Genomic DNA, 52,436 nt, shown 5'->3' on the forward strand with positions numbered 1-52,436 from the left:
AAGGCGATGACATAGACCCTCTGGCAGGCGACTACGAACCAGACTAGAAAGATGGCGAGGACAAGCTGCCATTCGCCTGTGTCGGCACTTTCTCGGAGCGCCCTGAATGCAGCCGGCCCCCATGTCACGGTGATGATGATGGCAGTTCCGAATGCCAGCGAGTTGAATACGTCTCGCAAAATGAGGGCTGGGACAAACATGGACGCAATCCAGTAGGCCAGAAAGGCAAGGACAGCGAACACAACGGCGCGGTTCGGGCTAAGGCGTCGGATCATGTCTCAGTCTCCTGCTACGAGCCGGAGCACATTTCCTGTAAGCTCCTGGCGAATTTCCCATGACCGCCGCTCCGCTCGCTTGATGGCGAGATAGGTGCTTGTCTGCGCGGCGTCGATTTCTGCTTCCATGTCTTTGTCTCGATCGGCAGGTCGCACATTCTCGTGCGTGATCGGCTCTACGTGGGCGCGCAAAACGCTCCTGAGAAACCCCATCATATCCGCCCCTTTCCGCTTACAGCTGCAAGGAAGGCATCCAGTGAGCTTTGGGTTGTTCGGGCTATATCGAAGCCAGCTTTCGCTTCCTGCAAGCGGGCCTCGTACAGGTCTTTGATGAGAGCGTCCTTGGACGCCAACTCGATCTTGTGAGCCGCCCTCTCTCCCTTGATCTCGGTCCAGAGCTTCAGGACAACGAGGGCAAGAACGACGCATGTGGTGCCGATGACACCTTGCGAAATGTAAGAGGCGGTGATGTCGCCGGCTATATCAGGTGGCATCCGTCTCCGCGCCTTTCATTTCAAGAACCATCGCCAGCACCGTGCCTTCCGCATTCGTCGCGGTTCCAGACCTTGCCGGCGCAGAGGCGCACGACGGTGCGATCGATCTTCCGCTGATCCGCGTCTGTCGCGCCGCGGGCGCCGATAAGATCAATCCCGACTGTCCGTCGAAGTCCGTCCACATCTGCCGGCCCGGAAGTCCCACAGCCTGCCAGCATCACGGCAGGCATCATAATCAAGAGCGCCTTGGTCAGCGCGTGAAGCTGCAGCATTGTTCTGCCTTTCAGTTGACGTTCTGACGCTGTCGCCGCCGGCCCGGTAAATGGCGAACACGATGACAGAGATGATGACGATGATGGCCACGAGGACGAGAGCGCGCGGGGTGGAGAACATTCAGCCCTCCACGACTGCCGGAGCCGTCTCGATGTCCAGCGCTTCGGCACGCTCTGCCTTGCGGCGCTGCGCATACCAGCGATAGCCGAGGCCACCGACCGTGATGACGACACCACCGACCACGAGGACAGCAACTGCCTGGTTGATGAACTGGCTTGTGCCGGCGAAAGGCATAAGCTGCTCTTGTGCCGTCTTGAGCACGCCAGCGATGCCGAACGATCCGCCGCCGGCACCAGTGGCGGCGTCAGCCACAGCAAGCTTAGGTGCTGGCTTGGCGTCAGAGAGCATTGCCCTCGCCTCACCGCCGGCCACATAGGTGACCTCAGGACCGATCGAGCCGCTTGCCCATGCCTGCCCGACCTTACGGACACCGGCCACGCGCGCAGACCAGCCCTTGCCGAACGTCTTCCACGTCTTGAGCTGTTTCAGGAAGGCTAGGCGAAGCTCGCAAATTTTGCCGACCAACGCATCGTTGTCGTTGACCTGCGATGCGGCAAGGATGGTGCCGTCGCCGACCACACCGTCGATCGTGCCTTTATAAAGACCCATGCCAGCAAGGGCGCGCTGGAGCCACTTGGCCGACTGAGCCACGCCGGAGTTCACCGCGCCGTCGAAGACGACATACGAGACACCCGGCGCAAGCCGATCGCATTTCGCCAGATCCCAATACCGGCGCCGATAGATCGCCTGCAGCTCAGTTTCCGAGATGTTGCGGACGGCGGACGGCTTGAGGTTCAACGCCTCGCGATAGTCGTCATAGACTCGCTGGGTGACGCCTTTCATCGTGGCACCGCCCGGATCGGCCGGATGGTTTGAATAGCCGCCTTCGTGCACAAGCACCTTGGCGAGAGAGCGCACGAATTCGCTTTGCGCAGGCTGCACAGTCATTATCGTTCTCCGATGTTTTGGTGTCTTGTCGAATTAACCAACGGCGCTATCTTGGCGGTCGGCAGATTGTTTTGCGTCCGGCCTCAGTTTCAGGAGGACGCAATGAACGAAGATCTCGCCGCGCTGTCGATTAGCGAAATAGCTCAGCAGTTGGCCGCACTGGCCGCCACGCTACGCGAACTGGCTGAAACGCCAGTGTTCGACGAGCCTGCGAACGATGATGACGCTGAGCTGGTGAGCTAGCACACGGCGCTGCGCTGCGCTGGCTGCACAGTCATGGTGTTGATCCGGGTTTCGGTGCCTTACGGGCTTGGCTACGTGAGCCACTACATTTATTTATCCAGTAGATCGCCAAAAAGTTTCTCGGCGTAAATTTTTGACCCGAGAGGCGTCAAATGGAGGGCGTCGAACTGCATTGGCATATCCCCCACTTTCATAGTGCATTGCCGCTCAGGACACATCGTTTGTAGGATTGATATGAAAAGTACGTCAGGGTGCTGCTGAGCCACCCAACTAACCCATTTCTCGGTAACCATCAGGCCGTCGAAATCTAAGTCTCGACCAGACAAGGCGCTGGGGTCGCTGTTGGCCATTCGGTTAGCCAGAATTGTAGGTACAACCACTCTGTAGATCGGTGGCTCCCCAAGTATGATAACTTTCGCGCCAGTTTTCTCTACAAGCTTGATTGTCTTGGACAGGTTTTCAGTCGCTTCGGAACCGGGCATCCACATAGCGCCCATGACTACGACGCTCGGTTTTATCTTGGCAATCTGAGCTAGGGCCATATCGTTGAATGCTTTGCAAAGCGGCCGAGCAACAACATTTTGGCCAACGATGGGAGCGCACTGAGATGAAGTGATCTGCCCTACCGATCGTTTTTTCTCCCCCGACAATTCCAGTACGGCCGGGAAATAGTGAGCAATAGAACTGTCTCCCCAGAAAATTACCGAACCGTCTCCATCAGAAGGAAGGCACAGCGAAGAATCAAAAGATTGCAGAGAATCACCAATATCCAGAAAGCATCGACCTGATCGAAAATTCTCAGACGGGTCAAAATACTGCCAATTAAACACTTCTGAAGTACGCCGGTCGAGCCTTCCGGGGAAGCCAGAACCAAGAATTGCTATCAACGATATAGACGCGAGAGCGCCCCCTAGAACGGCGCCAGTTCGGAAGATGCTAGTTCTGTTCCAAAATACTTTGTTGGTGCGGACAGGCTGTTCTATCAAACAAAAAGACATCCAAGCCAAGGCAGTGGAGATGAGCGTTGCGGTTATTGTAGCCCACCACACGCCGAGAATTACTTGCAAGTACGGCAATGAAAATACCGCGATTGGCCAATGGACTAGGTAAAGCGAGTAAGAAATCTTCCCTATAAACGAGAAGATGCCTCTCCCTAATAAATCCGATATCCACGTTGACCGTGCGTCAGCACCCCAAATGACCAAGCACGCACCTATACATGGCGCAAGCGCACTAATCCCTGGGAAAGCGGTGTCTTCACTCACGATTATCATGCTGGCTATTATTGTCAGAAGGCCTAGCGACACAGACACCACAGAGAGCACGACACTTTTAGGGAATGAAATTTCCCCCTTTGCCAATATAGACCCCACCAGCAACTCGAACGCCCTGAACGGAAGTAGATAGAAGCTAGCTTGCGGAGAGATCGCAAGCATTGCTTGACTGAATATCAAAGAAATTAATGTGATGGAAATCAGAATAGCAAAGGCCACACCTGCCTTAACTCTTGTAAGTGAAAGTGCAAGAAAAGGAAAAAATATATAGAATTGCTCTTCAACACCCAGCGACCAATAATGGAGCAAAGGAAGTTTATTTGCTGACGGACCAAAATAGTCTGCCGTCCACCAAAAGAAAATGTTACCCGAAAACAACAAAGAAGCGATTACAGACTTCGAGTAATCGACCAATTCGCTTGGGTATAGAACAATGTACGCCGTAGCACTGGTTAAGGCCGTCACGACAAAAAGTGCTGGCAATATCCTACGAGCTCTCCGCTCGTAGAAATCCATGTATGAGAATGTGCCTGCTTCAGCATCTTTGAAAATCGACCTCGAAATAAGAAATCCCGAGATCACGAAAAACACGTCTACTCCGACAAACCCCCCAGGTAGCCAGTTGGCGCCGAAGTGGAAAAGCACCACCCCCATGACAGCGATTGCACGCAAGCCATCAATGTGGCCCCTATATCGTATATTTCCCTGCGCCATGAGAAATGGCATTGCACCCGCAACGGGTATTTGCAAACCAAAATTCTCCCCTTCAGGTCTTTTCTCAACACGTTTATCGACCTACCGCTTCCCAGTAAATTTTCGCTACTCCAGTGAAAGTAGCGCTGCAACTTAGGACAGCCTGCATCCCTGTCAGCGTTGGAGATCCTGCTCCCGCAGACCAACTGCCAGGATTCGGAAGGCCAGACATACTAGCTGAAACTTTTTCCACAGAGGTTCTAAAACTGATCGGGAAGTTAACGGCGGCTGTATTATAGGTGCCAGCCGTGGGGTTGCTGATATCAACAGATCCCCATTGGCGTATCACCCCTTTCGAATCAACATCGAATCCGGGGCCGGAGTACCCCCATACTCTGCCCCCATTCGATGACACGACCTTTTCACCAGACAAGGATATCGCATATTGGTTGGTCACCTGGATTAGGTTCGAAGAGCCGTCACATACGAGCACGCTCCCGGTAGCGGCCGAATTCAAATTGTTAATTTGAACGACGTTGTTGGTTCCGGTCAAAAAAATGCCGCCGGAACCAAGATAGTCGAAAATGCAGAGGTTGTTGAATACCAGATAGGCACTATTGCCATTGATGTTCATTGCATACCCCCCGAAACCGGGAAGGCCACCGCAGTTTATGTTGGAAAACTGGGCATTTGGCCCGACTCCGGGCTCGACAAAGATGCAATATCCAACTCCGTTGAAATCAACATTTGAGGCAATCATGCGCCCGGTTGGGTGCCTGTCGGCGCCCGCGTTACCCTGGAAAAAATCAAACCCGATATAGTAGCCGAATACCATTATATTCGAAAAAATAGGATCTACAGCATATCCCATAGAGATCGCTCTTGCATTATGCTTAGTATAGTTCAGTACAGCATCCGCTGACGACCAATAGGCCCACCAGTGCAGCTTATCTACGACAATGTCATCAAATGCGTTGTCTACGATAAGACCGTTTTGAAGCGGCTGACCGAAGAGGTGTTTCACTACGAGTCGCCCACCGCCGCCATTGAAATTCACGGCCGTGTAAGGATTCAGAAGGCAGACATTGTCGATAATCAGCTCGACGTTTTCGGCGTGGATCTCCTCTCCTGTGTCCACAGGCGTAAAATCGCCAGACGGCGGTATTGTTCTGTCGCGGTAAACTCCAAAATCCTTGAAATGAACTCCCGATCCGTTAGCTGTTGTCGGAATGATGTCGAAACAGTTTTGCGTATGATCAGCGAAGATCCAAGACCCTAGTCCTCGAGGGTTTTCAGACGCCCCCCCCGGCACGCCGTTATACGGCACAATGCCGTCGCCTTTGATCGCTACGCCCTTCCCAATTGCGAGGGTATCGGTTGTTCTATAACTTTGAGAAGGCGCTGGTAAGTACAGAGATCGCCCAGTCAATTCACACCAAGCGATAGCAGCTTGAATGGAATCGGTGTCGTCAGACAAGCCGTCCCCCACGGCCCCCCAGAAAGCAACTGAAGCGACGGAAAAGACGCGGACCCAAGCGCCAGCCGATGCTGATACCGTGTCGGACTTCACATACACGCCTTCTAAAGGATCTTCTGAAATCGCTTCGGAATAGTCGCCTGAATTCCATATGAATTGGCCCGAGCGGTGGCCTTCAGTGAGATATGCGAACGCTGTATGCGCTGGCTGCAGCGCTTTCAGCGCCGCTCTGTTAGGAGAGAAAACACTCGGGACACTTCCTATTACTTCATCTCTGATTTCTTTCACCAGCTCCAATGCAGCTTCCGCTTCGGCGAGAACCGCAACGCTGGCCTGGTCACTCAGCAGCCGGAATGTGTTACCATAGACCTTACCGATAACGATCGTGCCGGCAGACACCCCCCCGACCGCAGGATCATTTCCAGAATTCGTCTTTATAATGTAATCTGGAGCCGCTCCATTGAAGCGTACAGTAACCGATCCCGGCCCGTTTGTTTTCGCGATGTTCATCACAACCAAGACCGCTTCGGTCACTGGAATGACCGTTGTGGCCTGAATGGCGTTCGGTGTGCCTGCACCCGCATCTGAAGCAAACGCCCAGGTTGGAGGGAGGTCCGCAGGATCGACTTCGCCCGCACCGATCGCCGCCAGAAGCCGCTCAACCTCAGTACCCCAGACACCGAGTTCCTGTTCCGAAATCGCGCGCGGTATGCCGTTCTCATCCACGGGGGCAAGAATCTGTTGAGCCAGCTTGCTCAGTACAGCCATGATTAAATCTCACTGTTTGGGGTTAGTTTCCGCCGCCGCTCGACGGTTCAATGACAAAGGCGGAAAACGCGCTCGTTGTGCCGCCGCTGGTTTCACAGAAAACCCGGTAGCTACCCTCGCCCGTCGGTGTAATCGGAACGATCTGGTAGGGCCGAACGGATTGACGACTCAAGGTGACCCATACAGGGTTCACGAGCCCACCGTATTTTTGAAGCGTGATTGCCGACACCTGAACGTCATGAGTGGTTGCCGTGCGCGACTGCCCCTCAGCGCCAGATGAAGTCGTGATGATCGGCGAAGCCGGTACAGTGTTGTCGACAGTGACCACCGCCTGAAGGCTTGGCGAGAAATATGTCCCGTCATCACCAGAAAAAACACGAACACGGGCATCGATCGTTTGCGCCGTAAAATCGCCGAGCACATAGGCGCCGTTGACGGAATATCCGTTATTCCCGCCGATTCCGCCGAGCCCACCATCTCCCTTGCCTGGATACTCTTCCATGCTTCGCCACGCGCTCGGCTGATCACCCGTATAGACTCGGTAACTCGCCTCTGCCACGTCATATGACTGGTTTGGCAAAGCAAAGGCGATCCGCATTTCTCGCGAACCGCTCGGGTAGATAATCTGAACGGCTTTTGTCGGCGCCGCCGGCGTGATCATGTCGGTCTCATAGCCCAGTTCAGGCACGACGTCCGGCGGCAAGGCCTCATCCGTCGCCGGGTTCCATGCGGTCATCGACGGCCAGATCTGGAACGGTATTTCTACCGACCCGCCGCTGTCGTCAATGCGCGGTGGCGACAGGCGCACAACCTCGATATCGCCGAGATCCGGTTCAGTCACCTGTGCATAAAGCCTGCCCCACGCCGCGAGACCGACCATGTTGGTGATCATCACCCCGCCATCGGCGCGAGCCAGGGCGAACTTGCGCCGTGCGATCCGCTGCGCCTGCGCAACGGATGGGCAAAATGGTAATTCCAGGTCGAGATATTTCGGCCCATACCGACCAACTTCGTCTTGCACATGAGCCCAGGCAATGCCGTCAAGATTGACGTCTGCCATCTCGTAATTGCGCTCGGGGCTATAGAACTTCAGCCTGCAGATGTTCGGGCGCTCGACAGCCTCCGGCCCAGCACCCCAACTGTAATCGAGGATATCATCTGGCGTGAAAGCGACCTCAGGAACCGCCACATCGTCGATGAACTCGAAATAGATCAGCCCGTTTTCATCAAGGCGAATTTCAAGGCCGGCGGAGTCGAGGAATTGCTGCATGGTCTGGCCACGCTCGCTCTCCCAAGCCCACATACCCCAGAGCCGACAACGCTTCTCATCTCCGGTCCGCGTCGGCACGAGAACATCGGCCTTGTTCGCAGCCTCAGCGATCTTCATCCAGTTGAACCGGTCGAAGGTGAAAGCCGGATCACGCCGCAGCACATGCGCGCAGATCAGCGGGCCGTTATCGCTCCACCGCGTCAGGCCATTGCGTGGATCGTAAATCAGCGAAGCCCGCGCCACCCATTCGCTGTCAGGGACGCCGCTCTGGTAGAGCGACAGATACTTTTTCTCGGAGAGGCCCGGATTGTAAAAGAGCAGCTGTGACTGCGCGATGCCACGCACGCGGTGAGCTGCTGTCCAAAGCGATGGAAACAGCGCCATGATGCCGGCCCACGCGGTTTCCGCGCCTGTCCCCAGCTTGTCCTGCCAGTTTACCCACGAACCACTGGGGCGCGCCCATGGCGGCGAACTGACATCACCGTTGGCTTCCACCGTCACCTCACGCTGACCGAGGTAATAGCTTTCGATCGCGTCAATCGGACCCTGCAGGCGGCAGATCAAGCGCGCCCGCGTGCTGCCATCGGTGTTTCCGAATGCCTTCAGGCCACCGACGCGAACGCGACCAATACCCTCGATGACAGAGCTTTCGCCCGTCTCGAATGTGCTCTTTGCGTCTGACGGCTTGACGGCGCCGCCACGCGGACCCGCCAGCATGTTGAGGCCGAGAACCGCCGCGCCGGCAATGCCGTACCCAATAACCGTCGCCAGAGTGCCGGCGATCGTGGCGGAGATGGCCGTGCTGGACAGCAAAAATCCATGAATACCGATGATGAGGGTCTCGATACCGGCATGCGCCGGCATGGCGCCAACCCAATAGGTCGCACTCGTCAGAAGCAGCAATTTGCGAAGGTTCATGACTGGAAGGTCCAGGCTTTCACGATTGTGCGCGGCATCAGGAAAGACACCCCGTTTTTAACTCGCCAGACAAAACGGCCGTGGTCGAGAAATATGCCACTGACCTGACCGGCCACGCGGGTTTCGACGATACCGACATCGCCGAAGATGGGGGCACCGCCCCAAACCGGAGAAAGGGGCGAGCAGAAAAGCGCTTCATCCCACAGCGCGCAAAGAGAACCCGCCGACCGGATCTTGGCTTGCGCCTCCTCCCAGCTATGCCAGTCAGGCTCGATGACGCGCTGGCCTATGGCTTTTTCGACCCAACTGCCGCACCAGGGCGAGCAATCATCAACGCCCCATTTGGCAGGCCTGTCGATCGCCGCCTCAATGTGGCCTTGCAAGAGCGCTGGAAGATCGGTCATGCCTTGATCGTTTCTGTGACTTTGACACCGACGAAGTTCAGGCCTTTGTCGCCGGGGAAGCGGCGCTCCTGATCCGCAGGCGACCACTTGCCGCCGAATGGGTAGTTCTGGCTTTGCCACAGCGTTTCGACAGTAAAGGAAACCGTCCGGACGCCAATGCCTTGGCTTTGCCGCTTCGGCGCCGAGAGATAGCCGGGGAAAAGCTTTTTCAGCCCACCCGACCAAACCTCCTGCGTTTCCTGATCGAAGGCGCACCAGTAAAGGTCTGCTTTGACGCCTTCCGTCTGTCGCGCCTTATCCTTCACAGAGCGAAGAAAAGGAGCGTTGACGCCCGACAGAACGATGTCGACCTTGGCTGCTTGCCCGAAACGAGGGTCTTCGACGGCGGAGATCGATACGAGCTGTCGGCCGCCTGGATCAGAAACGCCGCGCCACTGCTGACCACCGACAGTTTTGCGTCCGACCCCATTGTGCAGACGCCACAGGCCGTCTGGCAAATACAGCTCGACGAACCAGGCGCGCGCGATGTGCGGGCGGCGCAAGAACGCGATTTCCGCTTCAGAGAATATCGACATTGCTCATTCATTCTCCGCCAGCCACACAGATAGCTCCGCGCGGTGCAGCACCGTCAGTTCAGAGACGCTCATCTGAATGCTAGCTTTCGCCTCATCCGAAACCGCGTCATCTGGTGTCTCAGGATCAGGGAAAAGAGCCTTGCTCAGTTCGCCCGCGTGCAGCTGCGCAAGCTCCCGGCGGGAAAGGGCAAGAATACGCTCGCGACGATCGGTCATCCCGCAAAATAATCCCGAACATCGTAATCGAAAACCTCGAACAGAGAGATTGTCAGCCCCTCAAGAAACACCGGGCCACGATCCGCATCCGGCAAGTTGGTGGACAGCACCCGCATGGCCATGACCGGATAAAGCGTAGCGAAATCATCCGTCGTCAGCGCCTTCCGCAGAGGCGGCCAGATACGGTAATGACCAGGCTCAAAAACCTCGGTGATCTCGTACATGCCGAAATGGAATGGGAAAAAACCGATCCAATCGCCCATTCCGAGCGAATGCCCCCAGAAGACATCCGGTAGACGGACTACAGTCGCGTCAGCATGAGCCGCTGCCGCCAATGCAACATTCGGCTTTTGCAGTTTCCAGTTCCGACCATTCGACCACGGCATGCCATTTGACCAGCGCATGCCAGCCTGCCGTTGCTCTTGGCTGGCGTTTACGCCACCTTGAGACAATGACAGCCCGTCGAAATCACACACCGAAACACGAACGGCATTCGCGCCCATATGCAATCCTGTGATCATGCCCCGCGCTCTTCGGGCAAGCTGCCCTCGGATCGGCGGGAAAGAGAATTGGAGATAGCGAGCGCCGAACGGCGAGGCCACGGTCTGCGAGACGTCGCCGATCGACGTGTTCGCGCCTGCGCCGATCGACTGTGGCCCGTTGAGCGGTTTCCAGCGCGTCCAGCGCAGGCCGTTCGGCCAAGAAAGAAGCCGCCCCATTACTGCGCCCTTGTTTTACGGAGATCGCGCGTTTTGAGGCGACTATCGACCATGGTTTCCATGTTCTTGGCGATATCCTTCTGCTGCCGCTCAAGCCGAGCGATTGCGGCTTGATCCGCGCCTTGGGCATTGATGACCGGGCTGTAATTCAAGACGGCACCACCGCCACGACCACCAACCAGCGGCAGCCGCAGATCGACTGGAATGCGGCGACCATCAGGCAGCGGCACAGCGGCCTCCGGACCAGCCTCACCGAATACCGCAGCCGTGCGGGAAATACCGCCGCCTGCGAACTTCTTCATCGGCCTACCACGTGCGGCGATGCCGCCATTTGCAAACCCAAAGATTTTGAACAAGCCACCGAAAATTCCACCACCCCCGCCGATGCCTGCCAATGGCCCTTTGCCAAGCAGGGCCGCCTGCGCAACCGCCTCGATCAGCGTGTTTAGAAATTTGTCGAGCGCAGCATTCCCTGTCTCGATCTTCGGAATAAGCTCAGAGAAGGCATCGTAAGCTGTATCGGCGAAGAAGTCGGCGCGCTCACGTGCCTTGTCCTGCGTTTCCGACAGCCGTTCAGCCGCGGCACTTGCGGTGGCGTATCCCTGCGCCATCACATCAATGCTCGCCTGCACTTCTGGCGTAATTTTGATGCCGGCTTGCTGGGCAGCGTTCAATAACTCCTGCTTCGTGCGCGCCAGTTCAAGCGAGTATCCGAAATCGTCGATCAGGGGATCAAGCTTCGAAAGCGCAGCCGTTTCCGCCGTCATGGCGGCAGTGCGCTGCTTTATCTGCTCGATCTCGCGCTGATATTCGTTCTGACGACTTCCACCACCTTTCCGGCCCCCACCTCCAGATTTTCCGCCTGTCGGAGGCTTGAAGTCAGAGATCGAAACAGGCTTAACCACTCGACGGCGGCGCCCGCCTCGAATAGATGATCCGCCCATCTGACCATTGGTGCCAGCTGCCGAGCTGTCAGGTACAGCTTCGAAGCCGTTTTCGCCGATCGTGTATCCGTCGATCGTGGCAGGAAAATTCGCCGCCTGCGCCCGTAGCGCGGAAAGCTGCTGCTGCACTTCACCAATACGTGCGAGAGCCTCGGTATTGTCGAAGCCCAGATCCGTATTGATCGCAATACGCTCCTGCAGAAGCTTTAGGTCACGCTCCAACCCGGCAATTTTCGTCTCTGCTTCGGAGACGTCAGGGTTGATAAATTGACCCTGATCGTTCGTGACGCCCAAAAGCTCATTCAACCCATCCCACTGCGGAATGCTATTGAAGAAGCCCTCAAGTTCGCTACGAGCGTCGCGGATCTTCTGGATCAATCCCGCGACATCGAAATCGGCAATTGACTGCGCTGCACCATCAATTCCCCGAGCAAATGTCTCGCTCGCGCCGGTCGAATTATTGAACTCGCGGACAACCTCCGTGAGAGCATTCCACAGGTTGGTGCCGGCCTGCGCAACAGTGAAGGTGGCGCGGGCTGCCTTATCTTCCAAGATGACGGAACCGGCCTCGAAAGCACGGAAGAACGCTTCCGATGAAATCTTTCCGTCAACCACCAAGCTCTTGAGCTGAGAGATTGATCCGTTGGCTTCCTTCAAACCGGCCGCGACGGCCTGCGCGATCGGCTGAGCGCCCTCAAGAATGGAGTTGAATTCTTCTGCCTGTACCTTTCCGCTGCCAAGGGCTTGCCCCAGCTGGAGAAGAGCGCCGCTTGCTGTCTGTGCGTCGGTTCCGGCCACCCGTAGCGCCACAGCGACATTGTTAGTGAAGCCGAGCAGCTCATCAGTGCTGACGCCAAGTTCCTTTTGCGATTGAGCGGCCTTGCCGTAGAGCCCAGCCAGCGTCTCAATGGGGGCGCCATTCGCCATCGCAGCCTTGGATAGGCCTTGATACACCTTTTCCAATTCCTGGCCGCTCAGACCCGCCACCTTGAGCGAATTGTCTATACGAGTGGCGGATTCCGAAAGCTGCAAAAGACTGCGGGTCACCGCGCTGCCTGCCAGAGCTGCGGCAAAGCCCTTGGCAAGAGTGAAGAAACCGCCGGACACTTCTCTACCCATGGCAGTGAAGCTCTTTTCCAGCTTAGAATTCATCTTCTCGAAACGGCCTTCGATTTCCTTTGCCCGCTTGGAGGCGACGCCAGCCTGTTTCGCCATCGCGTTCTCGAATGCCTTTGTTCGGGCCTCCAGTGCAACAATCAGCCGCTCTACATCGGTTGCCAAGATCAGAATCCTTCAATGCCGAGATCGGCCATACGCTCATCGCTCATAGGCGGAGCGGTTTCTTTCCCGCCATTCGCAGCGTTGAAGCCATCCACCGCGCAGGCGAACTCCCACAGGGTCATCCGCCCGACATTGAGGTGGATTATTCCGCTCCACTTGTAGAAACCGGAGAACCGCCACTTTCCTCGCGGGAGTGGGTTGGCGTCGTCACCTCCCCCGCCTGCACCTCCCCCGGCGCATCCTCTTCCGCGCCAAATAGGGCTGCCATCAGCACCAGGCGCGCAGTCATGATGGCTTCGGTCAGAGGACGATCCTCGACATGCAGCTTGACCAGCCGACGCGCAGCTTCCTTTTCAACCCCGCCGCCCTCCAGGCCAAGGCGAATGGTCTCGGTGACATCGTTGATCATCCAGAGACCGTTCGCGAGCCGCTCGAAAATATGCTGTGGTCCCGCATCGCACTTGTCCTGCAGTGCTCGAAGCAGGTCGATGGTGAGTTTGAATTCGTGCTCACCACCGCGCCATGTCAGTTCGACACCCTTGCCCATCAGGCAGCCTTGGCGGTACGGGTCGGCTCGCCGTCAAAGCGCAATTCGATTTCGCGCGTGACGATTTTGCCCTCGCCTTCCATTTCGCCGCTGTCGTTGAGCGTGGTCATATAGGCAAAGCCCGTTTCGTATTCGGTATCACCCACGCTGGCAGCAACATGAGCAACGCGCACCGACTTACGCTGCTTGAAGTAGATCCAGTCCATCATCATGCCATGAGACTGACGCGCCCATTTGGCCGTGCCGCCGACTGTGACGACAAGAGCACCCGGCTCGACCAAGTTTTCAGTGCCGGCAGCTTCATCTTCGCAGTCCTTCGGAACCGGAATTTCTTCTAGCGTCAGAGCACGGTTTACCTGACGGCCAGTGATGCCGCAGATCTTCGCCCATGTGCCGGGCACTTCGGTCTCGACTTCAACGACGAATTCGTGAAACCGCTGAAAATTCGGCTTTACCATTGTGTTTTCTCCATGTGGAAACAGGCCGGGAAAGCCAGCCGGAAAGGGCACCGCGCCCGATTTCAGTGAAAATGATCAGGACTGCTTGGCGCGGCTTTTACGTGCCTTGGCCACAGTCCGGTTCGGAGCATCGACCTCGACCGCAAAACCCTTCGAGACCGCGTAGTCGACAACGTCGCGTGGCCTTTCCTGCGGCTCAGGGCTAGGTTTGAAATTGAAGGAATAGATCGAGCGCGGACGCCGGAAATTTCCCTCCGTATTGACGATCATCCAGGCCATCAGCTTGAACCTTCCTTGAGAGCCTGCTTGATACCCCGCGTCACACGCGACTTCGCGCTTTTGCGCACCAGCCGCCAACCTGGGTAAAAGAAGGGTTGAGCCGTCGTGCCGGGATTTTTCGAGCCGGCGAACTTGCCCTTGTTGATGTGCGACGAGGTTCCAAATTCGATGAACCGGGCATAATAGGCATCACGCCCACCGGCATAGATCGTGATCCGCAGTCCGGACGCTTTCGAAGCCTTGGAAGCAATGGCGATTGCACCTTTCGGAGCATCACCCCACGTCCAAGAAATGCTCATCTGTAAATCGCCAGTCTCGACTGGCGCCAAACGTTTCATCGACGCGACCGCCTGGTCGGCACTATGCGCCATCGCCTCGCGAACGCGCTTGATCACAGCATCCGGAATGGTCCGCTTAAGCTTCTGCTCAAGCCGCTGCAGGCCGATAATTGTCACGGATCATTCCTCGATCGAAGCTGTCACCTGCACGACGCCATGAGCGGTCAGGTTATCAGCCTCCATAAACACCCGCGCCATCTCGACACGAACGCCGAAAACGCCGCGCTCGGCGGCAAACTCCTCATCATCGACAAGGTCGCGAACGGCAGTCACAACAGCGTCGACCAATTTCTTACAGGGCCATATCCGCCCGCGATCCCGCGCCCAGCAATCAATCTGAACTGTTTCCTCGCGAGCAGAGATGCAGTCCGCATCCGCCAACCGGAAATCAGAAGGTCCAAAGCTGATGTAGGGAAAAGCAGCGTTCGCCGGCACACCGTCGAAAACGCGGTTCTCAGCGACGGCGTGAACCGCGTCACTGTCCATCAGAAGTGCCAGCAGGACATCCTGAAAATTCACGGAAGCACTCATACCGCCACGCCGCTTTCAACCGTGAATTCAAGATATCCGCGATCATCGGTCGGAACAGGACCGGATCTAATATTGTAAACGATCCCGGTACGGACATCCCGCATCCGCCAATTGGTATCGATCAGCCTCGTCTTGCTGCTTCGACGAACAGTGACAACGACCGGCTGCCGGCCATCAAGACGCGCTGCGAGAACGGCCTCGCCGCCACGCAGGTAGCGGAAGTTAGCCGCGACCTTGGTCGCAACGTCATCTTGCGCCCAGCCTGTCTCTGTCCCGCCGTGACCATCTGGCACAGAAACAGAGGCGTCGAAAGCGACACGCTGATCAAGATCACCCGCCTGCATTGGTCACACCCGCAGCCAACGATACGGATTGATCAACATTTGCGCTGCCTTTGGCACACCCTCACCGCCACTGCGGTTCTCGAACAGGTCACTGACAATCATCATTGCCGCAACCTTGAATGCACTCGCGGCCTCGGTCGGCACCAAGGCAATATTGCAATACTGGAGCGCCGTCTTCTCGGCAGCATCCATGTAAGCCTGAATGGTGACGTCGTCATCGCTGCCGTCGACGCGCAGGTGAGCCTTCACCTCTTCCAACGTGTAGAGCGGGCCGAGTTGTGTGATGACGACGTTTGCCATTTGGTCAGTCCTTTTTGTTGCCGAGATTGCGCTCGACAGCTTCCTGACCACTGATGGTCGGGTCGTTGAAGTCGATCCGGTTCTGATCGACGCTGGTTTTCTCGCGGGGATTGTCATCCACGGCAGGATGGCCAGTATCAATCTCGCCGCTCGTCTGGACAGGAGCGCCAGACGGGTCGAAGGTTTCAGCCGGCGGGATATTCGCCGGATCTGCATTCGGGTCGGTCGTTACGACCGTCTTTCCCTGTTTCGCCACCATAGGTGCGTTCTCCAGTTGGAAGGTTGACGCAGGCGGCTGACCGCCTGCCTCTATGCCAAGCGTCGCTTACGGAGCCGGAGCTGCCGCGACCTTCAGAGCGCGCATCGGCTCCGGATTGTAGACGCCGCCACCAACGCGCTTTGTCGTGTAGAAATGCACGAACGGCTTGTTGGTGAAGGGGTCACGCAGCACGCGGATGCCGACGCGATCGATGACCTGATACGTCGCTTCCATATCGCCGTAGAGGGCAGCGATATTGTTGGCAGCCACCGACGGCATGTCCGGAATTTCGACGATCGACTCGCCGCCGAGAGTTGCCGGCTGACCAGCCGAGAACGAAGGCTGCCAGAGGTAATTGCCCTGACCGTCCTTCAGCTTGCGCATTGAGGCCTGCGCAAGACGACCGGTGTAAAGCTTCGCGTTCTGGCGGTACTCTGCCGGCAGCGAGTAAAACAGGTCGATGAAGCCATCTGCCGTGAACAGGGCAGCATTGCCGCTGTTTACAACCTCGATCGGCCCCCAGGGATGGCGGGTGGCATGCGCACCGCCGGTAACGTAGCCAAGAATACCGTGAGGCTTGTTGACGCCGTCGCCGGAAAGGAAGGCGATGCCCTCCTGACGCGCGAACTCGGTATCGACTTCGGTTGCCAGCCATTCTTCCAGATCGATGGCCGCATCATCGAGCATCTGCTGCGAGATCGCCGGGTTTGCGTAAATTTCGCCAAGCGGGAAGTCGAGCGATCCGATCTGCGGCGTCGAGGTGGCAGGACGCGCTGCGGTTTCACCGACCCAGCCAGAGCCGACAGCGCGATCCGTGAACAGCTTCTTGAAGCCCGCCGTGGTGATCGAGATCACGCGGGCGTTTGCACGGATCGGAGAAACGCGCTTCAGCTTCCCGGTGATCGTGCGGTCCCATTCCACTGGCGCCAGATAACCGCCGTCTTCTGCCGTGCCCTTGGTCATTGCCGCCTGGACATCGCCCTTGCGCATGTGCGCCTTGAACGCCGTCGCATATTCGGGATCGCCCGGAATATCGCCGATGACGCCGGCACCGATCTTCGCAGCGGCAACCTTGGCGTTGATCTCGTCCAGCGCCTTCTGGAAATTGGTCTGCAGGTCGCCGACCGCCGTATTGATGCGATCGACCTTTTCATTGACGACGACGTCGTCTGTCTTCGACTTCAGCTTTTCGTCGTTTGTCTTTTTGAAGTCCTCGAACGCAGCCTGCAGCTCAACGAGCATTCCGGCAGGATCTGTGGCCTTGGCCTTCGGCATGGCGTGAACGGCACGCGGTACAGAGACGAGCGCCGTCGAGGCTGCGATTGCAGCCAGAGCAATATGCTTCATGGGGATCTCCTAGGATCGAAGCGTGGAAATAAGTCCAGACAATCCGGACCAGTCGTCGCCAGCGCCCGGCGTGGCTTCAGAGGCAGCGCCTGGCGTGCCCTTGATCTTGTTGAGGCGGGCTCGCGCATCCGAGCGCGACAAACCGGCCTGGACGAGCGAAAGCTCGGTCGCCCGAATTTCGTTGACGCTCTGATCGCGCGCCTTTGCATCTTCGTCGACGGTCATAGCGTCCGACGACAGCATCGCATCGGCGAATCCGCGCTCAATCGCCTGAGAGCCGGACATAAACGTCTCGGCATCCATCCATTTGGCGATCTCCTTACCGTCGCGACCGGAGCGCGAGGCGTAGAGATCGACCATCGCCTGATCAAACGGCTCCAGCCATTCGGCCGTCTCGCGCATGTCATGGCGGTTACCCACGGCCATGACCCAGCAATTGTGGATCATCAGGAATGACGCAGCACCGATCTCGATGTTGTCGCCAGCCATGGCGATGATCGAGGCGGCAGACGCGGCCATGCCCATGACTTTTACCGTGATAGGCTGCGGATGCTCGCGGAGGATATTGTAGATCGCAATACCCTCGAACATGTCACCGCCCGGACTGTTGATCTGGACTTCAATTGGTTTGGGGCCGATCGCGCGGAGCTGCGCGGCAACCTTTTTTGCAGTAATGCCGCCGCCAGACCAATAATCCTCGCCGATCACCTCGAACATGGTGATGACGTTGTCGCCAGCCTCCAAGGCGCGAATGCCCGCGACATCATCAGCCCAGCGGTCAAAAACCGCCGGTTTTGTCAATGCTGACACGTCACGGTTCGCCGGAACAGGCAACGCACCAGGACGCGCCTTCGCAAATGGCCGTGAAACGGCGCCGCGTGGCGGCTTCACGACCGAACTTCCGATAATTGCCGCCGATGGCTTCGGCTTGCTTGGAGCGGAAGGCTTATTCGTCATCGTCATCACCTTGCTTTTTCGCTGGCTTTGGCGCCGGCTCGCTCGGAGGGTCGGCAGGTTCGCTGGATACCGGTGCGCGGCCGGCCATCATCGTGTGCGGAGGTGCTTCACGCTGCGGCAGATCCATTGCATTACGGACTTCGTCGACATGCATCCATGGAGCATGCCCGCCAGATCCGAGAGCCTTGGACAGGAAGTCAGCCTGATCTTTGAGGGATCCGCGCAGGAGTGCCGCCGGGTTGAACTTGGCCTCGTATGTTTCCGCCTCTTCGTCGTCGAGGAGGCAACGCTCGATTGCCTGCTGCCACGCTTCGAACCACGGGTTCAGGGCATAGGCGACGAAGAATTGTCCCAACGCCTCGATGCCTGAACCCCAGCTGGTTTCATCCACCATCAAGAGTGGACGAGGTACGCCAGAGATGCGTGCAATCTCCTCAACCTGCAGCTTGCGAAGCTCCGCCATCTGGGAGTCGCGGGCGGTCTGAGAAAAGGTCTTCCAGTCCATCCCCTCTTCGAGGATCAGGCTTTTGCCTGCGTTTTCCGCACCCTCTTTTTCTGCGAGGCTGGCCTTAAGCCGGTCATACGCCTCGTCAGAGAGTTTCCCCTTGTGAGAAAGCGCTCCACCGACGAAATTTCCATTCTGGAACATCCGGCCCGAAGCCAGTTCCGCAGTCAGCGCCAAGCCGATCGCTTGCTTCGCTTGCTCAACAAGCGAAAAGCCGTGAATCCCATCCAGAGAAACACCGCGAAGATGGAAGATATCCGAGGGCGCATAGGTGATCTGCGCCCCTTTCGACGGCTGGTAGACATATTGCATCCGCCAGTCGTCAGTCAGTTTCGTCGTCATCCGTCGCGGATCAAGCGGCACGAGCCGCACGGTGTCGTTTTTGCCGGTCCTAAGGTTACGAGAGCGAACAATCAGAGCGTAGGCATCTTTGTGGACCAACGCGCGAAGCTGCATGCAAGCGCGAAAATCGAACGCGCTCTGCCAGCTGTTCGGCCGGCGATGCAGCAACTTGAACAGCGGATGGTCAGTTGCTTTCGTTTTGTCGCTGCTCTTGATCAGATGCAGCGGGAGCATGCCAATCGAATTCGAGATCAGGCTCGTCGCCCGAAACATCGCCGGATTGCGGAGCGCCGTCTCCGGATTGACGGTGAAGCCTGACGCCGACATCAGCCCGTCACGCAAGAAATCGATCAGTCTCGAGTCATAAAGCTCTGAGAACTGGACGCCCCCATTGCTATCCGCGCGTGGTGACGCCACCGCAATAGTCGCAGCCTCTGGACTGCGGCGGAACCTGTCAAAAATACCCATCCGCTCAGACCATCCTTATGCCGCGCGTCTCGTAGACAGACCGCCCGACCGCTTCCGGGTTCAGGAACATCAACATGGCGGCGTTGAAGAGAGCCATCAGAGGGTCAATCTTCGAAGCGCCAGCAGCCTGTTTGGTGACGAGGTAATTCGAGCCGCGAAGCTCAGTTTTTGCGTTGCCCACCGCCCAAGCCATGAGCGGCTGACCGCAATGGACCATTGTTCGGTCTTTCAGTTTACGAGGCAGCGTCGTGATCGCCGATTGCAGTTTCCACCCCTGTCCAACGGCGAGTGTCAGATCACCCTCGATGCCACGCTCTGCCAGAACATCCAGCAGCGTGGCGATGCCGTAAGCATCAAGGCCTATTCCGGCGCGCTCCGGGAGAAGACCCGAAACATGAAGGCGCTCGCAGATATCCGCGATTTCTTTTACGTCGTCGTCGACTTCCTTGCAGACGACAAGATCACCTTCTTGCTCGAACTGGCGAAGCCTCGGCGCGATCTCCTGGCGACGCTCGAACACATCTTCATGTGCCCATGCCCGCCCCCAATGCAGCCAATTGCGCGTCTCTTTGTGCCGCCCAATGACTGCAATCGCCATCAAGTCATCAAGGCCACCACCATCCACACCGACGACAGCAACGTCGCACTCGGCAAGCAACCGGTCCAAGGTCATACCCTTGGCCGCCGCGGCGAGCCAGTAATCGGCGCCGGCCCAACGATCAGCATGCAGCCCGAGACCGATCTCAACGTTGAAGTGCTGCGAAGCGATCAAGGCAAGCTTTTCAGGCCCCTCGCGCATTGCTGTGGCTATCTCACCAGCCAGATAGTCTTCATCAACCGACCGATTGAGGTTCGGGTTAACCCTCCCCCACATTTCGGGGCGCATCCAGCCGCCATCAACTGCATCTTCTGGCGGCAGTTCGTAGAGGACAGCCAGCATCGGGAATGCAAAAAGGCCATCTCGAACATCCCTCGCCTTCTTCAGCTCAGACTTGAATACGCCGGTCGGTGGCGTTTTCGACTGTGTCGTAATCTGGACGAGAAACCCGTCCGTGCGCGCCGCCAGAGAACCGCGTATTTCGACGAAGATGTCGGCAGCTTTCGCCATGGTGGCGAACACATGCGTCTCATCGATCAGGATGTATGTCGCCTTGGAGCCGGTGATGACGTCCGCAGCGGCGGCTTTGACGATGATCACCGCAAGCGTGTTGAGGTGGGTAATCATCTTCAGGTGGTCCTGAATGTGAAACAGCTTCGAAAGCTCCTCATCCAGCCTGACAATACCCGCAGCCTGCTTGAAAGATATCCCCGCAATCGTCTTCGTCGGCGCAATCAGCAACAGTTCCGCTTCTGGGCGCTCGTTCAAGATCGCGGCGGTGACCATGATCGCAGCCGCGATCGAGGACTTTCCGTTCTTTTTCGGCACCAGCAGGAAGAACTCACGCAGCATGCGCCGCTTAGTTTCAGGATCGTAGCTCCCGAAGATGACCCTGACGATCTCGAAAACCCACTCATCGCAGGCTTCACCATACGTCGGGTTTCCGATCACATCCGGCACCCGAAGCCGCTTGAAGATGCGCAGCGCCTTCTCGGCTATGGCATCGTAGAGCGGAAGCGCCGGCACCATGCTTTGGCGAAGCCGGATTCGATCTTTCCAGTCTGGAACGGCGGTCGACCAGGTCGAAGCCGGCATCCAAGCCGTGTCCATCAGTTTGGCTTTCCTACTCCTGGAAGCAGATCGCTGCCCCAGTGGCTATCGGCACCGGCAGTCTTCGCCGCCGCCTTGGCAACTTCCTTTTTCCCCTGCGGCGCGGTCTCTTCCTTCTGCCGACCCGCCTTTTCCTGCGCATCGCGCAAGCGGCGATCCATTCCCATGCGGTCGTTGGCGTCGAGCATCTTGCCCAGCTCCTTGAGGGCAGTGACGTTCCCGGCGTTGACTTGCTCCATGGCAACCTCAAACCGGCGAGCATCCAGACGGTCACGCATTGCATCCCGCTCCTTCAACTCGGCTCTAAAATACCGCTTCAGCGTGGCCGAAGAGATGCCGATGCCATTTGCCATCCGCTCAATGCTCCAGCCCAACGCGAGCAAGAGCTTGATTTTGTTCCTGTCTTTTTCCGAAGGCTCATAGGGCGGGCGACCGCGCTTGCCTTTCCACTCCGGAATAGCGTGCCCGAAGAGGTCAAAATTCTCGTTCATACGAAAAAAATCTCTGCGTGAGGGGGACGCGGGTGCGGGGCCGCCGGCCCTTCTGAACTTTTGACCCGCCCCCCCCTAAGAGAGGGGAACCGATCCGGGCATCAGGGGTTGATGCGGCTCATCTACCGATCATCAAAGGATGCCTGCATGAACACCGACAAGAAAGCCCGTCGCGGCATGACCACCTACGTCGCAGTGATCTTCGTGATCGGCCTCATCATTGCCGGCGCTTATGTATTCGTTCTCAAACCCGGCGAGACCGCTGACCAGCCTGCTGTTGAGGCAGTCAATCCGAACGGTTAATCACCAACCGGGCTGCGCACGTTCCTGCTTCTGTTTCTCGCCGTCGTGGTAAGCCTTGGTCACCGTCTGGAGATTGTTGATATCCCAGAACAGACGTGCGTCACCGCGATGCGGCTCCTTGTGGTCGATCACCGGGCTGTTTGGCTCGGGATGCTTGCCGGTGCAGATCACGCCAGTCTGCTGGCACGTCCAGTGATCACGCTTCAAGACCTCGATACGAAGTGCCTTCCATCTCTGACTGTGATACCACTTGCGCCAAGGGATCACCTTCTCGCGCTCATTCAACCTTGCCTTCTCATCACCAGGCGCACGACCAAGTCGTGACGGCATCGAGGTCAACCGAGGTGGAAGAGACTTGAGACGAGGAGGCATACTCTAAGAACACAAAAGGCGACCTCTCGGTCGCCTATCATCCTATGCAGCAGCACTTGCCCTGACTTCGCACCTCTCAAACGAGGCTGTCAGAGCCGGGGCCGGAGGAGAACATCAATCCCCTAAGGGAGCATCAGACGCTCCGGTCATCCCGCAGGCAGTGGCGAGACTCGCCGCTGCCTTGTCCGACTCGATAAACCTCATGCGGCCAGAGAGTCAATATCAAGTTCCACGGGCCTCATGCTGCCGAAGAGATTGATCTCAACCTCGGCACGCCAACGGTCGGATACCACCTTGCGCACCACTGCCTGAAAGTCTGCGAAAGGCCCGCGAGCGATCGTTACATGGTCACCGACCGATACCGGAATCTTGAACTCATCGGGCTGAACACACTCACCTTTCTTAACACCAAGCATAAGCGCATCCATGACCTTCGGAGGCATCAGAAACGGCCTTCCGTCCCGGCCCATGATGCCCTTGAGGCGTGAGGCTGACAGCACACCGACGAACGCTTCCTCTGTCGGGACCACGCGAATGAACAGATATCCACGGAAGAATGGCCGAAAGATATCCACAGGCTTGAGGCCACGACGAGGGCGCGTCCTGAACTTTTCCATCGGGCACCAGCTCTGAATATGGTTCTCGCCCAGTTCCTCGCCGATTACCTGCTCACTGCCAGACCGACACGTTGCGACGACCCAACGCGCCATCCGGTCGAAGCCGGGGGCATCCATGCCCGCAGCCTGAACAAGATGACCGCGAGCCGCACGAGCAGCCTCCGCCTTTTGCTGGCGCTCGTATAGGCGAGCACGCTCATGCGCCGATAGCTGGGCCTCGACCATGGGCCGGAAGCTGATCTTCTTTCCGGTGATCCTATTCTGCATCATCACAACCCTTGCCCTCGTTGAGTTTCGCCTCAAATACCGCCATCGCATCTTCCGGCTGACCCGCCGGGAAATAGAGCCATTCATGACCGGTTGCCGGCAGCCACGGCCATCCGCGACGATCGTGCAGCGCCTTCCATTCGGCGGCGAGATCGCTGTCGCGGTGGACCTTCTCGAAGCCCTCGGAGACGACCAGAAGCTCCGGCAGCACCGACGCGCCTTTGGCGTTTGCCGCCAGTTCATGCAGGGTATTCACCTTCGGCCAGCCGTACTTGGAGCGACGCTCCATTTCGACAGCCTTTGCCGCCTCAGCGCTCTGGCTGGCCTGATTGCGCTGGAAGGCGGTCATCACCGGCCATGCCGTAGCCATCGGTTTCAGAAGCTCGGAAAGGCGAAGCGCCATCCATGCACGGCTGAACGGGTTGTGCATCGAGGCAGGCGCCACATCGGAACGAGGATCTTCCAGACGCTCCCAAGCCCGTTCCTTGAGGTAAACCGCCGGGAATGTGAAGCTGCCGCCTTTGCGGGCCTTTACCGCAGCAACGAAAGCTGGCGTCTTCTCGATGCAGGCTGCACGCTGGTCTGGCGTCAGCTCGTACCAGTTCCGCCGCGTGGCATCCTCACTGCCGTTGGGATAGGTCGGCCAGGTCGGCCACCAGCGGAGGAAATCACGTTCGATCTTTTTCCTGTCTTCCCCGGAAATCGCGCTCGCGCCCTCTCTCTCAGGTTCCTTTACAGGTTCTCTTACTGGTTTAGCGGACTCCATTGTCCGGTTCAAAACGTCGTTTTTGTCCGGTTCAAACTGCTGATTTTGTCCGGTTGAAGCGTCGATATTTGAACCGGACAAATTGTCCGCCTCAAGATTTTCGGTTGCCGCGATGAAGCCATCCTCGAAAGAAAGCGAATAGCGGTTTTCCTTGCGGAACTTGCCCTGCCGCTGCTCGACCCAGTTCACAAGCCCTTTGGCGCGCAGAGAGACGAGATGACGGCGCACAGAGCGCTCGTCGATCTCGCAGGCCTCGGCAAGGTATTCCTGAGACGGGAAGCAACCGAGGACCGGGTTATGGCAATCAGACAGGTGGAACAGAACGCGCGCTTCCGCACAGGAAACTCCACGCACGGTAGCGGCCCAGTTAGTAGCTTTATGGCTCAAAACCGCCTCCTACCAGACCGGCGGCAGCCCGAGCGCGATGCGATACATCACGCCGCGAGCGGCTTTCAATTGCATGGACTGGAAATATCGACCATCAGGCCGACGATCGCGGCGGTGGGCAGCTGTCTCGATATCGAGATACGAAAGACCATCTAAAAAGGCAGTCCCTTTCAGAACGCGCCGTATCGTCATCTCGCATGACGAAAGCAGATCAGGCGGCGCAGTCAGCAGCCAGTTGGCGCGTTCGCGCTCATTCTGGCAATCACTCAAAACATGGATTGACGGCAGAGCCTCCATCATCGACCGATCTCCCGTTCGATGCGGCGCGCCAGCGAGCGCAGCTCGTCAACCTTCGGCACGAGAGCGTTGAACGCCTCGCGGCTGGCAGATGCCGCCGCATCCGCCTTTTTGACGAGATCCGAGACCTCCTCCATTGCCGCCGTCACCTGAACCTGCTTTTCCGCATATTCGTCGAACAGGGGATTGGAACCGGCAGGACCGAAGAACTCGTCACGCGTCTTCGTCACCCAGTCGCGCGGCACGCCGAGATCCTTGGCAACGGCGGTATCGGTCCAGGGCGTCTTGTATGCGTCCTTGCCATATACCTCGTCGAGTTTTTCCATGATGATGCGGCGGTCTTCACGCGTGCATTCGCGCGGCGGCTCCGCCATCGGAGCCGGATTGGCTACGGCGTTGGTCATGTTCTTTGTCGCCTTTCGCTGGGCTGGGCGGGCGTGAAGAGGGCAGAAGTCCTTGCGAGCGGAGCTTCCGACCGACCATCCCTTGTTCTGGAAATACTGCTGTGCCGCGACAGGCGGCCGGCGCTTGTGGCCCGTCTGGAACGGGTGATAGGCAACTGCGCCACAATGGGCGCAGCTGATCTTCATGGCCTTGAGCGGGTTGCCCTCGACCGAGATGCTCTCTTCCGGAAAGGTCCGATCGGTCATGCCGCGACACCTTTCTTCCAGGCGTAATAATCGGCGCGCAGCTTGAGAAAACGCGCGCGAGCCTCAAGGTCGTCGTTCAACTGCCCCTTGGACTCGATGTTCAGAAGGAACTTCATCCGGGTGTCGGCCGCTCGCTCGGAGGCGATCGCGCTTCCACCGGCCTTCCCTTCAAGGAAGCGCCAGAACGGAATTTTCTCGCACAGCGATTTCGCCATGAAGCCAAAATTCTCGGCTTTCTTGCGCCCTGCCAGATTGGCAACCTGCTCGCGCAGTTCACGCACGCGTTCCGCTGCACGCCCGAAGAACCCTAGGAACAGGAAAAGGTGATCGAGCGCCCCGGCCACCAGATCCTGTTCGTCACACGTGGCCTCAGGGTGAAGTGTCAGAATGCGCACCTCCTCACCGGTCGCGCGCACTGTCACCACATGCATACCGTCCTCGTCCGACCAGATGCTCCAGGCATCACCGGCCATGCGGTCGGCGATCTGCCTCAGCTTGTCGAGCTTGCGTTTTTCCTTCTCGCGGTCGATTGGCTCGCTCATGCCGCCAACTCCGCCGCTGCCGCCTGCGCTGCCACATCTTGCGGCACGTGGTCGGTCCAGTTCACACGGATATCGACCGTCTGGTTTCCGTAGGTGCCGTCCGGCTGCAGCTCCCAGATGAACCACGCGGTGTTCATGCTGCTGGAGGCGACCGGACCGGTCCAGCCATCGCGATGCATCATCGGAAGCCGACGCGAAAACGATAGCTTGCGCGCTGGAGGGTTCTCGTCGAGCACGAAATTCCGCTCCGGATCGTCATATCCGAACCAGAAATTGGCATTCAGCAGCAGCGCCATCTTGCGCGGCCGGTGGACCTTGAGGGCGTGCGCCACGAACGCGTTCAAGACCGCGCCGTAAGGCGGATTGGTCACGATATCCGGGCAATCGTCGAATTGCTCAGTCGTAAGGAAATCCGCGACACCTTGAAGCTCGCCATGCGCCGTTGCCGTGCCGTAATCAACAAGATCGGAGATCCGGACGTCATACCCGGCATCTTCCATCGGGCGGCTGGTTGCGCCGCGCCCGCAGGAAGGGTCCCATACCAGCGGCCCGAATTTCTCCAGCGCCAGCAGCGTGAACATCGCCTCCGGCCCGGTTTCGTAGAGATTGTTTCCGCGCTCTTCCTTGGTCGCCGTTTTGGTACCGATCGACGCGCGAAGGCTGGCGCGCGTCGGTTCAAGCCCTGCCGCAAGACGTGCCGCAATAGCGCGTTCCGCGATACCCGGCTCCCGCCGGTCGGCATCCAGCAGCTTCTTGGCGTAATGCAATTCCTTGCGGGTCAGCCCCGCCTCTTCCGCCGTAAAAGCGTTCTCGTCGGGAACGCTTTTTGGCCGTCCTTTCAGCGTCTTGCCTTCCTGCCCTGCCCTTTCCCATTCCTCGGCAATGCGCATCTTGGCCTTGACCTCGATGTCGAGAGCGTCGGCCTGAATGCGATGGCACGCAGCAAGGCTTTCCTTCAACTTGAAGCGAGCAGAGAAGCTGGCGCCGGCCTTGGCTTGATCATAAACGCCCTCGGCAAGCTGGCGCGCGGCAAGCACGTCACCATCGGCAAACATCAAGCGCGCCTGGCTGTTGCGCACCGCCAGAGCGGTGAGACCGGTTGACGCCTCTGCGGAGGCCGCCACGACCTCGCCTCCGGAAACGCCGGCATCGAGCCATGCCAGCATCTCGCGCGCCTTGTCGGTCGGGTACCAGACAGAAGCGGCCTTCTTGTCGCGGTCTAGATATCCGTGGGCATTGACGTTCGTCGCTGCGGTGCGTTCCGCCTGCCCATTATCTTCGAAGCGACCGGCAGCAACAGCGGCGCGGACGATATCCAGCCCACGTGGGCCGGGAACCTTGAATGGTTTTCTCTGTGGCACGGCCATGTTCAGCCCTCCGCCATGTTGGCGCGGACTTCGGCGATTTCACGCTCAAGCTCGCGGAGTTGCTCTTCGATTGCCTTTTTGTCGGCGGCGCAGATCCGCCCGTCAGCGCGCGCTTCCCGCAGCGCGTTGAACACATCCATGGCCTCTTTCATGAAGTCCATGACGTCGCCGTCCGAAAGCTTGTGCGCCTGCGGCTGCTGGCCGTCTTCCGGAACGAGGCGATAGCCCAGCTGCCGCGCCGCCTCGGAAATGATCATCGGGCTTCCGGCGCGCCGGTCAGCCTCGACGGCAACATCGACGCCGATCACCTTCTCGAAATTGTCAGGATCATGGATATCGATGTAGCGGGAAAGCACCGGGCCGCTGACACGCGTCAGCCGTGCGAACGATGTCAGTCCGCCGCCAAGCTTGAGGCAAACCGCCGTTGCGCCTTTGATGGCGAGAACGCCCTCGTCTTCAATTGTTCGAATGCTGCCATCTGGACGCACGTTAGCGCTCCTTGCCGTCAAGGTACGGTTTTCGAGAAAGGATTCCGTGATTGCCGCGCGAGGGCGGCCTAGAGATCTGCCATCAGATCAAGGAGGCCCGCATGCCAGACCAACCAGAAAAGAACCGCCGGAGCACGAAGGTCCGCCGCTCCGGCGGCCAGTCACGCAACCGCCTGCCTCATAGGGGCGATTGCGGGGGGAGAAGTTCAAAGACGACATCATTCAGCCGCCTCCGCAACGAGTATGAAATCGTTGGGGCAAACTGCACCGTGCGTTACCTCAGCGATACGACGCATCTGCTCAGGACGAGGCACACGCTCGCCGTATCGCCATTTCTTAACGCCGGACACAGATACGCCGCCGACAAGATCCGCAAAGGAATCGTCCGAAATATCGTTATCAGCCATGTAACGGTTCAACTGCATGGGCAAAACTTACCCATATTGGGGAAGATAAGCAACCCCAATATGGGGCGCGACAGACGATGACCCTTGTGGATTCATTCCCCGCCATGGGAAACAAGCTGAAACAACTGAGAACCGCCGTCGGCTGGACGCACGAGCAAGCTGCGGAAGCGATGGGCGTGTCGCGTGGCCAATTCATAAAATTGGAGCGGGGTGAGCGGCGACTGAACACCGACTACATCGAACTCGCAGCCAAAGCATTCCAGGTTCGACCATCCGAGATTATTGAAGATGCCGACCGCGAGACCGTGCCACTGATGGGCTATGTCGGAGCGGGAGCTGAAATAATGCCAGAATTTGAACAGACCCCACCTGAGGGACTTGAACAGATCGAGGTGCCTTTTCCGTTGCCGGATGACATGATTGCGTTCGAAATTCGTGGTGACTCGATGCTTCCAGTCTTCAAGGACAAATCTGTAATCATCGTGTATCGCGAGCAAAAGCGACCGCTATCGGCTTTCTATGGGGAAGAAGCCGCAGTTAGAACGTCGGACGGAAGGCGCTTCATCAAGACAATTATGAGGGGCTCGACAGGCGTGAACTTACTCTCTTGGAATGCCGCACCGATTGAAGACGTCCAGATCGAGTGGATTGGAGAGATATTTGCGACGCTGCCCAGATCGTCTCTGAAGAGGGTTGAAGCTGCCGGAGGAATACAGGGACGGCTCCCGATTAGCGGCTGACATGACCAACCCGCAACACAAATAAGCCCCGGAAAACCGGGGCTTTTTTCGTTCACACATCAGGCTTTCAATTCCGCACTGCTAAATATTCCCCATTTTGGGGTTGCATATATTCCCCATTATGGGTAACTTTTCTCCAGCGATCAACATGATCCGCAGATCCAAGGAGAAAAGCATGCAAGACACGCAGCAATCCACAACGCGCAACACGATCATTGAGATCGCGTCAGTAATGCGTGCCCATCCCGGCGCCACCGATACCGAAATCTGCCAGTTCGGGTGCTTCACGCGCCGCCAGATCGACCAGTACGGCAAACAGGCCGCCGAGCTGGCGGGCCAGCAGTCCGAAACCCGGAACTGATCCGATGCCGGCCGCTGACTTCACGTCCGACAGAAGCCTGACCTTCCGGACGCCGCCGCCGGTCGAGGCCGCCCGCCCGAAGCAAAGCCATTTTCGCGTCCATCTCGCGGACGGCACGAAGCACGACGTTTCGGCGGCATGCGCAGATGACGCATCCCGCCACGTCGGCAAGCGATTTCCCGACATCAAGATCACCAAGACCAAGCTGATCCGCGACGCGGGCGCAGCCTGAACCGATAAGCGCGCCGCTGCCATTCAGCGTCGGGCACCGCCTCAACCGGGAACAAACCCATGAAGATCATCCGTGATGCCAAAACCCTGTTGGGCATGCTCGAAAGCGGCAAGCTCAACGAAGAACTTTCCGCCACGCTGCAGGAAACCCAGCGCGGCCTTCAGGAACTGGCCGAAGCCCAGCCGACCCGCTCGTTTTCCGCGACCGTCAAACTTGAACTGAAGCTGACCGCCAAGGGCGAGATGATCCAGTTCGATGCCGACATTCCTGACGTGAAGATGCCGAAGCTGCCGCGCCGCTCCAGCGTGTTCTTCCTCGTCGACGACGGCAGCATTTCCACCGAGCACCCGCAGCAGCTCGACATGATCGGCGGCCCTCGCGAGATCGAGCGCGGCCAGTCGCCATTCACTCGTCCCGCCTGATCGGCGAGCACACCCTCACCATTCCTCAATCGGAGAATGAAACATGGACCAACTGTCCGAAACCGCCGTCAATGCCGTCGCCGACCTCGCCAAGAGCGCAGGCGCAACCGTTCTCACTGTCTCAGCACCATCGAACGCCAAGGGCATTCCGACATCCGTGCCGGCCCTTCTCGATCCGAAGACGGGGAACGCAACCAGCCTGAAGCAGCTTTTCGACGCATGGCGCGACACGCCGGACCGCAAGTCGGGCACCGCACGCATTACCACGCTGGAAAGCTTCATCGATCTGACCAGGCGCCACGCGACCGAGAATTCCGCCATCTTCGCCGCGACCGACTGGAAGGCACCGTTTCTCCTGACCGTCGTCGATTACCACCACAAAAACACTGATGTCGCTAGCACCGAAGGCGAGGTCATCGGGACGGAAGTCGGCAAGCCGGAGAACGGCAAACACCGCATCGAATACAAGTTCCCGCTGTCCGAGGAATGGCAGGCTTGGGTAAAGATGGACAAGCAACCTCTCAACCAGCAGGCCTTTGCCGAATTCATCGAAGATCACATCGGCGAACTTGCATCGCCGCATGAAGAAGAGGTGACTTTCTGGCAGGACAAGCTCGGCGGCAAGGTCGCATATCCGCACGAACTGAAGATGCTGTCGATCGGCCTCAAGGTTCACGCCGAAACCCGTGTGTCCAACAACGTCACGCTGCAGACCGGTGAAGGCGAACTGACCTGGGAAGAAACCCATCGCGACATGAAAGGCGACAAGCTTATCGTGCCGTCGCTCTTCATCATCCAGTTGCCGCCGTTCTTCATGGGCGAAGCTATCCGCCTGCCGGTGCGCCTGCGCTACCGCGTTCGCGAAGGTTCGGTGGTTTGGATCTTCCAGATGTATCGCCCTGACGTCTACGTGACCGAGCAGGTCATGCGCGACATGGAGCGTGCCGCCCGCGAAACCGATCTGCCGGCCTATCAGGGCACCCCGGAAATGTCGGCCTGACACATCCGCTTCGCCTGGCCGCATGCCACCCCTCATGCGGCCTTCGAAACGGATGGAGGTCCAGTCCATGCAATCCAAAGATCACTTCACCACCGATGACCCCGGCCCGCGCGGCGCCGAGCACATGCATTTCGAAGGTGAGGCCAAGCGCCGTGCCAACGCCGTGCCGTCTCGCGGCCTCATCGGCGCGATGCTCGTCATCGCCATCCTTCTCTTTTGCGCGGCGGGCGCCATGGCCTGCCAGCGCCTCGTTGAGTTCAACAACCATCTTTCGCGGGAGCTTGTCTGATGGAAAATATCTTGCGCCTGCCGGTCGCGGTCCGCCGCTTTCCGCGTCTCGCCTTCGACAATACACGCCCTGAAGACGTTGCCGCCGAGCAGCGCCGCATGGACGAGCTGTGCGCCACCCGGAATTACCTGCTTGCTGCGCTGACCCACATCAACCGCGAGATTGACGGTCTGTGTGTGCCGCAACGCGGCATCCGTGACGCGATTCCGATGGTCGAGGCCGCTCTCTTCCACAACCTGACGCTGGACGGTTGCAGCGAGACGGATCGTCCGCTGCGCAACATGCTGGTCGCCCGCGAGGAGCTGAGGGATAGGAACAATGCCTCGTAATCACCTGCGCCAGCCGGCAACCGCCACATCCGCGAGCCTAGACCCCGTGCAGGTTCGCAGCGCGATCGAAAGCGGCGCTCGCGCCTATGAGGTCGCCGAGCGTTTCGGCATCACCGAATGCATGCTTTCGCTTTTCATGCGCCGGCACGATATCGCCGTGCTCGCCAGCGACCGCTTGCCGCCGCCGGATCTGTCGCGCCCTGACCGTATAATCGTCTGGAAGTCCATTCCTGACCCCATGTCCGGCGTCGCCCGCCGCAAACGCTTCGCTCTGCCGCGTATCAGCATGCAGGTCGCGGCGATGATGGAGACACAGTGATATGTCGCACCCCACGAAATTCGACGGCAGCAACCTGATCATGCGCGCCCCCGCCGGTGCCGAGAACGTCCAGGACATGCACGTATTCCAGACGCGCCACTCTTGCGTTTCGTGCTGGACCGTTTCAGGCGATGAGCTTGCCGAGATCAGCGCCACCGGCAAGATCTTCCTGTCCGTCCTCATGGGCGGCCAGCAGCCACCGGTTTACGTTGGCTCTGAATCCACGTGCCGCGCGGTCATGGTTGATTTTGGCCCTGTCTGGCCGATGGCGCCCCGTCCGGCTGAATATCCCACCCCGGATCACCCCATCACATCTGAAAAGGTGGAGAAGCTGTTCGAGGTGGCGCGCCGGGTGTTCATTACGAAAGCTGAAGAAAGCGGTGAACCAAGGCTGGCTGAGGCCTGCAAACTCGCCGACCTCGCTATCGGCGACCTACGGGACGCCGTACTGAAGGCGATTGCCGGCTCCCCATCCCCCTCGACGCATGTGCAGCCTATCGTGACCTCTATCGACACGATGCGCGAGGCCGCGAAGGACGTGCTTGTGAAGCGTGGATGGAAGCCCGGTCACATGATGGGCTTCCAGAATATCACCGGGCTGATGGCAGAGTTTGGCATGCAGGTTTATCGCGGCGAAATCGGCTGCGATTATCCCAATTGCGGATGCTGCGCCGATGCAGCTTGTGAGGACGCCATCAAGCAGCATCCCGATCTTGGCGGGACACCGCCGCAAACGAATGTGGCAGGTGACAGCCCCATGCGTTTCTTCTCCGAGAATGTTGACAAGTGGGGCGCTGCGGAATGGTTCGACCGTTTAGCGAACGCCATCCGCGAGCAAGACAAAGCCGTCGTTGCCAAAGATCAAATCAGCGTCGAAACCTTCCGCATGATCGCGGCGTCCAGCGCTATGACTCTTGTGCGGGACCACGAAGAGGCTGTTCGTTCGGCACTCTCCCCATATCCTCAAACGAATATGCGGGCTTATCCGCAGGAGCTGACAGACGATCTGCGCGACATCCTTTCGTTGATGATGTGGAACACTGGTCCGATGGCGCACGCTCTTCGTGCGGGCGGGCAGGACATCAAGCGCAAAGCCGAAGAAGAGCAGGCCGAAGTCATGCACTGGTTGATCGGTCTGGCGCTGGAGCATGGCAGCGAATGGCGCGCAAAAGCATCCGACCGCATCCGCGAGATTAAAGCCGCACTCGCCACCACGGAGGGCCAGCCAGATGCGGAGTAATGTTTCCTACGGCTGCACCCGATCGTTTGGCTCCAGCACCTACAGCGTCTCAGGCTACAGCAGCGAAGAAGCTGCCGAGTTCGCCGTTATGTCGATGGCGCAGGATGCCGGCGACTGGCATCCGCCGACCTTACGCACTGCACGCTGGCAGTTCTGGCGGCCGACCGAATACAGCGATCTCGAAAAACGTCTCATCGCGAGGGCTTCACCATGACCGACACCCAAAAGAGCTACAGCTTTATTGGCAACGACTGCCCTCCTGAATACCGCCGCGTCGGTACGATCGATGTTGCTGACCCCGCCGATGTAAGGCGAGCCGAAGATCGAGGCTACCGCATCGGGACGATTTACGACGGACGCAGCCACTCGTGCGCAGAGCCGTGCGCTGCGGACATCTACGAAGAGGTCGACCAACCAGCACCGCCCCAATCGAATTTGAGTGGACTGCACGCTGGTCCGCCCGAGCGTGCAGTCCACGGCCTAAGAGATACATCCGGCGCGAAAGAGATGCGCGTAACGCCAGCGATTCGCAATTCACGATTGGTATCTGACAGCGGCATACCGTCGCCCGAGACACATATGGATGGGAGCGAGAAAGACTTCCATCGTGCCGCAAGCGCCTTGCTGAACACGCTTTGGCAAAAAACCTACTCTGGCTCGCGTTCGCATGAAGAAAATTGGCTGGAGATGGACCGGGAGTTTCCGCAAGCGCGTTGGCTTCATGATGAACTGAAAGCTGCGAAAGATCGGACCACACCGCCGCAAACGAATTTGCGGGGAGACGAACTCCTGACCACGATCAAAGAATTCGCTCATTGGCATCACTTGAACGAGATTACAGTTGCCGCCGGAAAGGTACCTAGCGATAGCGAAATCGATTTCGAAGCGTCGGCTTGGAACCGCATTACCCGCGCACTCGACACAAGGGAGCGATCGGACAATGGCTAATCTAATCCCGGTCTTCGGAAGATTTCCGCTCAGCTTCGATCCGTTCCTGAATTCTAAGAAGAGCAATGTATTGCTCGGTCGAAATGTCTATATCGCCTTCGGGAGCATGCACCATTCCTCGAAAGTTATATCCTGCAAGCTTTTCGTGCAAAATCCTTGCAAGCACGATGGACAGCCAAGACCTGATATCCGTAAGCTCGGGCAAGGTCCCTATTATGAACGTTGCTTCGCTCTGTTCGTGTTCGGCATAAAATTTCTCAGCGTCCCAATCACTCATGTCTTGCCTCCGTTGGAAGTGAGCACGATGCGTGGTGCGCGGTCGAAGGGCAAGTGCTCATGAGTACCCACAGACGACTTCTCATCAGCTTTTCCGGTGGCGAAACGTCTGGACGGATGACGACGCTCACCCAATTCGACATGTTCCATGGCCTCGACCTCGATATAGGCGGCGGCTGTGAAGAAAGCTGTGAGGTGGCGTTTGATGACGCAGCTTGAATACTTAGCTCCCAATAGGAACTGCATTTCAGGATCGCCCGGTAGTCACCTTTACCTCGCGGAGGAAGTCTTCTGCTTGTTTCGCGGCATTTTCGAAGAAGCTTCGAATGACATCGGTACTGGCGAGCGCATCAGTATCAGGGTCTCGAAGTGCTCGCTCTACAAAATCCGCAGTCGCGCGAGCGCCCATGGAAGAAGGAAACTCTATCTCGCTCTCGAAAGCTGCCAACGTATCGTCGCGAAGCACCTTAACAATATTTGCGATGGTGCCAGCGTGAGCCTCGGAGATTTGTTTGGGTTGCCTGCCAGGGGCCTCAATCATTTCAATGATCTGGACACCGGTATAAGCGAGATCACGTGTCCGCTGCGCCAAAATGCGTTGTCGTCTAAGCTGGATGGCAAAATTCGTCCGTTGATGGCGATCAGCATCCCTTACTTGTTTAGAAAGAAAAACAATGGTCGGGACTGCGGCTGCTACAGCCGCCCAGCCACCAAGAGCCGAGACCCACTCTCTGAAGCACCTCCCGTTATCTTCAGCATCGCACCAGATCACGACGCCGCCATACGATGCACGGTAAACGACCCATGCGATAGCAAGGCCGAATGCCACCCCCCACGCCAGCCCATAACCAAGCCTGTCCGTCTCCATTCCAACAATCCCCGTTGCCCCAAGCCGAAACTACGCGACCGCGCAGTGGATCCGCAAGTTCAGCCTATGAGGATCGTAGCATGACAAATCATGACACCACTGCCGATATGGCTCGACGCCGGCTTAGCCTCTGGTTTTTCCGCGATCTGACGGACGATCATCGGCACAAGCTCTTTCGCCTGTTCAGCATGCCTGACGCCGAGATCACGAACATGGGCTATCAGGCGATTGCGCTGAATGACGTAGTTCGGCAGATCACCAGCGCCACACCGCCGCAAACGAATGTGGAATCATCCGCGAGAGATGAGTTGCGGGTCCTTGCCAAGGCGCTCTGGGATGCATGCCACCGTATTGCTCATCCAGAAACCTCAGACGGAATGTCCGCAGAAGAAAGCTCCGCACTGTTTCAGCGCATCGCCACTGATGCCTTGTGCGCAGATACTGCAGCGCCCGTGAAACTAACGGCTTCCAGCAATGCCTGGCACACCGCCTGCGTTAATATCCTCTGGTCGAGGAGCGAGACCTACAAGCTCTTCGAAGAGGTCAAGAAATTCGCAGAAGCTATAGAGCGCGGAGAAGTATATCCATCATCGCGAAACCATTCGGACGCGGAGGATGGTCGATGACAGCCCAAGCCGTGGTCAAAAAGTCCGACTTGGACCGCATGGCCGCAATCGCGAACGAGCGAAATGTGACGGTTGAGATCGTGGAGGGTGGGCGAACAATAAGAGTGTCCCCAATCTCTCCCGCTCAGGTGGATAGAATTCCGCTTGCGCCGAAAGGTGGAGTTCGGCTTTGATGCAAGACATGCCGCGCAAACTGCCATTGAACGTTATCCGAGAGAAGAACCGCCACGGAACCATCGTGTTCTATTATCGTGTCGGCAAAGGCCCCCGCACGCGCCTCGGCGGCGAACCGGGAACGGAAGAGTTCAAGCAGTCATATCGCGACGCGATCGCCGCCGAGCAACCCGCACGCCCCCGCCAACGAGGCGACAGCCGCACGCTGAAATGGCTCATCGGTCAATATATGGGAAGTCGCCAGTGGGCAGATCTCGCGACCTCCACACGAAAGGCGCGCGGCAATCTCTTCATCCAGATGCTGAAAAATGCTGGCGACAGCTTCTTTGCCGATATCTCCAAAAAGGACGTTGAAGCAGCTCTCGATGCGCGGGCCGGCACACCAGGCCAAGCCAACGCTTTGCTGAAGGCGCTGCGCGGCGTCTTCGAATGGGCAGTCAAAGCAGACTTAACCGGCTTTGACCCGACGCATGGCGTCGACCGTCTGCAGTACAAGACGGACGGCTTTGAGCCATGGACATCTGAGGACGTTCATAAGTTCTGCCTCAAGTGGAAGATCGGAACTCCGCAGCGCCTGGCAATGGAACTGCTTCTCTGCTCTGGCCTTCGCCGGTCAGACATCGTGCGCGCCGGCCGCCAACACATGAGCGGCAACACCTTCACTTTGCGGACCCATAAAACAGGCGCCGAGATCACCGTAGAGTTTCCAGACCGTCTCATGAAGGTGATCGAAAAAACGAAGACCGGCGACCTCGCCTTCATCGTCGGCGAGAATGGCCGGCCGTTTACCGTCGAATCATTTGGAAACTGGTTTCGCAAGCACTGCACAAAGGCTGACGTGGACAAAAGCGCCCATGGGCTACGCAAACTTTCCGCCACTTTGGCCGCAAATGCCGGCGCTTCATCGCACGAATTAATGGCTCAATACGGCTGGGCAACATCCAGACAGGCAGAAATCTACACGAAAAAGGCCGATCGCAAGCGCCTAGGAATTCGGGCTTCGAAACTGGTTGCAGAACAGATTGAGATCGAACTCGCCCCGCACCTAAATCCCGGTGCGGGAAACTTTCAAAATACCGAAGCAAAAACAACGGTCAAAAAATAAGATGGTGCCCCGTGCCGGAATCGAACCAGCACTCCTCTCGGAACCTGATTTTGAGTCAGGCGCGTCTACCAATTCCGCCAACGGGGCATTGCGAGCGTGTGATCGGCCTCTAGCATGCGTGTGCGGATGCGGCAAGACGCCTTATCCGCATCATGGCAGCGCCGCCCAAAAAATCTCGCATGTTGCCGATCGCAAACCACGATACGGTTCACGAAACTGTGCCATGCGCTAAGCCAATCTGCGACGGCATGTCGATTTACAGCGGTCGCGCGTGAGATTAAAGCAGCAGCGAGCATCGTGTTTATTGAAGATCTGATGCCGTACGACAGGAAGCAGGAGACATTCATGGCGCATGCAGCATCAATCGAGCACAGCCGCAGCATTCCGCAGATCGCCTTTCCCCTGATTGTAACATTCGGCATGGCGGTGGTCATTCTCAGCGCCCTCGCCTTCCAGCATATCGGCGGCTACATGCCCTGCCATCTCTGCCTGGTTCAGCGCGATCCCTATTATTACGGCATTCCGGTCGGCATCCTTGCCATCGGCACCGTTGCCTTCAAACTGCCGTCATGGACAGGCCGTGTCCTGCTCGCACTGATCGGCCTGATGATGCTGGTCGGCGGTGGCGTCGCCGTTTATCATTCCGGCGTCGAATGGGCTTTCTGGGCGGGTCCATCCAGCTGCACCAATCCGGCCGGCGCGGTGAGCACCAATGCCGCCAATCTCCTGAGCGACCTCAACACCGTGCGCGGCCCCTCCTGCGATACGGCAGCCCTTCGCGTGCTCGGCCTGTCCATGGCCGGCTGGAACGTGTTGACGAGTGCTGCGCTGGCAGCGATCGCCTTTATCGGCGCCTTCCGCAAATCGGCCTGAAGATTTTCGTGATGAATGGCATGGCGCTCACGCGCCATCGCCTTGCCGCGAGATTGACGAAAAACCTCACGGCTGCAGTTCGGTATCCCAGTAGAGATAATCGACCCAGCTTTCATGCAGATAGTTCGGCGGGAAAAGCCGGCCATTGTTGTGCAGGTCCTGCACGCTCGGTGCATAGGGCTTCTGGTGCGGTATCATGCCGGCCTGTTTCGGCAGTTTGCTGCCCTTCTTCAGATTACAGGGCGAGCAGGCCGCCACCACATTCTCCCAGGTCGTTTCGCCGCCATGCGCGCGCGGAATGACATGGTCGAAGGTCAGGTCGTGATGATCGCCGCAATACTGGCATTCGAACTTGTCGCGCAGGAACACGTTGAAGCGCGTGAAGGCCGGGTTGCGGGTCGGCTGCACATAGGTTTTCAGGCTGACGACACTCGGTAGGCGCATCGAAAAGCTGGGCGACGAGACGGCGTGATCGTATTCCGCGATGATGTTCACACGGTCAAGGAAAACCGCCTTGATCGCGTCCTGCCAGGACCACAACGACAAGGGATAGTAACTCAGCGGCCGGTAGTCAGCGTTCAGGACGAGCGCCGGCAAGGCCTGCGGGGAGACTGCAATCGTCAAATGACGCTCCTACCCGATTCGGCATCTATCTCCTCTATATTAGGTCTGTTGTTACAGGAATGTGAAGCCAATAAATGCAGGGGCTTTGAGGATCGGCGAATCAGTTGCGGGCAATGTTGCAGACTTGTGCCGAATCAGAGCGTCGGCAGGGCATCCCGGCGCATATGGGTGGCGTAATAGGCCCAGAACAACCGGGCAGCGACCGAACGCCATGGCGACCAGATTGTGGCCAGCTGCCGCAATTGCCTCGCTGACGGGCGCGCCTCCAGCGTAAAGGCATGTGCGACGGCGGCTTGCAAAGCCACATCACCGCTCGGAAACACATCCACGTGACCGCCGCAAAACATCAGATAAACTTCCGCGGTCCACGGGCCGATGCCGGGCAAGCCTGTCAGCGCGGCGATCGCATCCTCGGGCGGCATCTGCAGCAGGGCATCGAGATCGACACGACCCGCGACGATGGCTTCGGCGAGACCGGCCAGCGTTTTCGCCTTGGCACGCGACAGGCCGAATGTGGCGGCAACGTCCGGCGCGGTCGCCAGATAGTTTTCCGGCGTCACGGGTCCCTCGGCCAGAATGCGGTTCCAGATCGCCGCAGCACTGGCTTTCGACACCATTTGCGACACGATGATCGATGCCAGACTGGCAAAGCCGGGTTCGCTCAGGCGCAGAGGCACGGCGCCCGAGGCGGCGACAATGGTTTCAAGACGCGGATCGAGCGCGACCAGGTGGACGAGGCCGGCGTCGATATCGCTCATGTCACGGATGATGGTCATCAATACCTGCGGGTATGTGTTTTTATACGCGGACTTGACCAAGTCCCCCGAACACAAGCAAATCGCGCATGCCTTCGAATGTCCACCCAAAACCGGTTTTCCGTTTCGCGCCAAGCCCGAATGGCCTGCTCCACCTCGGCCACGCCCTGTCGGCTATGCTCAACCACGACATGGCGAAAGAAGCCGGCGGCCGTTTTCTGCTGCGAATCGAGGATATCGACCTCACCCGCTGCACGCCGCAATACGAACAGGCCATCCATGATGACCTGACGTGGCTTGGCCTGCCATGGGAACAGCCGGTGCGCCGGCAGTCTGACCATTTTGACGCCTATGCCGATGCATTAACACAGCTTGATAAAATGGGCGTGGTCTATCCGGCGTTTCTGACCCGTGGTGAAGTCAAGGCAATCGTTGCTGAGCACGAAAAGACAGGCAAGGCGTGGCCACGCGATCCGGATGGTTCGCCTCTTTATCCTGAAACAGACAAGCTCCGCTCCACGGACGAGCGTCAGTCGCTGATCGAAAAAGGTATTCGCCACGCATGGCGACTGGATATGCAAAAGGCGCTCGCTCTGGTGAACACGCCCCTGAACTGGCAGGAAACCGGCGACGGCGCGCACGGAGAAATCCCGGCTGATCCGGCGGCATGGGGCGATGTCATCCTGTCGCGCTCGGATGCACCCTCCAGCTATCATCTGTCGGTGGTGATCGACGACGCGCTTCAGGGCATCACCCATGTGGTGCGCGGTCTCGACCTGTTTCACGCCACATCCGTGCACCGGCTTTTGCAGACCTTGCTCGCTCTGCCGCAGCCGCTCTACCATCATCACCGGCTGCTGATGGATGAAGACGGAAAAAAACTCTCGAAGAGCAGCGGCTCCACCGGGCTTGCGCACTTGCGCGAACAAGGCATGTCAGCGGCCGATATCCGCCGTCTTGTTGGCCTCTAGGCTTTGCTCCGGGCCGGCATCCGCCGGATCTCGACCACCGGCACCGCTCACATCACCCGGCATTTCCCCTGTGCGCAGGTGATGGGTCACCACCGAATAGACCCGGTATTTCATCAGCGCCGCATTCACCTCCGCGCCCAGCATGAAGATCACGCCGACCATATAGAGAAACACCAGCACGATCATCACGGAGGCCAGACCGGCATAGGTGGCGGCATAGGTGGCAAAGGTCGAGATGTAGGACGCGAAGACGAAAGCGCCGACCGCCCAGCAGAGAATGGTGAGAAGCGCTCCCGGCAGAATATCCACCAGACGCCGACTGCCGGCCGGCAGCCATTTGTGCGAGGCGATCAACCCGATCACCACGATCGCCACCGTGCCGTAGATACCGTAGGTGCTGTAATTCATCAGGCCGCCGAGCCATTCCTGCAATTGCGGAAATCGCGTGCCCGCGAACCGCAGCGCCACAGGAACGGCAACGAGAAGAATACTGATCGCCGCAAACACGACAACGACCACGACCACATAACCGAGGCTGGCAAGGCGAGTAACATACCAGGTGCGGGTTTCGCTGACGCGGTAGGCGCGGTTGAGCGAGATACGCAACGCCTCCACGCCATTGGACGCAAAATAAGCGGCCGCCAGCACGGAGACCGTCAGCAAGCCACCGCGCGGGATTTCCAGAACACGCTGGATTTCGGCCTGCAGCGGATCGGCAATTTCCGCCGGCCATGCATCGAAGAGCAGATGCACGGAAATCGAGGAAAACGAACTGGCACCGAGAAAACCGGCAAGCGCCGTCCCAAAGATCAGGAACGGAAACAGCGCCAAAAGACCGGACAGGGCCACATGGCTTGCCATCGCCCAGCCATCGTCCTCATGAAAATGGTTATAGGCATCCGACAGCACCGTATAGGCAAGGCTGTACCAGGCGGTTTTGCGCATTCTCTCCAGCCCGGCTTTCCAGCCTTGACCGCTCCGTTGTCTTCACCCGTGAAATATGGGAAATCCCTGCCCATTGTACAGGACGCATCGTCCTCCATAGCCAAGAAGGTTTGAACAGCATGGCCGAGCGGCGCTCAATCATCGTCACCGGCTGCTCGTCCGGCATTGGCGCCTATTGCGCACGCGCTTTGAAAGCCGAAGGCTGGCGGGTCTTCGCCACCGTGCGCAGTGCCGAAGACCTTGCGCCACTCGAAGCCGATGGCATCGAAGCCCTGCTGATGGACTACACCCGGACGGACACGATCGCGGCACTGGTGGAAACCGTCCTGGCCCGCACCGGCGGTCGCATCGATGCGCTGTTCAACAACGGCGCCTATGGCCAGCCGGGCGCAGTAGAGGATTTGACCACCGACGTGCTGCGCCTGCAGTTTGAAACCAATTTTTTCGGCTGGCATGAACTGACGCGACGGGTGATCCCGGTCATGCGCGCACAGGGCCACGGCCGCATCGTCAACTGCTCCTCCATTCTCGGCCTCATCCCCTATCGTTATCGCGGCGCCTACAACGCCTCCAAATTTGCGCTCGAAGGTCTGACGGTGACGATGCGCATGGAGCTTCACGGTTCCGGCATCCATGTCAGCCTGATCGAACCGGGGCCGATCGCCTCGCGCTTCACCGCCAACGCCCTTGAGGCGGTGCGCAAAAATATTGATCTCGAAAATTCCGCACATGCGCAGGAATACAAACGCCAGCTTTCCCGTCTTGATGGCTCAGGCCCGGTGAACCGCCACAAGCTTGGGCCGGAAGCCGTGCACAAGGTGCTGGTGCATGCCTTGACCGCCCCACGGCCAAAGCCACATTATCTCGTCACCAAACCGGCAAAGCAGGGCATTTTTCTGAAATGGCTTTTGCCTGCGGATCTTTTCTACCGGCTGATGCGCCGCTTTGACTGAACAAGAACGATAAAAAACCGGGAGGCGGAAAAATGTCCAGTTTTACCACCGTGCTGACGGTGATCGTCATGGGCCTTGTCGTGCTCGTGTTGATCCGCGGCCTGTTCAACATGGTCAAGGGGCAGGATGCCAACCGCTCCAACAAGCTGATGCAGTTGCGCGTGCTTTTGCAGGCGGTCGCCATCGGCCTGATCATGCTCACACTCTGGCTTTCCGGCGGTGGACGCGACTGATGGTCAAACTCAACAAGATCTATACCCGCACCGGCGACAATGGCACGACCGGCCTCGTGGATGGCCCGCGCCGTTTCAAGCACGACCTGCGCGTCGAAGCCTATGGCACCGTCGATGAGACCAATTCGCTGCTCGGCATGGCACGGCTCCACACCGGCGCCATGTCCACGCTCGACCCGATGCTTTTTCGCATCCAGAATGACCTTTTCGACCTCGGCGCCGACCTTGCCACACCCGATACCGGCGAGGTTCCGAAATACGAGCCGCTGCGCATCGTGCAGTTGCAGGTGGACCGGCTGGAGGTGGAAATCGACCGGCTGAACGAAAGCCTTGATCCGCTGACATCCTTTGTCCTGCCCGGCGGCAGCCCGGCCGCGGCCAACCTGCATGTCGCGCGTGCGACATCGCGGCGGGCGGAACGCATCATGGTGGCACTGGCACAGCAGGCAGACGAAGTCGTCAGCGAACCGGCGCTGAAATATATCAACCGGCTGTCGGACTTCCTGTTCGTGGCCGCCCGTTATGCCAATGGCGGCGGCAAGGCCGATATCTTATGGGTGCCGGGGCAAAATCGCTGAACCGCACGGCCGTCACCCGCTGACGCTGAAACATGGAATGGTGCTATGACAAATCGACACGCCCGATGTCGGACAACCACATTGTGTTCGGCTAAAAAAATGCTTACCCATGTCGCCGATTGACAACTGAACGCGTGGGAGACGTCGCATCTTGCGGCGGCGTGATGTCCAAAGGAAGGAAGCCATGAAGATCCTTGTGCCGGTAAAACGTGTGGTCGATTACAACGTGAAGATTCGGGTCAAACCGGACAACACGGGCGTCGAACTGACCAACGTGAAGATGTCGATGAACCCGTTCGACGAAATTTCCGTCGAGGAAGCACTGCGTCTGAAGGAAGCCGGCAAGGCGGAAGAGATCGTCATCGTATCGATCGGCCCGGCCAAGGCGGAAGAAACCATCCGCACCGCGCTCGCCATGGGCGCCGATCGCGGCATCCTGATCGAGACCGACGAAGCCGTCGAGCCGCTCGCCGTCGCCAAGCTGCTGAAGGGCGTGGTCGAGGCTGAAAGCCCAGGCCTCGTCATCGTCGGCAAGCAGGCGATCGATGACGACAGCAACCAGACCGGCCAGATGCTGGCAGCCCTTCTCAACTGGGGCCAGGCCACCTTCGCCTCCAAGATCGAGCTCTCCGCCGACAAGGCGACCGTCACCCGCGAAGTCGATGGCGGCTTGCAGACGATCGACGTCAAGCTGCCGGCCATCGTCACCTCCGACCTGCGCCTCAACGAGCCCCGTTACGCTTCGCTGCCGAACATCATGAAGGCGAAGAAGAAGCCGCTCGACAAGAAGACGCCTGCCGATTTCGGCGTCGATGTCACGCCGCGCCTGAAAGTTCTGAAGACGGAAGAGCCGGGTGGCCGCAAGGCCGGTATCAAGGTCAAGTCGGTTGAAGAGCTGGTTTCCAGCCTCAAGACCGCTGGCGTGATCTAACGGTAAGGAAAGGAATAGAAACAATGACCATTCTTCTTCTCGCCGAACACGACAATGCCAGCCTCAACGACCAGACCGCCAAGGCACTGACCGCAGCAAGCCAGATCGGCGCCGAAGTTCACGTACTAGTCGCCGGTTCCAGCGCCAAGGCTGCCGCCGATGCGGCTGCAAAGCTTTCGGGCGCCGCAAAAGTTCTGCTGGCTGACGATGCGGCCTACGCCAACAATCTCGCCGAGCCGCTGGCCGATCTGATCGTGTCGCTGGCCCCCGCCTATGACGTGATCCTCGGACCTGCTTCGGTTTCGGTAAAGAACGTCCTGCCGCGCGTCGCAGCCCTGCTTGACGTCGCTCAGATCTCGGAAATCGTCGAGGTCGTCTCGGCCGATACGTTCAAGCGCCCGATCTATGCAGGCAACGCCATCCAGACGGTCCAGTCGGCTGATGCGAAAAAGGTCATCACCGTGCGCACCGCATCCTTTGCGGCAACGGCTGAAGGCGGTTCGGCATCGGTCGAAAACGTGAGCGGCGCCGGCAATTCCGGTCTCTCCAGCTTCGTCTCCGATGCTCTGGCGGCGTCCGAACGTCCAGAACTGACCTCGGCCAAGGTGATCATTTCGGGTGGTCGCGCGCTTGGTTCCTCGGAAAAATTCCAGGAAGTCATCCTGCCGGTAGCCGACAAGCTCGGCGCTGCCGTCGGTGCATCGCGCGCTGCCGTCGATGCCGGTTATGCCCCCAACGACTGGCAGGTCGGCCAGACCGGCAAGGTCGTCGCACCGCAGCTTTACATCGCGGTCGGCATTTCCGGCGCCATCCAGCATCTCGCCGGCATGAAGGATTCCAAGGTCATCGTCGCCATCAACAAGGATGAGGAAGCGCCGATCTTCCAGGTCGCCGATTACGGCCTTGTCGGCGATCTCTTCGAGATCCTGCCGCAGCTGGAAAAGGCGCTTTAACCGCGTGCATCAAAAGGGGCTGGCTAAATACCACCCGCATGGCTAACAATCTGCCGGACCCTGACAAGGGTTCGGCATTTTTATTGAACCGGAAAAGACGCAGGAGCGAACATGTCCACCGCCATCAAGAACATCGGCATCATCGGTGCAGGCCAGATGGGCTGCGGCATCGCACATGTTTCCTCCATCGCCGGTTACAAGATCCAGATCTACGATCTGGAGCAGGACCGCATTGAGGCAGCCCTTGCGACTATCAACGGCACGCTTGCGCGTCAGGTCGGCGCCGGCAAGCTGACGGAAGAAGAGCGCAAGGCCGCCCTTTCGCGCATCAGCGGCTCCACCGACGTCAACGACCTCGCCTCGATGGATCTCGTCGTCGAAGCCGCCACCGAAGACGAAACCGTCAAGCGCAAGATTTTTGCCACCGTTTGTCCCGTCCTGCGCCCCGAAGCCATTCTCGCGACCAACACGTCTTCGCTGTCGATCACCCGCCTTGCCTCTGCGACCGACCGTCCGGAACGCTTCATGGGCATCCACTTCATGAACCCCGTGCCGGTGATGAAGCTAGTGGAACTGGTGCGTGGTATCGCCACGGAAGAAAAGACCTTCAACGCCGCCAAGGAATACGTCACCACGCTCGACAAGACCTTCACCGTCGCCGAGGATTTTCCGGCCTTCATCGTCAACCGCATCCTGCTGCCGATGATCAACGAGGCAATCTACACGCTCTATGAAGGCGTCGGCTCGGTCGAGGCGATCGACACTGCCATGAAGCTCGGCGCCAACCACCCGATGGGCCCGCTGCAGCTTGCCGATTTCATCGGCCTCGACACCTGCCTGTCGATCATGCAGGTGCTGCATGACGGTTTGGCCGACAGCAAATACCGCCCCTGCCCGCTTCTGGTGAAATATGTCGAAGCCGGCTGGCTCGGCCGCAAATCCGGCCGCGGTTTTTACGATTATCGTGGCGAAGTGCCGGTTCCGACGCGGTAGTGCGTTAACCGGCAACGATGTCGGTATGCGAGAAATCATTACCCTTGAACAAAAGCCGGCCGCCAGCTGACTTGGCGCATGCATAGGACATGCAATCGGCCAGATTGAGCTGCGCCGGATGGCCGCGCCCCTTGCCATAGCGGGCAAACCCTTCGACGGCGATGGTGGCAATCGCGGCGTCGATCGGCATTATGGAAATACCGGCTTCGGTCAGCAGCAAACGAACGCGCTCTTCGACGATGATCGGATGAATATCGAGCATTGTTGCGAGGCGCATGGACGCTTCGAGGATGACAAGGCCGGAGGTCAGGCAGCTCGGCGCCTGTTCGATACGCTGCGCATAATCTGCAGCATCGGTTTCATCGGCAAGAATGGCAACGATAACCGATGTGTCGATGAACATCAGGGCTGGCTCCAGAGATCGTCGACCTCCTGCTTGCTGAGGCTGCGACCCTTCGGGCCAGCCTGCGCTTTCAAGTCACGAGCAATAGCCGCTGCCCGCTTCGAAAGCGGCACGGTGGCGTTTTCGCGCCGCAATTCCTCTTCCAGCGCCTGGATCACGGCAGCCGTCATCGAAATATTGCGTTTCTGCGCAAGTGTTTCGGCAAGCTCACGGGCACGTTCATCTCGGATTTGCAGCGTCATGACTAAGCTCCGGCGGCACTCCGGAAGCATATCACTACGATTGCCAGACGTCATCCATACAGAACCGGCAGGAGGCAGGCGAATAAATGACAAGCTCAGGGTGCGTCAGATCGGCGCCTTGACGCCATTCACCAGCTTCTTGGCGTCGTCGCTCGCCCATTCGGCCGGTCCGTTCATCGAACCGATCAGACAGCCCTTGTCATCGAACAGCAGCGAAACCGGCAGGCCAAAAGCCAAACCTTCCTTTTTCAGCGCGTTGAACACGCCCATCGAACTGTCACGGTAGAAACCGAGCGCATCGACGCCGGTATCGGTCAGAAAGTTTTTCGGCTTCTCGTCGCTGCCGGTATCGATATTGATGGCGACGACTTCAAAGTCTTTGCCGCCCATCTCCTTTTCGAGTGTATTCAGCGCCGGCATCTCTTCGCGACAGGGCACGCACCATGTCGCCCAGAGATTGAGCAGCACCGTCTTGCCGGCGAAATCGGCCATGGTCAGGTCAGGTGCGCCCTCGCCTTTCGCCGCATCCTTGAAGACGAGATTGCTGATCGGACGCGGGCGATCGACGCCGCTCATGGCTGCCACTTCGCCCTTCGACAGTTCCTTGACCGTCGCCACCCGCTTGATTGCACCCTCGCAGGCGCCGCCGGCAACCTCGGTGGCATTGCCAGACCCCATGTTCGTCACGTATACCGCGACGGCCCCCGCCAGTATCCCGGCGACGGCGGCAATCATTATCAGTCTGGCAGACGGAAGGCCAAAGGGTCGTTTCTCTGTCATAATTACTCCAGGACGGGCATCATGGCTGACGGCACGAAGGACGCAGTATCCTCCAACCAGATGTGGGGCGGGCGTTTCGCTTCCGGGCCGGATGCTATCATGGAGGAGATAAATGCCTCCATCGGTTTCGACAAGAAGCTCTACGCCCAGGATATTCGCGGCTCGATCGCGCATGCGACCATGCTTGCGGAAAAAGGCATCATTTCTGGCGAAGATAAAGACAAGATCATCACCGGCCTGAACACGATCATGTCAGAGATCGAGCAAGGCTCGTTCCAGTTCTCGCGCAAGCTCGAGGACATCCACATGAATATCGAGGCGAAGCTGGCCGACCTGATCGGTCCCGCCGCCGGCCGCCTGCACACCGCCCGTTCGCGTAACGATCAGGTGGCCCTCGATTTCCGCCTTTGGGTGAAGGAAGAACTGGCCAAGACCGAGGCGATGCTGACCGCCCTGATCGCCGCCTTCCTCGACCGCGCCGAAGAGCATGCCGATACCGTCATGCCGGGCTTCACCCATTTGCAAGCCGCCCAGCCGGTCACGTTTGGCCATCACTGCATGGCATACGTCGAAATGTTCGGCCGTGACCGCGCCCGCGTGCGCCACGCCATCGACCATCTCGACGAAAGCCCGATCGGCGCCGCCGCCCTTGCCGGCACGCCTTACCCGATCGACCGCCACATGACCGCCAAGGCGCTGGGCTTCCGCGAACCGACCCGCAACTCGATCGACACCGTCTCCGACCGCGATTTCGCGCTGGAATTCCTGTCGGTTGCGGCCATCTGCGCCATGCACCTGTCGCGTCTCGCCGAAGAAATCGTCATCTGGTCGACGCCGCAATTCGGTTTCGTGCGCCTGTCGGACGCATTTTCCACCGGCTCGTCGATCATGCCGCAGAAAAAGAACCCGGATGCCGCAGAACTGGTGCGCGCCAAGACCGGTCGTATCAACGGTTCTCTGGTCGCACTCCTGACCATCATGAAGGGCCTGCCGCTCGCCTATTCCAAGGACATGCAGGAAGACAAGGAACAGGTGTTTGACGCCGCCGAAAACCTGGAACTGGCGATCGCCGCCATGACCGGCATGATGCGCGACATGACCATCCGCACCGACCGCATGCGCCAGGCCGCAGGCGCCGGTTATTCCACCGCCACCGATCTCGCCGACTGGCTGGTGCGCGAAGTGAACCTGCCTTTCCGCGAAGCCCATCATGTGACCGGCCGCGCCGTGGCGCTGGCGGAAAGCAAGAACTGCGATCTGTCGGAACTGTCGCTGGAAGAACTGCAGGACATCAATCCGGCAATCACCGAGAGCGTCTTCAACGTCCTCTCCGTCGACGCCTCCGTTGCCAGCCGCACAAGTTTCGGCGGCACCGCGCCTGCAGAGGTACGCAAGCAGATCGCCTGGTGGCGCGCGCGCAACTGATAAGCAACAACAGCCGGGCAAGCCGCCCGACTTCGCGAATGTGACTGCACAAGGACGACGAAACCCTCTATGACATCGTCGTCCGCCATGCTGATTTAAGGGAACGGGAATGTCGAAATCGCTGCTGAATTTGGGGCGTCATGCTGGCCGCGTTGCGGTTATCGCTGCCGTTGCCGGCCTTGTCCTTACCGGTTGCGGTCGCAAGGGCGATCTCGACAAACCGAGCACGCCGATCGACATGCAGAACAAGCGTAAAGACGCCAAAGCGCCGAAGGAACAGGCTCCCGAAAAGCCTTTCATCCTCGACAAGCTGCTCTAATCCGGGCTGATCCGTGAACCATTTTCAATATATCGACGGCGTGCTTCACGCCGAAAACGTGGCTGTTCCCGAAATCGCCAAGGCGGTCGGCACCCCGTTCTATATCTATTCGACCGCGACGCTGGAGCGGCATTACAAGGTTTTCGCCAAGGCATTCGATGGCCTCGACGCCATGGTGTGCTACGCCATGAAGGCCAATTCCAACCAGGCCGTACTGAAAACGCTTGCGCGCCTCGGTGCGGGCGCTGACGTCGTCTCGGGTGGTGAGCTGCGCCGCGCGCTGGCCGCCGGCATTCCGGCCGAACGCATCGTGTTTTCCGGCGTCGGCAAGACGGTCGCCGAAATGGATTTCGCGCTCGAAGCCGGCATCTATTGCTTCAACGTCGAGAGCGAACCGGAACTGGAAGTGCTGAACCTGCGCGCCGTCAAGGCTGGCAAAAAGGCACACGTCTCCTTCCGCATCAACCCTGACGTCGATGCCCGCACGCATGCAAAGATTTCGACGGGCAAGAAGGAAAACAAGTTCGGCATTTCCTACAAGCGCGCCCGCGAGGTCTACGCGCATGCCGCAACCCTGCCCGGCATCCAGGTGTCCGGCATCGACATGCATATCGGCAGCCAGATCACCGAGCTGCAGCCCTTCCGCGACGCCTTCAAGCTGATGCGCGAGCTGGTCGATACGCTGCGCGGTGACGGCCACGCCATCACGCATGTGGACGTCGGCGGCGGCCTTGGCGTTCCCTACCACGAAGACAACAATCCGCCGCCGGAACCGACGGCTTACGCGGAAATCGTCACCGAGGAGCTGAAAAGCCTCAATTGCCGCGTCGTCACCGAACCCGGTCGCCTGATCGTCGGCAATGCCGGCATTCTGGTCACCGAAGTGCTCTACGTGAAGGATGCCGGCGAAAAGACCTTTGTCATCGTCGATGGCGCCATGAACGACCTCATCCGCCCGACGCTGTACGAGGCCTATCACGGCCTGCGCCCCGTCGTGCTGCCGGAAAAGGATGCCGTGCATGTGAAGGCCGACGTTGTCGGCCCGGTCTGCGAGACCGGCGACTATCTGGCGCTCGACCGCGACATGGCTGTGCCCAAGCCGGGCGACCTGTTCGCCGTCTCCTCCGCCGGTGCCTATGGCGCCGTGCAGGCCGGCACCTACAACACCCGCCTTCTGGTTCCCGAAGTGCTGGTCAAGGGTGACACGTTCCACGTCATCCGTCCGCGCGGCACCTATGAAGAGCTGATCGCGCTCGATTCCGTCCCGGACTGGCTGGCCTGATACTGGCCGGATATCAACATGGTATCACGCTGATACTGGCGTGACGCCTGTTCACGATTGAGCGATATAGCGCAAAATGCGGGGGCATATGCCCCTGCCCCCTCGTCTTCGCCACAAAGATTGCTATCCTTGCGCTTTCAGGGATCGCGCTTTCCAAGCGCCCGCGCCACCGATTTGCGCCGCCACGACGACGGAGACGGACCGCATGAGAACAGAAAACACGGGCGACAAGACCGGAAACAGCTCTGCCAAAGGCGCCTTTGCGCTGAAGCCCGATCTGGCACGTCGTGTTGCGCTGAAGCGTGGTGTCGCCCGCCTCGTCCTGTTTTTCGAGCGGCTGCTGCCGCTGTCGCTGGCACCGCTCTGCGTCGTCGCGCTGTTTCTGGCCGTCTCGTGGTTCGGCCTCATGCGCATTTCGCCGGATTGGCTGCGCTGGACGCTGAACTTTCTCTTCACCTTCGCTTTCCTCGCCTCGCTGCTGCCGCTGGCACGTTTGCGCCTGCCGGGTTCCGCCGATGCAGACCGCCTGCTGGAAGACCGCAACAACCTCCCCCACCAGCCGGTGAGCGTGCAGGATGACGAGCCGGCCTTCGAGACGCCGTTTTCGCGCGCGCTCTGGCGCGAGCACCAGACGCGCATGGCCGAGCGTATCGCAGCGCTGGATGCAGGCCTGCCTCGTCCCGGCATTGCCAATTACGACCGTTACGGCCTGCGCGCGCTGCCGGCGCTGCTCCTTGTCGCAGCCTTCGGGTATTCGTTTTCCAATGGCGGCGGCTCGACCACCGATGCGTTGCAACCCTCCGCACCCGCAGCCCGCATCAATCCCGATCTGCGCATCGATGCCTGGCTGACACCGCCGGGCTATACCGGCAAGGCACCCGTATTTCTGACGGGTCGCCAATCGACCGGCGCACAGGCCGTGGAAATTCCGGAAAACTCGGAATTGACCGTCCGCGTCACCGGCGGCGAAGGCGAGGAAACGGTTCGTTTCTCGCCGCTCGAGGGTGGCGAGGCGCGCGTTCTGACAGCCAACGAACAGAAGCCGCAGGATCCAGCCGCTACGGGTGCTCCAGCACCGGCGCCCGCAGCGCCGACCACCGCCTCCGTTGACAGCGAAAAACCGTTAGCGCCGCGCACCTATGCGATGCGTGTTGGTGAAAGCGGCGATCTCAGCGTCAACGGCCAGCAATGGATGTTCGACGTCATACCCGACAAGGCACCGGAAATCGCCTTCGACAACCAGCCGCGCCGCGCCGTTAATGGTGCGTTGGAAATCGGTTTCCGCGCCAAGGACGATTACGGGATCACCAGGGCACATGCGCTGATCGAGCCGGTTGAAAAAACCGACGACAAGGCAAAACCGCTTTATCCGCTGCCCGACTACAAGCTGGACATCCCGCGTCAAAACAATCGCGAGGCCAAGGGGCTTTCCAGCCGCAACCTGACCGAACACCCGCTCGCCGGCAAACGCGTGCGCATCACGCTGGTCGCCACCGATGGCGCCGGGCAGGAAGGTCGCAGCCCGTCTCTGGAAATGGTCCTGCCATCGCGCAATTTCACCGAACCGCTGGCGGCGGCCGTTGCCGAAGAACGTCAGGTGTTTGCGCTCGACACCCGCCAGATGCCCAAGGCCATCGCGCTCAACGAGGCACTGACCATCCGTCCGGACGAGACCATTCCGAACCTCAGCCACTTTCTGCTGATCCAGTCGGCACACGGCCGCATGAAACTGGCGCGTGGCGAGGAACAGCTGAAACAGACCGCCGAATATCTCTGGGAAATCGCCCTCGGCATCGAGGACGGTGATCTGTCGGCTGCGGAAAAACGTCTGCGTGATGCGCAGCAGAACCTGTCCGACGCCATCGAAAAGGGCGCTTCCGACGAGGAAATCGCCAAGCTGACGCAGGAACTGCGCGAAGCGATGCAGCAGTTCATGAACGAGCTTGCGCAGCGCATGCAGAATGCACCGCAGGGCCAACAGAACATGCAGGCCCAGAACGTCATCCGCCAGCGCGACCTGCAGAACATGATGGACCAGATCGAAAATCTGGCGCGGTCCGGCAACCGCGATGCCGCCC

The 52,436-nt window shown here is 58.8% G+C and carries 71 protein-coding genes and 1 tRNA gene (2 of these 72 cut by a window edge); 27 read left to right on the forward strand and 45 right to left on the reverse strand.

Features of this window, described 5'->3' with window-relative positions:
* The 5 genes from EDF70_RS19485 to EDF70_RS19505 all read right to left on the reverse strand — a co-directional run.
* On the reverse strand, positions 1-275 hold the 5' portion of the coding sequence (locus EDF70_RS19485) for a hypothetical protein (protein WP_132276979.1). 214 nt of this gene lie to the left of the window's left edge; only the first 275 of its 489 coding nucleotides appear in the window; the start codon lies at positions 273-275; the stop codon falls past the left edge of the window.
* A 3-nt stretch (positions 276-278) separates the two neighbouring features.
* Positions 279-404: a hypothetical protein gene (locus EDF70_RS30650; protein WP_281033625.1), complete on the reverse strand. Its 126-nt coding sequence runs from the start codon at positions 402-404 to the stop codon at positions 279-281.
* Between the two features lie 83 nt (positions 405-487).
* Positions 488-769 carry a hypothetical protein gene (locus EDF70_RS19495; protein WP_132276983.1) on the reverse strand — a complete coding sequence of 94 codons (282 nt, stop codon included), beginning with the start codon at positions 767-769 and terminating at the stop codon, positions 488-490.
* Positions 770-789: 20 nt separating this feature from the next.
* Complete coding sequence (locus tag EDF70_RS19500) at positions 790-1,041, reverse strand: hypothetical protein (protein ID WP_132276985.1); 252 nt, start codon at positions 1,039-1,041, stop codon at positions 790-792.
* A gap of 121 nt (positions 1,042-1,162) precedes the next feature.
* On the reverse strand, positions 1,163-2,050 hold the full coding sequence (locus EDF70_RS19505) for a glycoside hydrolase family 108 protein (protein ID WP_132276987.1): 888 nt from the start codon (positions 2,048-2,050) through the stop codon (positions 1,163-1,165).
* Positions 2,051-2,152: 102 nt separating this feature from the next.
* Between EDF70_RS19505 and EDF70_RS30020 the strand changes: the two genes are divergently transcribed.
* On the forward strand, positions 2,153-2,293 hold the full coding sequence (locus tag EDF70_RS30020; RefSeq protein WP_165932071.1) for a hypothetical protein: 141 nt from the start codon (positions 2,153-2,155) through the stop codon (positions 2,291-2,293).
* An 89-nt stretch (positions 2,294-2,382) separates the two neighbouring features.
* On the opposite strand, the gene EDF70_RS19510 is transcribed toward EDF70_RS30020, so the two are convergent.
* The 21 genes from EDF70_RS19510 to EDF70_RS19610 all read right to left on the reverse strand — a co-directional run bounded on the left by EDF70_RS19510 (position 2,383) and on the right by EDF70_RS19610 (position 21,706).
* A complete protein-coding gene (locus EDF70_RS19510) occupies positions 2,383-4,317 on the reverse strand; it encodes an acyltransferase family protein (RefSeq protein WP_132276989.1) in 1,935 nt (644 codons plus the stop codon).
* A 37-nt stretch (positions 4,318-4,354) separates the two neighbouring features.
* A complete protein-coding gene (locus tag EDF70_RS19515) occupies positions 4,355-6,505 on the reverse strand; it encodes a hypothetical protein (protein WP_132276991.1) in 2,151 nt (716 codons plus the stop codon).
* Between the two features lie 22 nt (positions 6,506-6,527).
* Positions 6,528-8,693: a hypothetical protein gene (locus tag EDF70_RS19520; RefSeq protein ID WP_132276993.1), complete on the reverse strand. Its 2,166-nt coding sequence runs from the start codon at positions 8,691-8,693 to the stop codon at positions 6,528-6,530.
* The gene (locus EDF70_RS19525) at positions 8,690-9,097 is read right to left on the reverse strand and encodes a hypothetical protein (protein ID WP_132276995.1); all 408 of its coding nucleotides are present in this window, start codon (positions 9,095-9,097) and stop codon (positions 8,690-8,692) included. Before EDF70_RS19525 ends, EDF70_RS19520 begins: the two co-directional genes overlap by 4 nt.
* Entirely contained in the window at positions 9,094-9,672 is a 579-nt protein-coding gene (locus EDF70_RS19530; RefSeq protein WP_132276997.1) for a transcriptional regulator, read from the reverse strand. Before EDF70_RS19530 ends, EDF70_RS19525 begins: the two co-directional genes overlap by 4 nt.
* A gap of 3 nt (positions 9,673-9,675) precedes the next feature.
* Positions 9,676-9,888, reverse strand: a complete 213-nt coding sequence (locus tag EDF70_RS19535; RefSeq protein WP_132276999.1) for a hypothetical protein — start codon at positions 9,886-9,888, stop codon at positions 9,676-9,678.
* Positions 9,885-10,607 (reverse strand): hypothetical protein, encoded by a 723-nt coding sequence (locus EDF70_RS19540; protein ID WP_132277001.1) that lies wholly within the window; start codon positions 10,605-10,607, stop codon positions 9,885-9,887. Before EDF70_RS19540 ends, EDF70_RS19535 begins: the two co-directional genes overlap by 4 nt.
* A complete protein-coding gene (locus EDF70_RS19545) occupies positions 10,607-12,832 on the reverse strand; it encodes a tape measure protein (RefSeq protein WP_165932072.1) in 2,226 nt (741 codons plus the stop codon). The genes EDF70_RS19540 and EDF70_RS19545 overlap by 1 nt, the downstream gene beginning before the upstream one ends.
* A 142-nt stretch (positions 12,833-12,974) precedes the next feature.
* Positions 12,975-13,379 carry a gene transfer agent family protein gene (locus EDF70_RS19550; RefSeq protein ID WP_132277005.1) on the reverse strand — a complete coding sequence of 135 codons (405 nt, stop codon included), beginning with the start codon at positions 13,377-13,379 and terminating at the stop codon, positions 12,975-12,977.
* Positions 13,379-13,837 carry a phage tail tube protein gene (locus tag EDF70_RS19555; protein WP_132277007.1) on the reverse strand — a complete coding sequence of 153 codons (459 nt, stop codon included), beginning with the start codon at positions 13,835-13,837 and terminating at the stop codon, positions 13,379-13,381. The genes EDF70_RS19550 and EDF70_RS19555 overlap by 1 nt, the downstream gene beginning before the upstream one ends.
* Positions 13,838-13,912: 75 nt before the next feature.
* On the reverse strand, positions 13,913-14,116 hold the full coding sequence (locus tag EDF70_RS19560) for a hypothetical protein (protein ID WP_132277009.1): 204 nt from the start codon (positions 14,114-14,116) through the stop codon (positions 13,913-13,915).
* A complete protein-coding gene (locus EDF70_RS19565; RefSeq protein ID WP_132277011.1) occupies positions 14,116-14,571 on the reverse strand; it encodes an HK97-gp10 family putative phage morphogenesis protein in 456 nt (151 codons plus the stop codon). The genes EDF70_RS19560 and EDF70_RS19565 overlap by 1 nt, the downstream gene beginning before the upstream one ends.
* A 3-nt stretch (positions 14,572-14,574) precedes the next feature.
* On the reverse strand, positions 14,575-14,973 hold the full coding sequence (locus tag EDF70_RS19570) for a DUF3168 domain-containing protein (RefSeq protein WP_165932073.1): 399 nt from the start codon (positions 14,971-14,973) through the stop codon (positions 14,575-14,577).
* A gap of 8 nt (positions 14,974-14,981) precedes the next feature.
* Positions 14,982-15,329, reverse strand: coding sequence for a head-tail adaptor protein (locus EDF70_RS19575; protein WP_132277015.1), 348 nt, complete (start codon positions 15,327-15,329; stop codon positions 14,982-14,984).
* 3 nt (positions 15,330-15,332) lie between these two features.
* Positions 15,333-15,629 carry a head-tail connector protein gene (locus tag EDF70_RS19580; RefSeq protein WP_132277017.1) on the reverse strand — a complete coding sequence of 99 codons (297 nt, stop codon included), beginning with the start codon at positions 15,627-15,629 and terminating at the stop codon, positions 15,333-15,335.
* A 4-nt stretch (positions 15,630-15,633) separates the two neighbouring features.
* Positions 15,634-15,888, reverse strand: a complete 255-nt coding sequence (locus tag EDF70_RS19585; protein ID WP_132277019.1) for a hypothetical protein — start codon at positions 15,886-15,888, stop codon at positions 15,634-15,636.
* Between the two features lie 66 nt (positions 15,889-15,954).
* Positions 15,955-17,235, reverse strand: a complete 1,281-nt coding sequence (locus EDF70_RS19590) for a phage major capsid protein (RefSeq protein ID WP_132277021.1) — start codon at positions 17,233-17,235, stop codon at positions 15,955-15,957.
* A 9-nt stretch (positions 17,236-17,244) separates the two neighbouring features.
* Positions 17,245-18,045, reverse strand: coding sequence for a head maturation protease, ClpP-related (locus EDF70_RS19595; protein WP_245519249.1), 801 nt, complete (start codon positions 18,043-18,045; stop codon positions 17,245-17,247).
* 136 nt (positions 18,046-18,181) lie between these two features.
* The gene (locus tag EDF70_RS19600) at positions 18,182-19,507 is read right to left on the reverse strand and encodes a phage portal protein (protein ID WP_132277025.1); all 1,326 of its coding nucleotides are present in this window, start codon (positions 19,505-19,507) and stop codon (positions 18,182-18,184) included.
* A 4-nt stretch (positions 19,508-19,511) separates the two neighbouring features.
* The gene (locus EDF70_RS19605; RefSeq protein ID WP_245519250.1) at positions 19,512-21,200 is read right to left on the reverse strand and encodes a terminase large subunit; all 1,689 of its coding nucleotides are present in this window, start codon (positions 21,198-21,200) and stop codon (positions 19,512-19,514) included.
* A 14-nt stretch (positions 21,201-21,214) separates the two neighbouring features.
* Complete coding sequence (locus EDF70_RS19610; RefSeq protein WP_132277029.1) at positions 21,215-21,706, reverse strand: AraC family transcriptional regulator; 492 nt, start codon at positions 21,704-21,706, stop codon at positions 21,215-21,217.
* 147 nt (positions 21,707-21,853) lie between these two features.
* Here EDF70_RS19610 and EDF70_RS30025 point away from each other — a divergent pair, with 147 nt between their 5' ends.
* Positions 21,854-22,009 carry a hypothetical protein gene (locus EDF70_RS30025; protein ID WP_165932069.1) on the forward strand — a complete coding sequence of 52 codons (156 nt, stop codon included), beginning with the start codon at positions 21,854-21,856 and terminating at the stop codon, positions 22,007-22,009.
* On the opposite strand, the gene EDF70_RS19615 is transcribed toward EDF70_RS30025, so the two are convergent.
* The 9 genes from EDF70_RS19615 to EDF70_RS19655 all read right to left on the reverse strand — a co-directional run bounded on the left by EDF70_RS19615 (position 22,010) and on the right by EDF70_RS19655 (position 28,169).
* A complete protein-coding gene (locus EDF70_RS19615; protein WP_245519251.1) occupies positions 22,010-22,294 on the reverse strand; it encodes an HNH endonuclease in 285 nt (94 codons plus the stop codon).
* A 287-nt stretch (positions 22,295-22,581) separates the two neighbouring features.
* Complete coding sequence (locus EDF70_RS19620; RefSeq protein WP_165932074.1) at positions 22,582-23,268, reverse strand: transcription termination/antitermination protein NusG; 687 nt, start codon at positions 23,266-23,268, stop codon at positions 22,582-22,584.
* Positions 23,255-24,418, reverse strand: coding sequence for a helix-turn-helix domain-containing protein (locus tag EDF70_RS19625; RefSeq protein ID WP_132277036.1), 1,164 nt, complete (start codon positions 24,416-24,418; stop codon positions 23,255-23,257). Before EDF70_RS19625 ends, EDF70_RS19620 begins: the two co-directional genes overlap by 14 nt.
* 9 nt (positions 24,419-24,427) lie before the next feature.
* Complete coding sequence (locus EDF70_RS19630) at positions 24,428-24,718, reverse strand: hypothetical protein (protein WP_132277038.1); 291 nt, start codon at positions 24,716-24,718, stop codon at positions 24,428-24,430.
* Complete coding sequence (locus EDF70_RS19635) at positions 24,715-25,365, reverse strand: hypothetical protein (protein ID WP_165932075.1); 651 nt, start codon at positions 25,363-25,365, stop codon at positions 24,715-24,717. The genes EDF70_RS19630 and EDF70_RS19635 overlap by 4 nt, the downstream gene beginning before the upstream one ends.
* Positions 25,362-25,907: a hypothetical protein gene (locus EDF70_RS19640; RefSeq protein WP_132277040.1), complete on the reverse strand. Its 546-nt coding sequence runs from the start codon at positions 25,905-25,907 to the stop codon at positions 25,362-25,364. Before EDF70_RS19640 ends, EDF70_RS19635 begins: the two co-directional genes overlap by 4 nt.
* Positions 25,904-27,274 (reverse strand): SAM-dependent methyltransferase, encoded by a 1,371-nt coding sequence (locus EDF70_RS19645; RefSeq protein ID WP_132277042.1) that lies wholly within the window; start codon positions 27,272-27,274, stop codon positions 25,904-25,906. The genes EDF70_RS19640 and EDF70_RS19645 overlap by 4 nt, the downstream gene beginning before the upstream one ends.
* A 2-nt stretch (positions 27,275-27,276) precedes the next feature.
* Positions 27,277-27,762: a phage regulatory CII family protein gene (locus EDF70_RS19650; protein WP_245519252.1), complete on the reverse strand. Its 486-nt coding sequence runs from the start codon at positions 27,760-27,762 to the stop codon at positions 27,277-27,279.
* Positions 27,763-27,980: 218 nt separating this feature from the next.
* Positions 27,981-28,169 carry a helix-turn-helix transcriptional regulator gene (locus EDF70_RS19655; RefSeq protein WP_132277044.1) on the reverse strand — a complete coding sequence of 63 codons (189 nt, stop codon included), beginning with the start codon at positions 28,167-28,169 and terminating at the stop codon, positions 27,981-27,983.
* A gap of 77 nt (positions 28,170-28,246) precedes the next feature.
* On the opposite strand from EDF70_RS19655, the gene EDF70_RS19660 reads away from it, so the two are divergent.
* From EDF70_RS19660 to EDF70_RS19710, 11 genes are all read left to right on the forward strand, one after another.
* Positions 28,247-28,909, forward strand: coding sequence for an XRE family transcriptional regulator (locus EDF70_RS19660; RefSeq protein ID WP_132277046.1), 663 nt, complete (start codon positions 28,247-28,249; stop codon positions 28,907-28,909).
* A 175-nt stretch (positions 28,910-29,084) separates the two neighbouring features.
* Positions 29,085-29,270 carry a hypothetical protein gene (locus EDF70_RS19665; protein ID WP_132277048.1) on the forward strand — a complete coding sequence of 62 codons (186 nt, stop codon included), beginning with the start codon at positions 29,085-29,087 and terminating at the stop codon, positions 29,268-29,270.
* 4 nt (positions 29,271-29,274) lie between these two features.
* On the forward strand, positions 29,275-29,502 hold the full coding sequence (locus tag EDF70_RS19670; protein ID WP_132277050.1) for a hypothetical protein: 228 nt from the start codon (positions 29,275-29,277) through the stop codon (positions 29,500-29,502).
* A gap of 59 nt (positions 29,503-29,561) precedes the next feature.
* Positions 29,562-29,924, forward strand: coding sequence for a hypothetical protein (locus EDF70_RS19675; RefSeq protein ID WP_132277052.1), 363 nt, complete (start codon positions 29,562-29,564; stop codon positions 29,922-29,924).
* A gap of 43 nt (positions 29,925-29,967) precedes the next feature.
* Positions 29,968-30,924: a DUF2303 family protein gene (locus EDF70_RS19680; protein ID WP_132277054.1), complete on the forward strand. Its 957-nt coding sequence runs from the start codon at positions 29,968-29,970 to the stop codon at positions 30,922-30,924.
* 67 nt (positions 30,925-30,991) lie between these two features.
* Positions 30,992-31,213, forward strand: coding sequence for a hypothetical protein (locus tag EDF70_RS19685; protein WP_132277056.1), 222 nt, complete (start codon positions 30,992-30,994; stop codon positions 31,211-31,213).
* Entirely contained in the window at positions 31,213-31,542 is a 330-nt protein-coding gene (locus tag EDF70_RS19690) for a hypothetical protein (RefSeq protein WP_132277058.1), read from the forward strand. The genes EDF70_RS19685 and EDF70_RS19690 overlap by 1 nt, the downstream gene beginning before the upstream one ends.
* Complete coding sequence (locus tag EDF70_RS19695; RefSeq protein ID WP_132277059.1) at positions 31,532-31,861, forward strand: hypothetical protein; 330 nt, start codon at positions 31,532-31,534, stop codon at positions 31,859-31,861. Before EDF70_RS19690 ends, EDF70_RS19695 begins: the two co-directional genes overlap by 11 nt.
* Before the next feature lies 1 nt (position 31,862).
* Positions 31,863-33,101: a hypothetical protein gene (locus tag EDF70_RS19700; RefSeq protein ID WP_132277061.1), complete on the forward strand. Its 1,239-nt coding sequence runs from the start codon at positions 31,863-31,865 to the stop codon at positions 33,099-33,101.
* A complete protein-coding gene (locus EDF70_RS19705; protein ID WP_132277063.1) occupies positions 33,091-33,315 on the forward strand; it encodes a hypothetical protein in 225 nt (74 codons plus the stop codon). The genes EDF70_RS19700 and EDF70_RS19705 overlap by 11 nt, the downstream gene beginning before the upstream one ends.
* Complete coding sequence (locus EDF70_RS19710; RefSeq protein WP_132277065.1) at positions 33,312-34,049, forward strand: hypothetical protein; 738 nt, start codon at positions 33,312-33,314, stop codon at positions 34,047-34,049. The genes EDF70_RS19705 and EDF70_RS19710 overlap by 4 nt, the downstream gene beginning before the upstream one ends.
* A 1-nt stretch (position 34,050) precedes the next feature.
* Here EDF70_RS19710 and EDF70_RS19715 read toward each other — a convergent pair whose 3' ends face one another.
* The 3 genes from EDF70_RS19715 to EDF70_RS19725 are packed head-to-tail and all read right to left on the reverse strand — an operon-like array spanning position 34,051 to position 35,193.
* Positions 34,051-34,326, reverse strand: coding sequence for a hypothetical protein (locus EDF70_RS19715; protein WP_132277067.1), 276 nt, complete (start codon positions 34,324-34,326; stop codon positions 34,051-34,053).
* Entirely contained in the window at positions 34,323-34,571 is a 249-nt protein-coding gene (locus EDF70_RS19720; protein ID WP_132277069.1) for a hypothetical protein, read from the reverse strand. The genes EDF70_RS19715 and EDF70_RS19720 overlap by 4 nt, the downstream gene beginning before the upstream one ends.
* Position 34,572: 1 nt before the next feature.
* Positions 34,573-35,193: a hypothetical protein gene (locus EDF70_RS19725; RefSeq protein WP_132277071.1), complete on the reverse strand. Its 621-nt coding sequence runs from the start codon at positions 35,191-35,193 to the stop codon at positions 34,573-34,575.
* A gap of 80 nt (positions 35,194-35,273) precedes the next feature.
* Here EDF70_RS19725 and EDF70_RS19730 point away from each other — a divergent pair, with 80 nt between their 5' ends.
* Both EDF70_RS19730 and EDF70_RS19735 read left to right on the forward strand, forming a co-directional pair.
* Positions 35,274-35,819 (forward strand): hypothetical protein, encoded by a 546-nt coding sequence (locus tag EDF70_RS19730; protein ID WP_132277073.1) that lies wholly within the window; start codon positions 35,274-35,276, stop codon positions 35,817-35,819.
* Between the two features lie 172 nt (positions 35,820-35,991).
* On the forward strand, positions 35,992-37,098 hold the full coding sequence (locus EDF70_RS19735; RefSeq protein ID WP_132277075.1) for a tyrosine-type recombinase/integrase: 1,107 nt from the start codon (positions 35,992-35,994) through the stop codon (positions 37,096-37,098).
* 2 nt (positions 37,099-37,100) lie between these two features.
* On the opposite strand, the gene EDF70_RS19740 is transcribed toward EDF70_RS19735, so the two are convergent.
* A tRNA-Leu gene (locus EDF70_RS19740) sits at positions 37,101-37,185 on the reverse strand.
* Positions 37,186-37,443: 258 nt separating this feature from the next.
* Here EDF70_RS19740 and EDF70_RS19745 point away from each other — a divergent pair.
* Positions 37,444-37,971 carry a disulfide bond formation protein B gene (locus EDF70_RS19745; protein WP_132277077.1) on the forward strand — a complete coding sequence of 176 codons (528 nt, stop codon included), beginning with the start codon at positions 37,444-37,446 and terminating at the stop codon, positions 37,969-37,971.
* A 66-nt stretch (positions 37,972-38,037) separates the two neighbouring features.
* On the opposite strand, the gene EDF70_RS19750 is transcribed toward EDF70_RS19745, so the two are convergent.
* Positions 38,038-38,595: an HNH endonuclease gene (locus EDF70_RS19750; protein ID WP_132277079.1), complete on the reverse strand. Its 558-nt coding sequence runs from the start codon at positions 38,593-38,595 to the stop codon at positions 38,038-38,040.
* A gap of 134 nt (positions 38,596-38,729) precedes the next feature.
* A complete protein-coding gene (locus EDF70_RS19755) occupies positions 38,730-39,371 on the reverse strand; it encodes a DNA-3-methyladenine glycosylase (protein ID WP_132277081.1) in 642 nt (213 codons plus the stop codon).
* Positions 39,372-39,439: 68 nt separating this feature from the next.
* Here EDF70_RS19755 and gluQRS point away from each other — a divergent pair, with 68 nt between their 5' ends.
* A complete protein-coding gene (gene gluQRS / locus EDF70_RS19760) occupies positions 39,440-40,321 on the forward strand; it encodes a tRNA glutamyl-Q(34) synthetase GluQRS (protein ID WP_132277083.1) in 882 nt (293 codons plus the stop codon).
* Here the strand turns inward: gluQRS and EDF70_RS19765 are convergent.
* A complete protein-coding gene (locus EDF70_RS19765; RefSeq protein WP_132277085.1) occupies positions 40,286-41,266 on the reverse strand; it encodes a YihY/virulence factor BrkB family protein in 981 nt (326 codons plus the stop codon). The genes gluQRS and EDF70_RS19765 overlap by 36 nt on opposite strands.
* Positions 41,267-41,385: 119 nt before the next feature.
* Here EDF70_RS19765 and EDF70_RS19770 point away from each other — a divergent pair, with 119 nt between their 5' ends.
* The 6 genes from EDF70_RS19770 (at position 41,386) to EDF70_RS19795 (ending at position 45,907) form a co-directional block, all read left to right on the forward strand.
* Positions 41,386-42,219, forward strand: coding sequence for an SDR family oxidoreductase (locus tag EDF70_RS19770; protein WP_132277087.1), 834 nt, complete (start codon positions 41,386-41,388; stop codon positions 42,217-42,219).
* Between the two features lie 32 nt (positions 42,220-42,251).
* Entirely contained in the window at positions 42,252-42,452 is a 201-nt protein-coding gene (locus EDF70_RS19775) for a twin transmembrane helix small protein (protein ID WP_132277089.1), read from the forward strand.
* Positions 42,452-43,030: a cob(I)yrinic acid a,c-diamide adenosyltransferase gene (locus EDF70_RS19780; protein WP_132277091.1), complete on the forward strand. Its 579-nt coding sequence runs from the start codon at positions 42,452-42,454 to the stop codon at positions 43,028-43,030. Before EDF70_RS19775 ends, EDF70_RS19780 begins: the two co-directional genes overlap by 1 nt.
* 184 nt (positions 43,031-43,214) lie before the next feature.
* Positions 43,215-43,961, forward strand: a complete 747-nt coding sequence (locus EDF70_RS19785) for an electron transfer flavoprotein subunit beta/FixA family protein (protein ID WP_132277093.1) — start codon at positions 43,215-43,217, stop codon at positions 43,959-43,961.
* 23 nt (positions 43,962-43,984) lie between these two features.
* A complete protein-coding gene (locus EDF70_RS19790; RefSeq protein WP_132277095.1) occupies positions 43,985-44,914 on the forward strand; it encodes an electron transfer flavoprotein subunit alpha/FixB family protein in 930 nt (309 codons plus the stop codon).
* A gap of 111 nt (positions 44,915-45,025) precedes the next feature.
* On the forward strand, positions 45,026-45,907 hold the full coding sequence (locus EDF70_RS19795; protein ID WP_132277097.1) for a 3-hydroxybutyryl-CoA dehydrogenase: 882 nt from the start codon (positions 45,026-45,028) through the stop codon (positions 45,905-45,907).
* Positions 45,908-45,911: 4 nt separating this feature from the next.
* Here the strand turns inward: EDF70_RS19795 and EDF70_RS19800 are convergent, their stop codons facing one another.
* The 3 genes from EDF70_RS19800 to EDF70_RS19810 form a co-directional block, all read right to left on the reverse strand.
* Positions 45,912-46,310: a type II toxin-antitoxin system VapC family toxin gene (locus tag EDF70_RS19800; protein WP_132277099.1), complete on the reverse strand. Its 399-nt coding sequence runs from the start codon at positions 46,308-46,310 to the stop codon at positions 45,912-45,914.
* Entirely contained in the window at positions 46,310-46,552 is a 243-nt protein-coding gene (locus EDF70_RS19805) for a type II toxin-antitoxin system VapB family antitoxin (RefSeq protein WP_132277101.1), read from the reverse strand. The genes EDF70_RS19800 and EDF70_RS19805 overlap by 1 nt, the downstream gene beginning before the upstream one ends.
* A 105-nt stretch (positions 46,553-46,657) precedes the next feature.
* Positions 46,658-47,332 carry a TlpA disulfide reductase family protein gene (locus EDF70_RS19810; RefSeq protein ID WP_132277103.1) on the reverse strand — a complete coding sequence of 225 codons (675 nt, stop codon included), beginning with the start codon at positions 47,330-47,332 and terminating at the stop codon, positions 46,658-46,660.
* Between the two features lie 21 nt (positions 47,333-47,353).
* On the opposite strand from EDF70_RS19810, the gene argH reads away from it, so the two are divergent.
* The 4 genes from argH to EDF70_RS19830 form a co-directional block, all read left to right on the forward strand.
* The gene (argH, locus tag EDF70_RS19815; RefSeq protein WP_132277105.1) at positions 47,354-48,757 is read left to right on the forward strand and encodes an argininosuccinate lyase; all 1,404 of its coding nucleotides are present in this window, start codon (positions 47,354-47,356) and stop codon (positions 48,755-48,757) included.
* A 109-nt stretch (positions 48,758-48,866) separates the two neighbouring features.
* Entirely contained in the window at positions 48,867-49,076 is a 210-nt protein-coding gene (locus tag EDF70_RS19820) for a lipoprotein (RefSeq protein WP_245519253.1), read from the forward strand.
* Between the two features lie 13 nt (positions 49,077-49,089).
* Positions 49,090-50,358 (forward strand): diaminopimelate decarboxylase, encoded by a 1,269-nt coding sequence (lysA, locus tag EDF70_RS19825; protein WP_132277107.1) that lies wholly within the window; start codon positions 49,090-49,092, stop codon positions 50,356-50,358.
* Between the two features lie 205 nt (positions 50,359-50,563).
* On the forward strand, positions 50,564-52,436 hold the 5' portion of the coding sequence (locus EDF70_RS19830) for a TIGR02302 family protein (RefSeq protein ID WP_132277109.1). Its footprint extends 902 nt past the window's final position; the window shows 1,873 of its 2,775 coding nt (coding positions 1-1,873); the start codon lies at positions 50,564-50,566; the stop codon falls past the right edge of the window.

Source organism: Neorhizobium sp. JUb45 (genome assembly GCF_004343585.1).
Classification (GTDB): Bacteria; Pseudomonadota; Alphaproteobacteria; order Rhizobiales; family Rhizobiaceae; genus Neorhizobium.

What these genes read in the sequence shown, in the direction of transcription:
- EDF70_RS30650 (WP_281033625.1), bottom strand. Translation starts at nt 404, where the DNA reads ATGGAAGCAGAAATCGACGCCGCGCAGACAAGCACCTATCTCGCCATC.
- EDF70_RS19495 (WP_132276983.1), bottom strand. Translation starts at nt 769, where the DNA reads ATGCCACCTGATATAGCCGGCGACATCACCGCCTCTTACATTTCGCAA.
- EDF70_RS19500 (WP_132276985.1), bottom strand. Translation starts at nt 1,041, where the DNA reads ATGCTGCAGCTTCACGCGCTGACCAAGGCGCTCTTGATTATGATGCCT.
- EDF70_RS19505 (WP_132276987.1), bottom strand. Translation starts at nt 2,050, where the DNA reads ATGACTGTGCAGCCTGCGCAAAGCGAATTCGTGCGCTCTCTCGCCAAG.
- EDF70_RS30020 (WP_165932071.1), top strand. Translation starts at nt 2,153, where the DNA reads ATGAACGAAGATCTCGCCGCGCTGTCGATTAGCGAAATAGCTCAGCAG.
- EDF70_RS19515 (WP_132276991.1), bottom strand. Translation starts at nt 6,505, where the DNA reads ATGGCTGTACTGAGCAAGCTGGCTCAACAGATTCTTGCCCCCGTGGAT.
- EDF70_RS19520 (WP_132276993.1), bottom strand. Translation starts at nt 8,693, where the DNA reads ATGAACCTTCGCAAATTGCTGCTTCTGACGAGTGCGACCTATTGGGTT.
- EDF70_RS19525 (WP_132276995.1), bottom strand. Translation starts at nt 9,097, where the DNA reads ATGACCGATCTTCCAGCGCTCTTGCAAGGCCACATTGAGGCGGCGATC.
- EDF70_RS19530 (WP_132276997.1), bottom strand. Translation starts at nt 9,672, where the DNA reads ATGTCGATATTCTCTGAAGCGGAAATCGCGTTCTTGCGCCGCCCGCAC.
- EDF70_RS19535 (WP_132276999.1), bottom strand. Translation starts at nt 9,888, where the DNA reads ATGACCGATCGTCGCGAGCGTATTCTTGCCCTTTCCCGCCGGGAGCTT.
- EDF70_RS19540 (WP_132277001.1), bottom strand. Translation starts at nt 10,607, where the DNA reads ATGGGGCGGCTTCTTTCTTGGCCGAACGGCCTGCGCTGGACGCGCTGG.
- EDF70_RS19550 (WP_132277005.1), bottom strand. Translation starts at nt 13,379, where the DNA reads ATGGGCAAGGGTGTCGAACTGACATGGCGCGGTGGTGAGCACGAATTC.
- EDF70_RS19555 (WP_132277007.1), bottom strand. Translation starts at nt 13,837, where the DNA reads ATGGTAAAGCCGAATTTTCAGCGGTTTCACGAATTCGTCGTTGAAGTC.
- EDF70_RS19560 (WP_132277009.1), bottom strand. Translation starts at nt 14,116, where the DNA reads ATGGCCTGGATGATCGTCAATACGGAGGGAAATTTCCGGCGTCCGCGC.
- EDF70_RS19575 (WP_132277015.1), bottom strand. Translation starts at nt 15,329, where the DNA reads ATGCAGGCGGGTGATCTTGATCAGCGTGTCGCTTTCGACGCCTCTGTT.
- EDF70_RS19580 (WP_132277017.1), bottom strand. Translation starts at nt 15,629, where the DNA reads ATGGCAAACGTCGTCATCACACAACTCGGCCCGCTCTACACGTTGGAA.
- EDF70_RS19585 (WP_132277019.1), bottom strand. Translation starts at nt 15,888, where the DNA reads ATGGTGGCGAAACAGGGAAAGACGGTCGTAACGACCGACCCGAATGCA.
- EDF70_RS19590 (WP_132277021.1), bottom strand. Translation starts at nt 17,235, where the DNA reads ATGAAGCATATTGCTCTGGCTGCAATCGCAGCCTCGACGGCGCTCGTC.
- EDF70_RS19600 (WP_132277025.1), bottom strand. Translation starts at nt 19,507, where the DNA reads ATGGGTATTTTTGACAGGTTCCGCCGCAGTCCAGAGGCTGCGACTATT.
- EDF70_RS19605 (WP_245519250.1), bottom strand. Translation starts at nt 21,200, where the DNA reads ATGCCGGCTTCGACCTGGTCGACCGCCGTTCCAGACTGGAAAGATCGA.
- EDF70_RS19610 (WP_132277029.1), bottom strand. Translation starts at nt 21,706, where the DNA reads ATGAACGAGAATTTTGACCTCTTCGGGCACGCTATTCCGGAGTGGAAA.
- EDF70_RS30025 (WP_165932069.1), top strand. Translation starts at nt 21,854, where the DNA reads ATGAACACCGACAAGAAAGCCCGTCGCGGCATGACCACCTACGTCGCA.
- EDF70_RS19620 (WP_165932074.1), bottom strand. Translation starts at nt 23,268, where the DNA reads ATGATGCAGAATAGGATCACCGGAAAGAAGATCAGCTTCCGGCCCATG.
- EDF70_RS19630 (WP_132277038.1), bottom strand. Translation starts at nt 24,718, where the DNA reads ATGATGGAGGCTCTGCCGTCAATCCATGTTTTGAGTGATTGCCAGAAT.
- EDF70_RS19635 (WP_165932075.1), bottom strand. Translation starts at nt 25,365, where the DNA reads ATGACCGATCGGACCTTTCCGGAAGAGAGCATCTCGGTCGAGGGCAAC.
- EDF70_RS19640 (WP_132277040.1), bottom strand. Translation starts at nt 25,907, where the DNA reads ATGAGCGAGCCAATCGACCGCGAGAAGGAAAAACGCAAGCTCGACAAG.
- EDF70_RS19645 (WP_132277042.1), bottom strand. Translation starts at nt 27,274, where the DNA reads ATGGCCGTGCCACAGAGAAAACCATTCAAGGTTCCCGGCCCACGTGGG.
- EDF70_RS19655 (WP_132277044.1), bottom strand. Translation starts at nt 28,169, where the DNA reads ATGGCTGATAACGATATTTCGGACGATTCCTTTGCGGATCTTGTCGGC.
- EDF70_RS19660 (WP_132277046.1), top strand. Translation starts at nt 28,247, where the DNA reads ATGACCCTTGTGGATTCATTCCCCGCCATGGGAAACAAGCTGAAACAA.
- EDF70_RS19665 (WP_132277048.1), top strand. Translation starts at nt 29,085, where the DNA reads ATGCAAGACACGCAGCAATCCACAACGCGCAACACGATCATTGAGATC.
- EDF70_RS19670 (WP_132277050.1), top strand. Translation starts at nt 29,275, where the DNA reads ATGCCGGCCGCTGACTTCACGTCCGACAGAAGCCTGACCTTCCGGACG.
- EDF70_RS19675 (WP_132277052.1), top strand. Translation starts at nt 29,562, where the DNA reads ATGAAGATCATCCGTGATGCCAAAACCCTGTTGGGCATGCTCGAAAGC.
- EDF70_RS19680 (WP_132277054.1), top strand. Translation starts at nt 29,968, where the DNA reads ATGGACCAACTGTCCGAAACCGCCGTCAATGCCGTCGCCGACCTCGCC.
- EDF70_RS19685 (WP_132277056.1), top strand. Translation starts at nt 30,992, where the DNA reads ATGCAATCCAAAGATCACTTCACCACCGATGACCCCGGCCCGCGCGGC.
- EDF70_RS19690 (WP_132277058.1), top strand. Translation starts at nt 31,213, where the DNA reads ATGGAAAATATCTTGCGCCTGCCGGTCGCGGTCCGCCGCTTTCCGCGT.
- EDF70_RS19695 (WP_132277059.1), top strand. Translation starts at nt 31,532, where the DNA reads ATGCCTCGTAATCACCTGCGCCAGCCGGCAACCGCCACATCCGCGAGC.
- EDF70_RS19700 (WP_132277061.1), top strand. Translation starts at nt 31,863, where the DNA reads ATGTCGCACCCCACGAAATTCGACGGCAGCAACCTGATCATGCGCGCC.
- EDF70_RS19705 (WP_132277063.1), top strand. Translation starts at nt 33,091, where the DNA reads ATGCGGAGTAATGTTTCCTACGGCTGCACCCGATCGTTTGGCTCCAGC.
- EDF70_RS19710 (WP_132277065.1), top strand. Translation starts at nt 33,312, where the DNA reads ATGACCGACACCCAAAAGAGCTACAGCTTTATTGGCAACGACTGCCCT.
- EDF70_RS19715 (WP_132277067.1), bottom strand. Translation starts at nt 34,326, where the DNA reads ATGAGTGATTGGGACGCTGAGAAATTTTATGCCGAACACGAACAGAGC.
- EDF70_RS19720 (WP_132277069.1), bottom strand. Translation starts at nt 34,571, where the DNA reads ATGCAGTTCCTATTGGGAGCTAAGTATTCAAGCTGCGTCATCAAACGC.
- EDF70_RS19725 (WP_132277071.1), bottom strand. Translation starts at nt 35,193, where the DNA reads ATGGAGACGGACAGGCTTGGTTATGGGCTGGCGTGGGGGGTGGCATTC.
- EDF70_RS19730 (WP_132277073.1), top strand. Translation starts at nt 35,274, where the DNA reads ATGACAAATCATGACACCACTGCCGATATGGCTCGACGCCGGCTTAGC.
- EDF70_RS19735 (WP_132277075.1), top strand. Translation starts at nt 35,992, where the DNA reads ATGCAAGACATGCCGCGCAAACTGCCATTGAACGTTATCCGAGAGAAG.
- EDF70_RS19745 (WP_132277077.1), top strand. Translation starts at nt 37,444, where the DNA reads ATGGCGCATGCAGCATCAATCGAGCACAGCCGCAGCATTCCGCAGATC.
- EDF70_RS19755 (WP_132277081.1), bottom strand. Translation starts at nt 39,371, where the DNA reads ATGACCATCATCCGTGACATGAGCGATATCGACGCCGGCCTCGTCCAC.
- gluQRS (WP_132277083.1), top strand. Translation starts at nt 39,440, where the DNA reads ATGCCTTCGAATGTCCACCCAAAACCGGTTTTCCGTTTCGCGCCAAGC.
- EDF70_RS19765 (WP_132277085.1), bottom strand. Translation starts at nt 41,266, where the DNA reads ATGCGCAAAACCGCCTGGTACAGCCTTGCCTATACGGTGCTGTCGGAT.
- EDF70_RS19770 (WP_132277087.1), top strand. Translation starts at nt 41,386, where the DNA reads ATGGCCGAGCGGCGCTCAATCATCGTCACCGGCTGCTCGTCCGGCATT.
- EDF70_RS19775 (WP_132277089.1), top strand. Translation starts at nt 42,252, where the DNA reads ATGTCCAGTTTTACCACCGTGCTGACGGTGATCGTCATGGGCCTTGTC.
- EDF70_RS19780 (WP_132277091.1), top strand. Translation starts at nt 42,452, where the DNA reads ATGGTCAAACTCAACAAGATCTATACCCGCACCGGCGACAATGGCACG.
- EDF70_RS19785 (WP_132277093.1), top strand. Translation starts at nt 43,215, where the DNA reads ATGAAGATCCTTGTGCCGGTAAAACGTGTGGTCGATTACAACGTGAAG.
- EDF70_RS19790 (WP_132277095.1), top strand. Translation starts at nt 43,985, where the DNA reads ATGACCATTCTTCTTCTCGCCGAACACGACAATGCCAGCCTCAACGAC.
- EDF70_RS19795 (WP_132277097.1), top strand. Translation starts at nt 45,026, where the DNA reads ATGTCCACCGCCATCAAGAACATCGGCATCATCGGTGCAGGCCAGATG.
- EDF70_RS19800 (WP_132277099.1), bottom strand. Translation starts at nt 46,310, where the DNA reads ATGTTCATCGACACATCGGTTATCGTTGCCATTCTTGCCGATGAAACC.
- EDF70_RS19805 (WP_132277101.1), bottom strand. Translation starts at nt 46,552, where the DNA reads ATGACGCTGCAAATCCGAGATGAACGTGCCCGTGAGCTTGCCGAAACA.
- EDF70_RS19810 (WP_132277103.1), bottom strand. Translation starts at nt 47,332, where the DNA reads ATGACAGAGAAACGACCCTTTGGCCTTCCGTCTGCCAGACTGATAATG.
- argH (WP_132277105.1), top strand. Translation starts at nt 47,354, where the DNA reads ATGGCTGACGGCACGAAGGACGCAGTATCCTCCAACCAGATGTGGGGC.
- EDF70_RS19820 (WP_245519253.1), top strand. Translation starts at nt 48,867, where the DNA reads ATGTCGAAATCGCTGCTGAATTTGGGGCGTCATGCTGGCCGCGTTGCG.